Annotated in this window: 45 protein-coding genes and 1 pseudogene (1 of these 46 running past the window's edge); 23 read left to right on the forward strand and 23 right to left on the reverse strand. The window is 66.5% G+C overall.

The genetic code is table 11. The features are described 5' to 3' along the window. Positions 1–405 (forward strand): esterase-like activity of phytase family protein (locus tag OCH239_RS14025; RefSeq protein WP_037263912.1); only part of this gene is annotated, 405 nt, incomplete at its 5' end. Positions 406–591: 186 nt separating this feature from the next. Here OCH239_RS14025 and mdoH read toward each other — a convergent pair. The 3 genes from mdoH to OCH239_RS14040 all read right to left on the reverse strand — a co-directional run bounded on the left by mdoH (position 592) and on the right by OCH239_RS14040 (position 6284). Then, on the reverse strand, positions 592–2406 hold the full coding sequence (mdoH, locus tag OCH239_RS14030) for a glucans biosynthesis glucosyltransferase MdoH (protein ID WP_244430358.1): 1815 nt from the start codon (positions 2404–2406) through the stop codon (positions 592–594). 92 nt (positions 2407–2498) lie between these two features. Further along, positions 2499–3692: an MFS transporter gene (locus OCH239_RS14035; RefSeq protein ID WP_037263915.1), complete on the reverse strand. Its 1194-nt coding sequence runs from the start codon at positions 3690–3692 to the stop codon at positions 2499–2501. A 123-nt stretch (positions 3693–3815) separates the two neighbouring features. Continuing rightward, positions 3816–6284 carry a penicillin acylase family protein gene (locus OCH239_RS14040; RefSeq protein WP_037263917.1) on the reverse strand — a complete coding sequence of 823 codons (2469 nt, stop codon included), beginning with the start codon at positions 6282–6284 and terminating at the stop codon, positions 3816–3818. Positions 6285–6333: 49 nt separating this feature from the next. On the opposite strand from OCH239_RS14040, the pseudogene OCH239_RS14045 reads away from it, so the two are divergent. Both OCH239_RS14045 and OCH239_RS14050 read left to right on the forward strand, forming a co-directional pair. Beyond that, positions 6334–7281, forward strand: a pseudogene (locus OCH239_RS14045) (NAD(P)-dependent oxidoreductase); the annotation flags it as partial. A 523-nt stretch (positions 7282–7804) separates the two neighbouring features. Further along, on the forward strand, positions 7805–10507 hold the full coding sequence (locus tag OCH239_RS14050; protein WP_037263922.1) for an Rne/Rng family ribonuclease: 2703 nt from the start codon (positions 7805–7807) through the stop codon (positions 10505–10507). Between the two features lie 69 nt (positions 10508–10576). On the opposite strand, the gene OCH239_RS14055 is transcribed toward OCH239_RS14050, so the two are convergent. After that, positions 10577–10798 (reverse strand): sulfurtransferase TusA family protein, encoded by a 222-nt coding sequence (locus OCH239_RS14055; RefSeq protein ID WP_037263924.1) that lies wholly within the window; start codon positions 10796–10798, stop codon positions 10577–10579. 94 nt (positions 10799–10892) lie between these two features. Between OCH239_RS14055 and OCH239_RS14060 the strand changes: the two genes are divergently transcribed. Both OCH239_RS14060 and OCH239_RS14065 read left to right on the forward strand, forming a co-directional pair. Then, on the forward strand, positions 10893–11645 hold the full coding sequence (locus OCH239_RS14060) for a cytochrome c biogenesis CcdA family protein (RefSeq protein ID WP_037263927.1): 753 nt from the start codon (positions 10893–10895) through the stop codon (positions 11643–11645). 146 nt (positions 11646–11791) lie between these two features. Further along, a complete protein-coding gene (locus OCH239_RS14065) occupies positions 11792–12694 on the forward strand; it encodes a fructose bisphosphate aldolase (protein WP_037263929.1) in 903 nt (300 codons plus the stop codon). 108 nt (positions 12695–12802) lie between these two features. Here OCH239_RS14065 and OCH239_RS14070 read toward each other — a convergent pair whose 3' ends face one another. From OCH239_RS14070 to OCH239_RS14080, 3 genes are all read right to left on the reverse strand, one after another. Beyond that, positions 12803–14428 (reverse strand): PRC-barrel domain-containing protein, encoded by a 1626-nt coding sequence (locus OCH239_RS14070; protein ID WP_037263931.1) that lies wholly within the window; start codon positions 14426–14428, stop codon positions 12803–12805. A gap of 313 nt (positions 14429–14741) precedes the next feature. Continuing rightward, complete coding sequence (locus tag OCH239_RS14075; RefSeq protein ID WP_037263933.1) at positions 14742–16046, reverse strand: O-acetylhomoserine aminocarboxypropyltransferase/cysteine synthase family protein; 1305 nt, start codon at positions 16044–16046, stop codon at positions 14742–14744. 146 nt (positions 16047–16192) lie between these two features. Next, on the reverse strand, positions 16193–16885 hold the full coding sequence (locus tag OCH239_RS14080; RefSeq protein ID WP_037263935.1) for a metal-dependent hydrolase: 693 nt from the start codon (positions 16883–16885) through the stop codon (positions 16193–16195). Positions 16886–17025: 140 nt separating this feature from the next. On the opposite strand from OCH239_RS14080, the gene OCH239_RS14085 reads away from it, so the two are divergent. From OCH239_RS14085 to OCH239_RS14105, 5 genes are read left to right on the forward strand one after another with little or no spacing between them, the layout of a single operon-like run. Beyond that, a complete protein-coding gene (locus OCH239_RS14085) occupies positions 17026–17700 on the forward strand; it encodes a ceramidase domain-containing protein (protein ID WP_037263937.1) in 675 nt (224 codons plus the stop codon). 39 nt (positions 17701–17739) lie between these two features. After that, positions 17740–18030, forward strand: coding sequence for an Asp-tRNA(Asn)/Glu-tRNA(Gln) amidotransferase subunit GatC (gene gatC / locus OCH239_RS14090; protein WP_037263939.1), 291 nt, complete (start codon positions 17740–17742; stop codon positions 18028–18030). Then, a complete protein-coding gene (gatA, locus tag OCH239_RS14095) occupies positions 18027–19517 on the forward strand; it encodes an Asp-tRNA(Asn)/Glu-tRNA(Gln) amidotransferase subunit GatA (RefSeq protein ID WP_037263942.1) in 1491 nt (496 codons plus the stop codon). Before gatC ends, gatA begins: the two co-directional genes overlap by 4 nt. Before the next feature lie 33 nt (positions 19518–19550). Continuing rightward, positions 19551–20249 carry a hypothetical protein gene (locus OCH239_RS14100; RefSeq protein ID WP_037263943.1) on the forward strand — a complete coding sequence of 233 codons (699 nt, stop codon included), beginning with the start codon at positions 19551–19553 and terminating at the stop codon, positions 20247–20249. Beyond that, a complete protein-coding gene (locus tag OCH239_RS14105; RefSeq protein ID WP_084782478.1) occupies positions 20213–20911 on the forward strand; it encodes an N-acetylmuramoyl-L-alanine amidase in 699 nt (232 codons plus the stop codon). Before OCH239_RS14100 ends, OCH239_RS14105 begins: the two co-directional genes overlap by 37 nt. Positions 20912–20918: 7 nt before the next feature. Here the strand turns inward: OCH239_RS14105 and OCH239_RS14110 are convergent, their stop codons facing one another. Beyond that, entirely contained in the window at positions 20919–22316 is a 1398-nt protein-coding gene (locus OCH239_RS14110; protein ID WP_037263948.1) for a helix-turn-helix domain-containing protein, read from the reverse strand. A 72-nt stretch (positions 22317–22388) separates the two neighbouring features. Continuing rightward, positions 22389–23615, reverse strand: coding sequence for a multidrug effflux MFS transporter (locus OCH239_RS14115; protein ID WP_037263951.1), 1227 nt, complete (start codon positions 23613–23615; stop codon positions 22389–22391). 172 nt (positions 23616–23787) lie between these two features. On the opposite strand from OCH239_RS14115, the gene OCH239_RS14120 reads away from it, so the two are divergent. From OCH239_RS14120 to OCH239_RS14135, 5 genes are all read left to right on the forward strand, one after another. After that, positions 23788–25320 carry an acyl-CoA carboxylase subunit beta gene (locus OCH239_RS14120; protein ID WP_037263954.1) on the forward strand — a complete coding sequence of 511 codons (1533 nt, stop codon included), beginning with the start codon at positions 23788–23790 and terminating at the stop codon, positions 25318–25320. A gap of 890 nt (positions 25321–26210) precedes the next feature. After that, entirely contained in the window at positions 26211–26354 is a 144-nt protein-coding gene (locus OCH239_RS23300) for a hypothetical protein (protein WP_169733015.1), read from the forward strand. 81 nt (positions 26355–26435) lie between these two features. Then, positions 26436–26795, forward strand: coding sequence for a hypothetical protein (locus OCH239_RS14125; RefSeq protein ID WP_037263958.1), 360 nt, complete (start codon positions 26436–26438; stop codon positions 26793–26795). Between the two features lie 391 nt (positions 26796–27186). Then, positions 27187–27399, forward strand: coding sequence for a hypothetical protein (locus OCH239_RS14130; RefSeq protein ID WP_037263960.1), 213 nt, complete (start codon positions 27187–27189; stop codon positions 27397–27399). Positions 27400–27540: 141 nt separating this feature from the next. Continuing rightward, entirely contained in the window at positions 27541–29541 is a 2001-nt protein-coding gene (locus OCH239_RS14135) for an acetyl-CoA carboxylase biotin carboxylase subunit (protein ID WP_037263963.1), read from the forward strand. A gap of 48 nt (positions 29542–29589) precedes the next feature. On the opposite strand, the gene OCH239_RS14140 is transcribed toward OCH239_RS14135, so the two are convergent. Then, positions 29590–30036, reverse strand: a complete 447-nt coding sequence (locus tag OCH239_RS14140; RefSeq protein ID WP_037263964.1) for a DUF4174 domain-containing protein — start codon at positions 30034–30036, stop codon at positions 29590–29592. A 249-nt stretch (positions 30037–30285) separates the two neighbouring features. On the opposite strand from OCH239_RS14140, the gene scpA reads away from it, so the two are divergent. The 5 genes from scpA (at position 30286) to OCH239_RS14165 (ending at position 39443) form a co-directional block, all read left to right on the forward strand. Next, a complete protein-coding gene (scpA, locus tag OCH239_RS14145) occupies positions 30286–32418 on the forward strand; it encodes a methylmalonyl-CoA mutase (RefSeq protein ID WP_037263967.1) in 2133 nt (710 codons plus the stop codon). A 349-nt stretch (positions 32419–32767) separates the two neighbouring features. Continuing rightward, the gene (locus tag OCH239_RS14150; RefSeq protein WP_037263970.1) at positions 32768–33760 is read left to right on the forward strand and encodes a TAXI family TRAP transporter solute-binding subunit; all 993 of its coding nucleotides are present in this window, start codon (positions 32768–32770) and stop codon (positions 33758–33760) included. 72 nt (positions 33761–33832) lie between these two features. Continuing rightward, positions 33833–36079: a TRAP transporter permease gene (locus OCH239_RS14155; protein ID WP_037263973.1), complete on the forward strand. Its 2247-nt coding sequence runs from the start codon at positions 33833–33835 to the stop codon at positions 36077–36079. 128 nt (positions 36080–36207) lie between these two features. Then, positions 36208–38112: a sensor histidine kinase gene (locus OCH239_RS14160; protein WP_051489487.1), complete on the forward strand. Its 1905-nt coding sequence runs from the start codon at positions 36208–36210 to the stop codon at positions 38110–38112. Continuing rightward, on the forward strand, positions 38109–39443 hold the full coding sequence (locus OCH239_RS14165) for a sigma-54-dependent transcriptional regulator (protein ID WP_037263976.1): 1335 nt from the start codon (positions 38109–38111) through the stop codon (positions 39441–39443). The genes OCH239_RS14160 and OCH239_RS14165 overlap by 4 nt, the downstream gene beginning before the upstream one ends. A 170-nt stretch (positions 39444–39613) precedes the next feature. Here OCH239_RS14165 and OCH239_RS14170 read toward each other — a convergent pair whose 3' ends face one another. Genes OCH239_RS14170 through OCH239_RS14185 form a run of 4 tightly spaced genes read right to left on the reverse strand, consistent with a single transcriptional unit; the run spans position 39614 to position 44200 of the window. Next, positions 39614–40759, reverse strand: coding sequence for a Gfo/Idh/MocA family protein (locus OCH239_RS14170; protein WP_037263979.1), 1146 nt, complete (start codon positions 40757–40759; stop codon positions 39614–39616). A gap of 5 nt (positions 40760–40764) precedes the next feature. Further along, on the reverse strand, positions 40765–42273 hold the full coding sequence (locus OCH239_RS14175) for a sugar ABC transporter ATP-binding protein (RefSeq protein ID WP_037263981.1): 1509 nt from the start codon (positions 42271–42273) through the stop codon (positions 40765–40767). Continuing rightward, a complete protein-coding gene (locus tag OCH239_RS14180; RefSeq protein WP_051489488.1) occupies positions 42273–43250 on the reverse strand; it encodes an ABC transporter permease in 978 nt (325 codons plus the stop codon). The genes OCH239_RS14175 and OCH239_RS14180 overlap by 1 nt, the downstream gene beginning before the upstream one ends. Beyond that, on the reverse strand, positions 43247–44200 hold the full coding sequence (locus OCH239_RS14185) for an ABC transporter permease (protein ID WP_037263984.1): 954 nt from the start codon (positions 44198–44200) through the stop codon (positions 43247–43249). Before OCH239_RS14185 ends, OCH239_RS14180 begins: the two co-directional genes overlap by 4 nt. 263 nt (positions 44201–44463) lie before the next feature. Between OCH239_RS14185 and OCH239_RS14190 the strand changes: the two genes are divergently transcribed. Beyond that, positions 44464–45453: a sugar ABC transporter substrate-binding protein gene (locus tag OCH239_RS14190; protein ID WP_037263986.1), complete on the forward strand. Its 990-nt coding sequence runs from the start codon at positions 44464–44466 to the stop codon at positions 45451–45453. 60 nt (positions 45454–45513) lie between these two features. Here OCH239_RS14190 and OCH239_RS14195 read toward each other — a convergent pair whose 3' ends face one another. Next, a complete protein-coding gene (locus tag OCH239_RS14195) occupies positions 45514–47217 on the reverse strand; it encodes an extracellular solute-binding protein (protein WP_037263987.1) in 1704 nt (567 codons plus the stop codon). A gap of 156 nt (positions 47218–47373) precedes the next feature. Between OCH239_RS14195 and OCH239_RS14200 the strand changes: the two genes are divergently transcribed. Then, on the forward strand, positions 47374–48975 hold the full coding sequence (locus OCH239_RS14200) for a GMC family oxidoreductase (RefSeq protein WP_037263989.1): 1602 nt from the start codon (positions 47374–47376) through the stop codon (positions 48973–48975). Continuing rightward, complete coding sequence (iolG, locus tag OCH239_RS14205) at positions 48975–50000, forward strand: inositol 2-dehydrogenase (protein ID WP_244430360.1); 1026 nt, start codon at positions 48975–48977, stop codon at positions 49998–50000. The genes OCH239_RS14200 and iolG overlap by 1 nt, the downstream gene beginning before the upstream one ends. A 164-nt stretch (positions 50001–50164) precedes the next feature. Here iolG and OCH239_RS14210 read toward each other — a convergent pair whose 3' ends face one another. From OCH239_RS14210 to OCH239_RS14245, 8 genes are all read right to left on the reverse strand, one after another. Beyond that, positions 50165–51532 carry a TRAP transporter large permease gene (locus tag OCH239_RS14210; RefSeq protein ID WP_037263993.1) on the reverse strand — a complete coding sequence of 456 codons (1368 nt, stop codon included), beginning with the start codon at positions 51530–51532 and terminating at the stop codon, positions 50165–50167. Positions 51533–51535: 3 nt separating this feature from the next. Next, positions 51536–52108: a TRAP transporter small permease subunit gene (locus OCH239_RS14215; RefSeq protein WP_051489489.1), complete on the reverse strand. Its 573-nt coding sequence runs from the start codon at positions 52106–52108 to the stop codon at positions 51536–51538. Continuing rightward, positions 52105–53166 (reverse strand): C4-dicarboxylate TRAP transporter substrate-binding protein, encoded by a 1062-nt coding sequence (locus OCH239_RS14220; protein ID WP_037263996.1) that lies wholly within the window; start codon positions 53164–53166, stop codon positions 52105–52107. Before OCH239_RS14220 ends, OCH239_RS14215 begins: the two co-directional genes overlap by 4 nt. 52 nt (positions 53167–53218) lie before the next feature. Beyond that, entirely contained in the window at positions 53219–53710 is a 492-nt protein-coding gene (locus tag OCH239_RS21725; protein ID WP_051489490.1) for an OsmC family protein, read from the reverse strand. 109 nt (positions 53711–53819) lie between these two features. Further along, entirely contained in the window at positions 53820–54701 is an 882-nt protein-coding gene (locus tag OCH239_RS14230) for a 2-oxo acid dehydrogenase subunit E2 (RefSeq protein WP_051489491.1), read from the reverse strand. A 5-nt stretch (positions 54702–54706) separates the two neighbouring features. Beyond that, the gene (locus OCH239_RS14235; protein ID WP_037263998.1) at positions 54707–56155 is read right to left on the reverse strand and encodes an NAD-dependent succinate-semialdehyde dehydrogenase; all 1449 of its coding nucleotides are present in this window, start codon (positions 56153–56155) and stop codon (positions 54707–54709) included. 14 nt (positions 56156–56169) lie between these two features. Then, positions 56170–57489, reverse strand: a complete 1320-nt coding sequence (locus OCH239_RS14240) for a biotin/lipoyl-containing protein (protein ID WP_037264001.1) — start codon at positions 57487–57489, stop codon at positions 56170–56172. Beyond that, positions 57479–57671 carry the 3' end of an alpha-ketoacid dehydrogenase subunit beta gene (locus OCH239_RS14245; RefSeq protein WP_037264004.1) on the reverse strand. The gene runs 803 nt beyond the window's last position, so only the last 193 of its 996 coding nucleotides appear in the window; its start codon lies off the right edge, out of view — the gene reads right to left on this strand; the stop codon is at positions 57479–57481. Before OCH239_RS14245 ends, OCH239_RS14240 begins: the two co-directional genes overlap by 11 nt.

The following is a 57671-nucleotide window of genomic DNA, read 5'->3' on the forward strand; positions in this document are numbered from 1 at the left end:
CTGCTGCGCTACGCGCCGGACGCCGGCGAGTGGTCCGCCGTGCATTACCCACTCGAGCCGGCATCGTCCGGATGGGTGGGCCTGTCCGAAATCACCTACCACGACGGCGCGCTCTACCTTATCGAACGGGACAACCAGATCGGCGCCGCGGCCACGATCAAGCAGATCACGCGCGTCTCTCTCGACGGGCTGGAGCCGGCCGCGCTCGGCGGTGAGCTTCCGGTCGTGGAAAAGGAGGTCGTTCGAGACCTGATCCCCGACCTGAAATCGACCGGCGGCTATGTCGTCGACAAGGTCGAGGGACTGGCGATCACCGAGGACGGCACCGCCTGGGTGGTGATCGACAACGACGGCGTAGACGACAGTTCCGGCGAGACGCTGTTCTGGAGCGTCACACTCGATTGAACGAGTCGCGCCCGGACACGATCCGAGCGCGCATACACCTTCCGGGGCGGTCGCGGCGAAGACCCCGCGAGTCTAAAGCCGGACTGTGCGTCCCGAGAAGAGCCGGAGCCGCGTGGTCGTATGACAACCACCTAGGCCGGCCGCCGCACCCTTTCGCAACCGAGGGCGAGCAGCCTGCCGCGCCCCTCACTCCGCCGCTTCGAGATAGGCGGCATGTTCCGCGCCGAACCTGCCGCGGCGGCTCGTGCGATCCTCGGGGATGTCGAAGAGGCCGCGCCGGAGGCTCCAGCGGCTGAGCGCGGGAAGGGTCGAGATCACCGCGATCGGAATGGCGCAGATAAGGGCCAGCACGATCGGTGCGGCAAAGGCGAGCGTCCACGGGGCGATGGTCACCAGCCACAGGGTCAGCGCGGCGCCGATCAGGGTCTGGGGCCAGAGGCTTGCCGCAGCCTCGGACCAGCGCAGGCGCTCGCGCGAGCGTTGCTGCGCGTCCCAACCGATGCGCCGGCCCGCGCAGAGGCCGGCCATGAAGATGGTGAGCGCCGTTGCGACGACGGGTGCGATGAGCATCGAGAAGGCGATCTCGGCCGCGCCGCCGGCGATCACCCGCATCCGGCCGCCGTAGAGCGCGGCGCGGCGGCGATGCGCCAGAACCTGTCCTAGCCCCATGAGCTTCGGCATCAGCGTCAGGGTCATCAGGACGGCGAAGAAACCGAGGCCGATCCAGAGCGGCACGGTCTCGAATTGCGCAGGGTTCGCGGCGAGGGCCGCGCCGCAGAGCACGAAGAGCATCCAAGCGGGCGCGGCGAGATACATCTGGATGGCGAGAAGAAGCTGCAGCCGGCTGACGGGCTGGAGACCGGGCATCGACAGCAGCTTCAGATATTGAAGGTTGCCGTTCATCCAGCGCAGCTCGCGGCGGATGAAGTCGACGAGGCTCGGCGGGTTCTCCTCGCGGCTGTCGCCTTCCTCGGCCATGACGCGCACCTCAAAGCCCGCGCGCCGCATCAGCACCGCCTCGAGCATGTCGTGGCTCAGGATCGCGCCGGAGAGGGGGCCGCGCCCAGGAAGGACGGGCAGCATGCAATGCTCGGCGAAGGGGGCGAGACGGATGAGGACGTTGTGGCCCCAGTTCGGCCCGCAATCGCCCTGCCACCACGCCGAGCCGAGCGTGTAGGAGCGCATGCCGTGGCGCATCCCGAACTGGAAGGCCCGGGTGAAGAAGGAGCGCGAGGGCAGGCCGGTGACGAGCGATTGCAGCATGCCGAGCTCGGGCGAGACCTGCATCACGCGGACCATGCGCAGGACCGCTCCCGCGCCCATTTCGCTGTCGGCGTCGAGGGGCAGGAAGAAGTCGGATTTGCCGCGCCAGCGATGCACGAATTCCGCGATGTTGCCCGCCTTGTAGCCGGTATTGTCGCTGCGGCGGCGGTAGTGGATGTCGGCTCCCGGGCGGGCGGCGCGCCATTTGGCGAACAGGGCCTCTTCCCGTGCCGCGATGTCGAGGCGGCTCGTATCGCTGAGGAGGTGGAAGGAGAACCGGCCCGCCCAGGGCGTGCGCGCCATCTCGGTGTCGAGCCGGCGCATCCGGGCGATGGCGGCGTCGGGATCCTCGTTGCGCAGAGCCATCACGATCGCGGTGCGGGCGGTGATCGCCTCCGTTCCGTCGATGCGGCCCAGGGCGGGCGTGACCAGCGTGACCGCGCCGCGACCGAGCCGGCGATCGAGCGCGAAGCCGGCGAGCGCGTTCCAGAGGCCGATCGAGAGCCAGGGCAGGGTGACGGCGTAGGCGGCCAGCATGGCGATCTCGAGGGCGAGAAGCCCGCCGGTCGACAGGAGCGTCGTCATCGCCGCGAAGAGCAGTGCGACCGTTGCGACATTGAGCGTCAGCATGACGCGCCTGCGGCGCCGCAGCGGCATCTGCATCCAGGCCGCGCCGCGGCGGTCCGATGTCGCTCTTGCGGATGTCGCGATGTCCTTCACGGCACGTCCCCGGGTCACGTTTTCCTCCACCGGTTTGGAGGCGCCCGGTGCGAAGTCCAGTGAAATTCTCGTGTCCGAATGCTTCAATCCGGACTCGGGGAGGCGCGATTTCAGGCGGTTACGGCAGCCGGGCTGCGGGCGCTGAAGAGCGCGAAGACGATCACGGCCATGCCGACCAGCACGGCGGAGGCGACCGCGAAGGTATGCGCGTAGCCGAGCCAGCTCACCAGCGGGGTCGAGAAGAACGGTGAGAAGAACTGGCCGAGGAAGATGCTCGTGGTGATCGCACCCGAGGCGAAGCCGCGGCGATGCGCCGGCGCGATGTCGAGCGCGATGGCGAAGAAGGTGGGCATGGTGAAGCCGAAACCGCCGCCGACGAACAGCGCGCCGAGGCTGATGATTGTCATGCTTTCGGACATGTCCATGATGCCGAAGCCGGTGGCCATGAGCAGATAGCCGATCGCCGGGGTTGCGCCGCGCCCGAGCCGCGCGCGGACGGTGCCGAAGGCGAGCGCGGCGACGCCGCCCGCAAGCGTGACCATGGCGAGCACCTGCGCGGGCGCCGAGGCGTCGGTGAAGCCGATCGAGGCGAGATAGAAGGGCATCTGCGTCGGGATGATGTAGAAGAGCACGAAGCTCAGCCCCGACAGCACCACGACGATACCGAGGATCAGGCCCCAGCGGGGATCGGCGCCGAGCTCTTCGGGCTCATGTCCCTCGGCCTCTTTGCTTGTGGTGCGGTCGGGTTCGACCACGGCCCACCAGAGGAACGGCAGGACGAGCGCGCCAATGGCGTAGATCGCGAAGGGCAGGCGCGGAGAAATGCCGGCCAGCCATCCGGCGAGCGCGATGAAGGCGAAGCCGCCGAAATTCACCGCGGCGATCTGGAGACCCATGAACCGCCCGCGCCGCGCGCCCGAGAAATAGTCGCCGATGAGCGCCGCCTGGCTCGTCATCACGATGGCGACGGCGACGCCGAGCACGAGCCGGCTCGCAAGGATCAGCGGAAGGGTTGGCAGATAGGCGCCCGCGCTGCCCGCGATCGCATAGAGCAGCACGCCGAAGAGGAGCTGCCGCCGCCGTCCGAAGCGGTCCGCGGTCATGCCGGCGAAGGGCGCGACGATCGCGACGAGAAGGCTCGGCGCCGTCACCAGGAGACGGGTCAGAAGCTCGGCATTGGGATTTCCGGGGAACTGCGCCTCGATCCCGGGCAGGGCCGGGCTGATGACGGTGTTGGACAGAATCGTCAGCGAGGCGGCGAGCAGCAGCGCCACCGCGCGGGGTTCCTTGAAGAAGGCGAGCATTCGGGTACCTGCGGGTTCCGGAGTTACGTGGTCCAGATAACGCACAGGCGGTGAACGCAAGTGCCCCGCCTGCACAGCCGGTGTGCGGGCGGGGCGGAAGCCGGGGTTGCGACAATCGAGAGTCTACCGGGGGCGGAGCGTCGTGACGCCGACCGACGCCGCCCGGGCAAGGTCCGGATCGAGGGACATCGGGATATACTCGCCGCGTCGCCAGAGCTGGCCGAGATCGTCGTAATGCCGAGACAGGAAATGACCCGACTGGCCGGTCGAGGTGATGAAGACCGAGGAATCGGGATCGGCAAAATCGTAGACGCCGCGATATCCGGCCGCGTGCACGTTCCGGAACGGGTGCGGATCCCGGCCCGAGGTGCGGCCGCGCTGCAGCGTGAAGTCGCCGCCGCTCGTCGACTGGCGGATGTTCACGAAGTAGCGCAGCACCGGAACCTCCCCGAGCACCTGGTGGTCGTGGACCGCCTGATGGGCCTCGCCCCAGCGCAGGGATTCGAGCGAGTTGCCGTGTTGCTCCTCGATCCAGACCAGCGCGTCGTCGAGCGCGAGCCGGGCCATGTCGGTGCAGGTTTCCGTCGCGGCCGAGCGCCGCACGTCGCACCATGCGCCGGCCCCGTCCACGTCGCGGAAGACCCGCTCGATGAAGAGCGGCTCGACATGGTCGTACTCGTCCGCGAGCGGGCCGAGCTCGTCGCGGATGAGCCGGTCCTGAAGCGCGCGCAGCCATGCGGCATAGATCAGCGGCTCGGGCATGTGTTTGTTCATCTCGCCGTTCCACTCGGCGAGAAGGTCGAGCGCCTGCCGGCGGCGGCGTTCGGGCGTCCCCTCGGAGGCGGCCTCGCCGGTGAACCACAGATCGGCGCCGATCAGCGGCAGCAGCGTCCGCGCGGCGGGCGAGACGGTGTCGAGCTGCGCCTCGATGAAGCTGTCGCGGGTGTGCACCTCCCGGCCCTGCATCATCGAGCGCCAGCGCATGACCCGCTGGCTGTCGCCCCACTCGAAGCTCATGTGGCGCGGAAACGGCCGGTCGACGACCTTGTTGTTGGTGTTGCCGACGATGCCACCCTCCGGGTTCACGAATTCGGGGTTCTCGTCGTAGGGCAGGCGGCCCTGCCAGCGATTGGCATCGATCCAGCCGGGGCTCGGCAGGCGTCCCTCGCTCTGATGGTTCGGCGCGCGGCGGGGCATCGTGCCGATGGTCTTCATCGCGACCGTCTCGGCATCGGCGAGGGTGAGGTTCTGCGACGGCGCGACGTAATCTTCCGAAGCGGCGATCGCCTCTTCGACATTGCCCGACCGCATCAGGTTCATGGCGGCGGTCATCGAGGTGTCGTTGCCCGAGAGCGCGGTCCAGGAGAGCGACATGACGTGACCCGACGGCGTGATCGAGCCGAGGTTGTAGACCGAGCCCGGAAGGACCGGTCCGTTCTCGGTCCAGCGCTGGGTGATCGTGATCGGCTCGGCATCGCTGATCTCGATGATCGACTTGCGGGTGCGGAAGTCGGCCCAGCCGGTCGGCGTGCGATATTGTTGATTGTCGTCGGGGTTCAGCTCTTCGAGGTGCAGGTCCTGGTCGTCGAGATAGGAGGAGGTGATCGCCCAGCCGAGCCGCTCCGACCGCCCGACCATGACCGCCGGTATGCCGGGAATGGTGCCGCCGATCACGCCGCCGGAGGAGAGCTGCATCCGGGCAAGGTACCAGATCGACGGCGCGCTGAGCCCCAGATGCGGATCGCCCGCCAGCAGCGTGCCGCCCGACGCCGAGCGCGAGGCGTTCGCGGCCCAGGCGTTCGAGGCGCCGGCCAGTCCGCGCCTCGGCAGGATGTCGAGAAAGCCGCCCGTTTCAGGTCCCGGCTGAAGCGCCGCGCTGCGGCTCGCGCCGGGCGCAAGGCTCGCATATTCCGGGAGAGCCGCAACGCCGCGTCCGGGAATGTCGGGCAGGATGTCGGCGAGCCGGTCCTCGTCCTCGAGCGCCAGCGAGGTGCGGGCGCGCAGCACCTCCTCGGAGAGATGTCCCGAGAGCTGCAGCGCCATGACCTTGATGACGGCGAGGCTGTCGGCCGGCTGCCATGGCGGCAGCCGCGCGTCGAAGACGAAGAACTCCGGCGCGCCGCGCCCCAGCGAGCGCGAGTTGATCTCGTCGATCCGGGCGTTGACGCCGGCGGCATAGGCCTCAAGCGCCTCCAGCGTCTCGGGGTCCTGGTCCTCGACCGAGGCGCGGGCAAGGGTGTAGAGGTCGAGCCGTCGGATCAGGCTGTCGGTCTCGACCGTCCGCCGGCCGAAGAGCTCGGAGAGCCGCCCCTGCGCCGTGCGCCGCATCAGCATCATCTGCCACAGGCGATCCTGGGCATGGGTGTAGCCCAATCCGAAGAAGACGTCGCGATCGGCATCCGCGAAGATGTGCGGCACGCCCGAGTTGTCGCGGACGATCTCGACCGCGCCCGAGATGCCCTCGACCGCCAGATCCTTGGAATAGTCGGGCAGCGATCGCGACGCGAGGTAGTAGACGAGACAGGCGCCGACCACGGCCAGCAGGATGGCGAAGGAGGCGAGCCGCACGAGCCAGCGGAAGACGAGCCGCATGTGTTTTCTCTCCTCCTGCAGGCGGACGGGCCTTCGACCTATCGCCTGAACCTGCCCTTGCCAAGAGTGGCCGCGCCTTGCGACAACTCGCCCGAAGCGAGAGATATTCCAAGGAGACCGAACGATGGCGAAGGTGGCGTTTCTGGGGCTGGGAGTCATGGGCTACCCGATGGCCGGGCACCTGCAGAAGGCCGGGCACGACGTGACGGTCTACAACCGCACCGCCAGCAAGGCCGAGGCCTGGGCGAAGGAGCACGGCGGCACCCATGCGGCGACCCCGCGCGAGGCGGCCGAGGGCGCGGAGTTCGTGATGGCTTGCGTCGGCAACGACGACGACCTGCGGTCGGTCTGCTACGGTGACGACGGCGCGCTGGCGGGCATGGGGCAGGGCGCGATCTTCGTCGATCACACCACGGTCTCGGCGCAGGTGACCGAGGAACTCTACGCAGCCTTCGCCGGGAAAGGCGCTGGATTCGTCGACGCGCCGATCTCGGGCGGCCAGGCGGGCGCCGAGAACGGCCAGCTTTCGATCATGTGCGGTGGCGATCAGGCGCATTACGACGCCGCCGAGCCGGTCATGGACGTCTATGCCAAGCTCTGCCGCCGCATCGGCGAGAGCGGCGCGGGGCAGATGACCAAGATGTGCAACCAGATCGCCATCGCCGGCCTCGTACAGGGGATGTCCGAAGCGCTGCATTTCGCCGAGAAGGCAGGGCTCGACGGGCGCGCAGTGGTCGAGGTGATCAGCCAGGGCGCCGCGGGATCGTGGCAGATGGCGAACCGCTACGAAACCATGCTGGGCGACAAATGGGAGCACGGCTTCGCGGTCGACTGGATGCGCAAGGATCTCGGCATCTGCCTTCAGGCCGCGGACGAGGTCGGTGCGTCGCTGCCCGTCACCGCGCTGGTCGACCAGTTCTACAAGGACGTGCAGAAGATGGGCGGCGGGCGCTGGGACACGTCGAGCCTCTTCAAGCGGCTGCGCGAGGCGGGTTGATGGCATCGGATTCCTGCGGCCGAAAGCTTTCGTTAACCGGCTCGGCCTCATAAGAAAACCGGACCGCGCGGGAGCTGACGCTGCGTGTTCCGAGGGCCGCCCGCGACCAGTTCCGGCAGACGATTTGCCATTGTCTTTCCCTCGTTTCGCGGTCTATGGTTCCCTCTAGCCGTGTCGCGCGCAAAGTCATGCGCGCCCGGCTTCACGAGTTTCGCTGGCGATCGGAGCGTGGAGCGACCCGTTCCCCTCGCCAGACCGATCCGGCCCCCGACGGGGGCCAGGCAAACCGCCCGGAACGCGCCAAGCGACGGGCTTGAACGGGCGCAGACGCCGTCTTCCGGGATCCGGAAAGGCGCATGCGTCGGAGAAGAACCGCGATGACGCGCGCGACGAGTTCAAGGCAGACGAGAGCGGCACTTGCACCGCCCCCTGCCGCGACGCCGCGTTTCGCCCTGACAAGACACATCGATCGCATCGCGGGCCCGCCGGGGCAGCGCGCTGTCGTCATGTGCACACGGACAATATGGCAAAGAAGATGCTCATCGACGCCACCCACGCGGAGGAAACCCGCGTCGTGGTGGTGGACGGCAACAAGGTCGAGGAATTCGACTTTGAATCCGAAAACAAGCGGCAGCTCGCGGGGAACATCTACCTCGCAAAGGTGACGCGGGTCGAACCGTCGCTTCAGGCGGCGTTCGTCGATTACGGGGGGAACCGGCACGGCTTCCTCGCCTTCTCGGAAATTCATCCCGATTACTATCAGATCCCGGTCGCCGACCGCCTCGCCCTGATGGAAGAGGAAGAGCGGCAGGCCCGCGCCGAGGAGGAAGACGAGAAGCCCAAGCGCACGCGCAGCCGCCGCGGCGGCTCCAAGGCGCAGAAGGCCGACAGCGACGACGCGGTCGCGACCAGAAGCCCCGACCAGATCAGCGGCATGGAGACGATCGACCTCGAGGATGAGGACGGCTCCGCCGAGAACGCAAGTTCCGAGGGCACCGAGGGTCTCTCCCCCATGGAGACGGTGCCCGAGACGCCCGTCGAGGAGCCGGACGACGAGGGTTCCGAGGGTGACAAGGCGTCCGTCGAGGACGAGGCGGCGAAGGCCGACGGGCCTGCCCGCGCCGACGACGACAGCATCGAATCCGTCGCCGACGACGACACCCCCGAGGACATCCGCCCGCCGCGGAAACCCCGGCCGCGCAAGTACAAAATCCAGGAAGTCATCAAGGTCCGCCAGATCCTCCTGGTTCAGGTCGTCAAAGAAGAGCGCGGCAACAAGGGCGCGGCGCTCACCACCTACCTGTCGCTCGCCGGCCGCTATTGCGTTCTCATGCCGAACACCGCCCGCGGCGGCGGCATCTCCCGCAAGATCACCAACGCCGCCGACCGCTCCAAGCTCAAGGAGATCGCGGGCCAGATCGACGTGCCGCGGGGCGCGGGTCTCATCATCCGCACGGCGGGCGCCAAGCGCACCCGGACCGAGATCAAGCGCGACTACGAATATCTCCAGCGCCTCTGGGAGCAGATCCGCGAGCTGACGCTGAAATCGATCGCGCCGGCGAAGATCTACGAGGAAGGTGATCTGATCAAACGGTCGATCCGCGACCTCTACAACCGCGACATCGACGAGGTCTTCGTGGAGGGCGAGCGGGGTTACCGCATCGCCAAGGACTTCATGAAGATGATCATGCCGTCCCACGCCAAGAACGTGAAGCACTACGCCGACCAGATGCCGCTTTTCGCGCGGCACCAGGTCGAGAGCTATCTCAGCTCCATGTTCAACCCGACGGTCCAGCTGAAGTCGGGCGGCTACATCGTGATCGGCGTGACCGAGGCGCTGGTGGCGATCGACGTGAACTCCGGCCGGGCCACCAAGGAAGGCTCGATCGAGGACACGGCGGTCAAGACCAACCTCGAGGCGGCCGAGGAAGTGGCGCGGCAGCTGCGCCTGCGCGACCTCGCGGGCCTCATCGTGATCGACTTCATCGACATGGACGAGCGCAAGAACAACGCCGCCGTCGAGAAGAAGCTGAAGGAAAAGCTCAAGACCGACCGTGCCCGGATCCAGGTCGGCCGCATCTCGGGCTTTGGCCTCCTCGAGATGAGCCGCCAGCGCCTGCGCCCCGGCATGATCGAGGCGACGACGCAGCCGTGCCCCGCCTGCCACGGCACCGGCCTCATCCGCTCGGACGACAACATGGCGCTGCAGGTGCTGCGCCAGATCGAGGAAGAGGGCGTGCGCCGCCGCTCGCGCGAGGTGCTGGTCAAGTGCCCCGTTGGCATCGCCAACTTCCTGATCAACCAGAAGCGTGAGCATATCGCCGGCATCGAGATGCGCTACGGCATGTCCGTGCGCGTCGAGGGCGATCCGGCGCTGGTGAGCCCCGACTTCCAGATGGAGAAGTTCAAGACTGCCACGCGCAACGTGCCTGAAGTGGTCGCGCCCGTGGTCGTCGGCGACAGCTCCCTGATGGAGGACATCGACAACGCCTGGGACGACGAGGAGGAGCAGGAGGTCGATCCGGCCGAAGCTCCCGCGCCGCAGGAACAGGTGGCCGCCGAGTCTGAGGGGGACGAGAACGGCGAGGGCAAGCCCAAGAAGCGCCGCCGTCGCCGCCGCCGGAAGTCCAAGACCAACGGCGAGGGCAGTCAGGCGGACGCGCAGCAATCGCTCGAGAGCGATGGCGGCGAGAGCCAGGCCGAGCAGCCCGCGGAAGCGGCGGAAGCCGGGAACTCCCCGGGTGACGACGGCGCGGTGACAGAGGCGTCGGACGACGCCGAGACCGAAGACAAGCCCAAGAAGCGCCGCAGCCGGTCGCGGAGCCGCAAGAAGCCGGCCGCCGAGACGGCGCCCGAAAGCGCGGCGGAGAGTGTCGCTGAGGGCACGGACAGCCCGGCCCCCGAGGCAGCGCCGACCGAAGCCGCAGGGCCCGAGACGACGCCGGACGAGGTGACAGCGGCGGAAGCGCCGCAGGAGGCGGAACCGGCAGCAGAGACCCCGGTCGAGGCCGCACCGTCCGCTGCTGCCGCTCCCGAGGAGCCGCAGGCGGCCTCGGAAGAGCCCGCGGCGAGCGAGCCGGAGCCCGAAGCCGCCAAGCCGGCCCACGCCGCGTCGCACGGCAACGGAGCGAACGGATCGGTTCCGGCGGAAGAGGCTTCGGAGCCGGAGGAGACCGAGGATAAGCCCAAGCCCAAGAAGCGGGGCTGGTGGTCGCTCGGCCTCTGAGCCCGGCACCCGACCGACATGAAACGCCCCGGAGATCTCTCTTCGGGGCGTTTTTTCATGCGCGGAATGTCAGGCTTTGCGGATGAGCCAGATCATCCGCGCGCCGTCCTCGCTGCTGTCCTCGAGCGCGTGCCCCGCCTCGGCGCAGAAATGCGGCATGTCGATGATCGCCGCGGGATCGTCCGTCACCACGCGCAGGCAATCCCCGCTCGTCAACGCGGCGAGGCGTTTCCGCGCCTTGAGAACGGGCAGGGGGCAGAGGAGGCCGGTCGCGTCGAGATCCTGTGTCATGCGGCCGGAATTAGGCTTTATGTGACAGCTTGTCCACGCAGCCGTGACCGCAGGCCCCGTGACGCCGCCCCGCGGATCGCCTAGGACGTTGGACATGTTCGGAATCGAGATCATCGACGCGGGGCTCCTTCCCGCCATGCTGGTGGCGCTGGTCGCAGGCGTGATCTCGTTCCTCAGCCCCTGCGTTCTGCCCATCGTGCCGCCCTACCTCGCCTTCATGTCGGGCGTGTCGGTGACCGAGATGCAGGCCGGCGGATCGGCCCGGGCCAAGGCGGGCATGGCGGCGCTCTTCTTCGTGCTCGGCCTCTCGACGGTCTTCGTGCTGCTCGGCTTCACGGCGTCGGCGTTCGGGGCGTTCTTCCTGCAGAACCAGGTGCTGCTGAGCCGGATCGCGGGCGTTGTGGTGATCGTCTTCGGGCTGCACTTCCTCGGCCTCTTCCGTATTCCGTTCCTCGACCAGGAGGCGCGGTTCGAGGCCGGCGACAACGGCGGGTCGGCCTTCGGCGCCTACATCCTCGGCCTCGCCTTCGCCTTCGGCTGGACGCCCTGCATCGGCCCGCAGCTCGGCGCGATCCTGTCGCTCGCCGCCTCGGAGGCGAACGTGACCCGCGGCACCCTGCTGCTCGGGGTCTACGCGGCGGGGCTCGGCATCCCCTTCCTCCTCGCCGCGCTGTTCCTCAGCCGGGCCATGGGGCTCATGAACCGCATGAAGCGTCACATGGCGGTGATCGAGCGCGTCATGGGCGTTCTGCTCGTCGCCGTCGGTCTGGCGCTCCTGACAGGGGCCTTCTCGGCGCTGTCCTTCTGGCTTCTCGAGACCTTCCCGGCCCTCGCCACCCTGGGCTGACCGCGCCTGGAGGGCAGGGTCGCAACGTCCTGCAAAGGCATGCTGAACCGTTAGCGTTAAAAGGCGTGCGGCTCTCTATCCACGTCACGAACCATCGCGTAGGACATGTGCGACAACGTGTTCTGACGAGGAAAGTGACCGCGATCATGGCCAAGGATACCGCCGCATTCGCCGAGATGGCCCGCCGTATGGAGACGGGCAAGGGCTTCATCGCCGCGCTCGACCAGTCGGGCGGCTCCACCCCCAAGGCGCTGCGCCTCTACGGCATCGAGGAAGACCAGTACGACGGCGAGGAGGAGATGTTCGCGCTCATCCACGAGATGCGCGCGCGGATCGTCACGGCGCCCGACTTCACCGCCGAGAAGGTGCTCGGCGCAATCCTCTTCGAGCGCACCATGCGCGGCGAGATCGAGGGCAAGCCGGTTGCGGATCTGCTCTGGAACGACCGCGGCATCGTGCCGTTCCTCAAGGTCGACAAGGGCCTCGCCGAGACGGAGAACGGCGCGCAGATCATGAAGCCGATGCCCGGGCTCGAAACCCTGCTTGGCGAGGCGCGCGAATTCGGCGTCTTCGGCACCAAGGAGCGCTCGGTGATCCTCGAGGCCAACGCGGACGGGATCCAGGCGGTGGTCGACCAGCAGTTCGAGGTTGCGAAGATGGTCACGGATGCGGGTCTCGTGCCGATCATCGAGCCCGAGGTCGACATCCATTCCGAGACCAAGGCCGAGGCCGAGGTGCTGCTGCGCGACGCGATCTACGAAAAGCTCGGCCAGCTCGGCGACGACGAGACGGTGATGCTGAAGCTCACGATCCCGTCCGAGGCCGGCCTCTACGACAAGCTCGCCGACCATCCGCGCGTGCTGCGCGTTGTGGCGCTCTCGGGCGGATACTCGACCGACGAGGCCTGCGAGCGGCTCTCGAAGAACTCCAAGATGATCGCGAGCTTCAGCCGGGCCCTGACCGAGGGCCTCTCGCGCCAGCAATCGGACGAGGAGTTCAACGCGGCGCTCGGCGCGAATATCGACAAGATCTACCGCGCATCGGTGTGACCCCCGCGTGCCCGGGGGCATTGCGCTCCCCGGTGCTAATGCCCCGCGGAACGTGAAAAGGGCCGGCGAAAAGCCGGCCCTTTCTTTTGGTTTCCGAAAGAGAGGCGATCAGCCCTCGTAACGCTCCATGTTCTCGAGCTCTTCGCGGGTCATGTTGGTGTAGACGCGCACGTCATCACCTTCGGTCGCCTGCATGACTTGCATCTCGTCGAGGTTCAGCGCGACCTGACGCTCGCCAAGGCCGAGGAAGCCGCCGACCGCGACGACGATACGCTCGATGCCCGAGCCATCACCGGTCACCACTTCGTCGATGTCGCCGATACGTTCGTTCTCCTGGTTGTAGAGAGCGGTGTCGGTGAGCATGTCGTTGTTCACCTCGCTCGCCGCAACGGCCTCGTAGCCGTCGACCTGGATGTCGAGGCCCGATCCCGAAGTTGCGGCATCGGCGCTCTGCTCATCACCCGACTGCATGTCGCCGGACTGGTCGCTGGCCATCTGCGCGTCTTCGGATTGCGCTTCGGCGGATTGCGCGTCGGCCGTCTCCTGATCGGTGGATTGCGTGTCCGACGCCTGGCTCTCCGCATTCTGCTGATCGTCCGACTGCATGTCGCCCGACTGGGCCTCGGCCGTCTGCTGGTCGTCACCCGACGATTGCTGCTGATCACTGTTCGAGGCGTCGCTCTGATCGGAGTTCGACTGCTCGCCGTTCTCCGACTGCCCGGTCTGCATGGTGACCTTGGGCTCGCCGCTCTGGTTGAACTGGATCTGCGGCTCGCCGGCCATCGAGAAGTCGATCTGCGGCTCGGAAGATTCGTAGTTCACCGTCGGCTGGCCGGCGCTCGTGACGTTGACCGTCGCGTTAGAGCCGTCCGAGGAGGACTCGCCGCCGTCCGAATTCGAGGCCTGCTCGTAGGTGATCTGCGGCTCGGACTGCGTCACGTTGACCTGGGCGTTGTCGAGCGGCTGAAGCTCCTGCGCCTCGCCTTCCGCATAGGAGGTGCCGGACTGCTCGTCCTCGACCTGAACGCCTTCGCCGGTCGCGTCGGCATTCTCCACGACGCGAAGGTCGAGATTCACCTGCGGCGGCGCCTGGCTCACCGAAATCGTGGGCTCACCCTGCTGGACGTCGACCTGCGGCTCGGCATTGGCGACGTTCACGTTCGGGTCCGGCATGGTGATGATGATCTCGGGCGCCGGCTGGTCGATGGTGATGGTCGGCTGCTGCATCTCCATCGTCACGGTCGCCTGCGGCTGGCGGACGGTGATCTCCGGCTGCTGCTGCTCGACGCTCACTTCGGGATTGCCGCCCTGGACGGTCACCTGCGCCTCGCCTTCCTCGACATCGACCTGCGGGGCCTCGCGCTGCAGACGGACGATGCCTTCGACCACGCGCTCCTCGTCGATCTGAATCGTGGTCTGCTCGCGCTCCGCGACCTGTGCTTCGGCTTCAGCGGTGGCTTCGTCGCTGTCCTCTGCGCTCGCCTGATCGCTGTCCTGCTCGGACATCGCATCTTCGAGCTGGGTCAGCTGCGTCTCGCAGGCTTCCGCTTCGCCGTCCTCGACGACGCTCCGGAGATCCTCTTCGGTCATCGAGACATCTTCGGGGATGCCGTTCTCGATCATCGTGCCGAGCTCTTCGCAGGGCTGGTCGGAGCTCTGGGCCAGGGCCGGTCCGGCCATGGCGGGAATGGTCAGCGCGGTGCTGAGCAGAAGGCGTTGCAGGGAAGTCTTCATGTAATCGTCCTCAAATTCTTTCACATCGGTGCGATCGGCTGGGGGCTGATCAGAGAACGGTGGCATGGCGGCGATGTTCCGCCTGCATTTCTGGCCGATCGGCGAAAAACCCCAATTTTATTGTGGGTTAGGCCTGTCTCTGATCCGCGTCGGTCAAAATTTCCGCGGCGCAGAACGCGCAAAAATGGCGTCATGGCAGGACGATGGATCGCGTGCGTCCACACGCGATTTCGTTCCTCGGATTTTTTCACGGCAGAGGCAGAATTCGTGCCAGATGACTGCCCCGCGACCTCGCGGATCGCGGGGCGGGGGGTCAGGCCGCGGCAGACCGCGCGGATTTCGCAAGTGCCTGGTCGAGGTCGCGGATGAGATCGTCCGCATCCTCGATCCCGATCGAGATGCGCACGACATCCGGCGCCGCCCCCGCCGCCTCCTGCTGTTCGGGCGTGAGCTGCCGGTGCGTCGTCGAGGCCGAATGGATGACGAGGCTCCGCGTGTCGCCAAGGTTCGCGACGTGGCTGAAGAGCTCGAGACTGTCCACGAACTTGACGCAGGCCTCGTAGCCGTCCCTCAGCGCGACGGTGAAGATCCCGCCGGCGCCCTTGGGGCAGATCCGTGACATGCGGTCGTGCCAGGGCGAGGAGGGAAGGCCCGCATAGGTCACCGCCTTGACCGCCTCGTGGCCCTCGAGCCAGCCGGCGACTCGCTCGGCATTCTCGCAATGCTTCCTCATGCGCAGCGACAGGGTCTCGATCCCCATCAGGGTGTAATGCGCCGCCTGCGGGTTCAGCGTCATGCCGAGATCGCGCAGACCGATGGCGATGCCGTGGAAGGTGAAGGCGAGCGGGCCGAAGGTCTCGTGGAACTTGAGGCCGTGATACGCGGGCTCGGGCTCGGAGAGCGAGGGGAACTTGCCAGAGGCGGACCAGTCGAACTTGCCGGAATCGACGACGACCCCGCCGGTGACGGTGCCGTTGCCGGTCAGGAACTTCGTCAGCGAATGCACGACGAGCGTCGCGCCGTGCTCGATGGGGCGGCAGAGATACGGCGTGGCCGAGGTGTTGTCGACGATGAGCGGCAGGCCCGCATCGTCCGCGATCTTCCCGATCGCGTCGAGATCGGTGATGTAGCCGCCCGGGTTCGCGATCGATTCGCAGAAGATCGCGCGGGTGTCATCGTCGATGGCGGCGCGGACCGCGTCCTCGTCGTCGAAATCGACGAACTTCGCCGACCAGCCGAAGCGCCGGATGGTCTGGCTGAACTGCGTGACGGTGCCGCCGTAGAGGCGCGTCGAGACGACGACGTTGCAGCCGGGCGCCATGAGCGGGAAGAGCGCCATGATCTGCGCGCCATGTCCCGACGAGCAGCAGACCGCGCCCGCGCCGCCCTCGAGCGTCGCCATGCGCTCCTGCAGCACCGCGACGGTGGGGTTGGTCAGGCGCGAGTAGATGAACCCGACTTCCTGAAGGTTGAAGAGCGCCGCCGCGTGCTCGGCATCGCGAAAGACGTAAGCCGTGGTCTGGTAGATCGGGGTCTGCCGCGCGCCGGTCGCGGGATCGGGGCGCGCGCCGGCATGCACCTGCAGGGTGTCGAAGCCGTAGCTCGGGGTATCGGTCATGTGGGTCCTCCCTCGGGGTTCCGTGTCCCGAGGGAAGGATAGTCAGAGGCGCGGGCCGACGGCAATCAGGCTGCGGTCGGGTGGCCCGCGCCGAAGCGCAGCCCTGCGAGGGTTTCCGAGCGAATGGCCCTCGCAGGGCAGCGGAATCAGATCTCGATGGCCGACATAACCTCGGGCTCGATCACGTCGACGCCGGGAAGCGCCTCCTTGAGCTTGTCCGCCGATTGCTCGAGCGCGGGGAAGGTCTTGTAGTGGCAGGGGATGACGGTCTTGAAGTCGAAGTAGGTCTTCGCCGCGTAGGCCGCCCGCTTCATGTCCATGGTGAAGTGCCCGCCGGCGCAGAGGATGCCGATGTCGGGTTCGTGCAGCGCCTGGAAGACGCCCATGTCCGCCATCACGTCGGTGTCGCCCGACACGTAGATCGTGTGGCCCTCGGCCTCGATCATGTAGCCCGCCTCCGAGCCCGTGGAGACCGGACCGTGCGGCCCCGGCATGGTCGAGGAATGGGTGGCGTGCACCATCGTGACCTTCGCCGGTCCGACCTCGACCGTGCCGCCCTTGTTGAAGCCGACGGTCTCGAGCCCTTCGTTGTTCTCCCAGTGCTGCATCAGGTCGAACTGACCGATGACCGGTACCGAAAGCTCCTTGGCGAGGTCCACCACTTCGCTCGCGTGGTCGAAATGGCCATGGGTCAGCAGGATGTGCGTCGCGCCTTTTACCGCCTCGGCGCGTTTCTCGTCGGGAAAGCTCGGATTGCCACCGAGCCAGGGGTCGAGAAGGATGACCGCGTCGCAGATCTCGAAGCGGAAGGAGGAATGGCCGAGCCAGATGATCTTCATGAAATGTCTCCTCGTGGACGTGTTCGGCTGCACAGCTAATCTGCGCAAGGGTCCGGTCGACCGCAGAGGGTGTCCGGCACGGAAGGATCGGATGCTCCCCGCCCTTGCACGGACCGGTCCGGGACCGCTGAGAGGTGAAGATGGACTGGACACGGGCAGTCGACGGATATTGCGAGCGGATGGGGCCGGGCCTCTGGGCCGAGCCCGTGAACGCGGTGACGAACCTCGCCTTCATTCTCGCGGCGCTGCTTGTCTGGCGGAGGACCGGCGGTCTGCCGAAGGCGCGGGCGCTGGCAATCGTCCTGGTCCTGATCGGGATCGGTTCAGGGCTCTTCCACACATTCGCGCAGGCCTGGGCGGCGCTGGCGGATGTCCTGCCGATCCTCGGCTACATCGTGATCTACATCTATGCCTCGCACCGCGATTTCTGGGGGCAGGGGCGGTGGATCGCCACCCTGCTGACCGCGCTCTCGGTTCCGGCGATGATGGCGCTCGCGCAGGTGCTGCCGTTCCGGGAGGCGCTCGGCGGTTCGGCGGGATACGTCCCCGTGCCGCTGCTCATCTTCCTCCATGCCGCGTTCCTCGCCGGCCGCGCTCCGGCGACGGCGCGCGGTCTCGCGCTCGGCGCGGGCCTGCTCTGCCTCTCGATCGCGGCCCGCACGCTCGACGAGCCGCTCTGCGGCGCAGTGCCGCCCGGCACGCATTTCCTCTGGCACGTGCTCAACGCCTGGATGCTCGGCTGGATGATCCTCGTCTACGTCCGTCACGTGGAAGAGGCCCCCGGCCGCCTTGCGGGCGCCCGGGCGCGGCGGTAAAGGCGGGACCGACGAGACCCCGACCGAAAGGGAGCCCCCATGTCCGAGATCGACACAGAGACCGCCGCGCGCGTCGCCAAGCTCGCCCGCATCCGGGTCGCCGACGACGCGCTGCCCGCGCTCGCGCAGGAATTCGGCGCCATTCTCGGCTTCATCGAGCAGCTTCAGGAAGTGGATGTGGAGGGCGTCGAGCCGATGGTGTCGGTCACGCCCATGCGCCTGAAGCGGCGCGAGGACGAGGTGACCGACGGGGGAATGCCCGAGAAGGTCCTGTCGAACGCGCCCGATGCGCGCGAGGGCTTCTTTGCCGTGCCGAAGGTGGTGGAATGAGTGCCGAACTGACGAAGATGACGCTGGCGGGGGCGCGCGACGCGCTCCGCCGCGGCGAGGTGACGAGCGCGGAGCTGACAGAGGCCTGCCTGACCGCGATCGACGGCGCGGACGCGCTCGGGGCCTTCGCCCACAAGACGCCCGAGAAGGCGCGCGAGATGGCCGCCGCGGCGGACAAGCGGCTGCAGTCCGGCGATGCGCCCGACCTCTGCGGTGTGCCAATGGGGATCAAGGACCTCTTCTGCACGCAAGGCGTGCCGAGCCAGGCGGCGAGCCGGATCCTCGAAGGGTTCCGTCCCGAATACGAAAGCACGGTCACGAGCCAGCTTTTCGGCGACGGCGCGGTGATGCTCGGCAAGCTCAACATGGACGAGTTCGCCATGGGCTCGTCGAACGAGACGAGCGCCTACGGCAACGCGGTGAACCCCTGGCGGCGCGGCAACGACGAGGCCGAACTGACGCCCGGCGGCTCCTCGGGTGGCTCGGCGGCGGCGGTCGCGGCAGATCTCTGCCTTGCGGCGACTGGCACCGATACCGGCGGCTCGATCCGGCAGCCTGCCGCCTTCACCGGGATCACCGGGCTCAAGCCGACCTACGGGCGCTGCTCGCGCTGGGGCATCATCGCCTTCGCCTCCTCGCTCGATCAGGCCGGGCCGATGACCAAGGACGTGCGCGACGCGGCGATCCTCCTCAAGGCCATGGCCGGACACGATCCGAAGGATTCGACCTCCGCCGACCTCGAAGTGCCGGATTTCGAAGCGATGCTGACCGGCGACGTGCGCGGCAAGACCATCGGCATCCCGCGCGAATACCGCATGGAGGGCATGCCGAAGGAGATCGAGGATCTCTGGGCCGAGGGCCGCAAGATGCTCGAGGATGCCGGCGCGACGGTGAAGGACATCTCGCTGCCGCACACCAAATACGCGCTGCCGACCTATTACGTGATCGCGCCGGCCGAGGCGTCGTCCAACCTCGCGCGCTACGATGGCGTGCGCTACGGCCATCGCGCCAAGCTTTCGCAGGGCGACGGCATCGTCGACATGTACGAAAAGACCCGCGCCGAGGGCTTCGGTCCCGAGGTTCAGCGCCGCGTGATGGTCGGCACCTACGTGCTGTCGGCGGGCTTCTACGACGCCTATTACAACCGCGCGCGCAAGGTCCGGACGCTGATCAAGAAGGACTTCGAGGACGTTTTCGCGGAGGGCGTCGACGCGATCCTGACGCCGGCAACGCCCTCGGCGGCCTTCGGCCTCGGCGAGATGGCGGATGCCGATCCGGTGCAGATGTATCTCAACGACGTCTTCACGGTGACGGTGAACCTCGCCGGGCTGCCGGGCATCTCCGTGCCCGCGGGCCGCGACGGCTCCGGGCTTCCGCTCGGGCTGCAGCTCATCGGCAAGCCGTGGGAGGAGGGCGATCTGCTCAACACCGCGTATGCGCTGGAACAGGCTGCGGGTTTTGTGGCAAAGCCCTCCAAATGGTGGTAACCCGTCCCGCGACGGAATTCTGAGGGTCTGCTCATGCGGCTTCTTCTTCTCTCCTCGGCGGCGTGCCTCGGCCTCGTCGCCTGCACGCCGACCGCTCCGAACGACGTCGTCGGGTTCGAGAGCTACGACCAGTCGCGCCGGTCCCAGGTCGACGCGCAGCTCGAAGGCCGCACGCAGCCCGGAACAGGCCGGATCGACGCGCCCGAGAATATCCAGAGCTCGAGCCTCGATCAGGGCGGCAGCGGCGGCGACGACATCGCCGCGATGGCCGCGGCGGCGATCGACGGCACCGGCAATTCGGGGCCGGTCTCGGGCGGTCCGGCACCTGCGCCGGTGACCAACTCGGTCGGCATCTCGAACGAGAACGATTTCGACGCGGTGGCGAACCAGCGCTCGATCGAGGAGGACGCCGCGCTCGTGCAGCAGAACCAGGCGCAGTACACCGCGGTCGCGCCGGAGCCGCTGCCCTCGCGGCCGACGGATGCCGTGAACGTCGTGGCATATGCGCTCTCGAGCACAAACAATGTGGGCGAGCCGGTTTACAGCCGGAGCGCCTTCGCCTCCAAGGCGCGCGAGCAGCGCAACTGCACGGCCTACGCGTCGGACGATCTTGCGCAGGAAGCCTTCCTTCAGGCAGGCGGACCCCAGCGCGACCGTGAGGGCCTCGACGCCGATGGCGACGGCTTCGCCTGCGGCTGGGATCCTACGCCGTTCCGGCGGAGCCGCGGCTGATCCCGGTCCCGCATCCCTCCCCGAATTTCGGGGAGAGGCGCGGGGGCGCAAGACCCGATCACGTCGTTCTTCACTACACGAACATGAGAACCGCCGAGGAGGCGCTCTCCCGCCTCTGCGACGCGGCCTCGGGCGTATCGGCGCATTACCTGATCTCCGAACGCGGCCGGATCTGGCAGCTCGTCGACGAAGAGGCGCGCGCTTGGCATGCCGGGCAGGGCGCCTGGGGCGGTCTCACCGACCTCAATTCACGCTCCATCGGCATCGAGCTCGCCAATGACGGCGGCCAGCCCTTCGGAGAGCTGCAGATGATCGCCCTCGAGACGCTGCTCGCGGGCATTCTCGCGCGGTGGCAGGTCGCGCCTGAGCGGGTGATCGGGCATTCGGACATGGCGCTCGGGCGCAAGGTCGATCCCGGCCCGCGCTTCGACTGGCGGCGCCTGGCGCGGCGCGGCCTCTCGGTCTGGCCCGAAGCGGGTACGTCCGGCGATTTCGAGGCCGATGCGCGCCGGGCGGGCTACCGCTGGAATGAAGGGCAGGAGGACGATCTGCTGGCCGCTTTCCGAATGCGCTTCCGCCCCCATGCCCACTGCCCCCGCGACGACACCGATGGCGGCCTCGTCGCGGATCTCGCCGCGCGCTGGCCGGCGGCCGAGACCTGAGCGTCGCTCACTCCACCTCGTAGGGCAGGGTGCCCCTGCGCTCCGGCTGGATGCTGAGCTTGCGCTCGAGCGGAGGCACAGAGCGCTGGTGGCACTCCTTGCGCTCGCAGATCCGGCAGGAGATGCCGATCGGCTCAAAGGCGCCGGCGCGCGTCACGTCCATTCCGTCGGCATAGACGAGCGCGCCCGCATGGGCGACCTCGCAGCCGAGCGCGATGGCGTAGCGCCGGACCGGCGCGCCGAAATGCCCGCCCGGCTTCGAGACATCGCGCGCGAGCGAGATGTAGCGCACGCCGTCCGGCGTCTCGGCCAGCTGGCGCAGGAACCGCCCCGGCGTCTCGAAGGCGCGGTGGACGTTCCAGAGCGGGCAGGCACCGCCGAACCGCGCGAACTGGAGCCGCGTCGCGGAATGCCGCTTGGTGATCGTCCCGGCCTGGTCGACGCGCACGAAGAAGAACGGGATCCCCTTGGCACCGGGACGTTGCAGCGTCGAGAGCCGGTGCGCCACCTGTTCGATCGAGGCGCCGAACCGCAGCGCCAGCCGCTCGAGGTCGTGACGGTCCTCCTGCGCCGCGGCGAGGAAGGCGCGATAGGGCATCAGCGCCGCCCCCGCGAAATAGTTCGCGAGACCGATCTTCGCGATGGCGCGGGCCGCCTCCGACTGGAAGCGGGCGAGGTCCAGCGTTGCCTCGAGCAGCGCATCGTAGTCGAGAAGTGCGACCTGCAGCAGCAGCTGGAAGGACTGCGTCTCGTGCGGCGCGCGGGAGGAGAGCGTGAGGACGCCCACCTCTGGATCGAAGCGCCTCAGATCGTGTGTATCGGCGAGCGCGACCGAGACGCCGCGCGCGCCGAGGCGCCGGATCGCGGCCTCCCGCAGGTTCGGCTCTCCCTCGGCGAGTTGCGCGTAGCGCTCCGCCGCGCGGTCCATCGCGTCGATGTAATTGTCGCAATAATGAAAGAAGTCGCGCACTTCCTCCCATGGGGAGGGCTGGAGCTGGGAGCCTTCGCGCCCGAGCGCCTCGTCGAGCGAGGCGAGCCGCTCGTGGGTCTGCCGGTAGGCGCGGTGCAGTTCGAGAAACGCGCGCACGAAGGCCGGAGCGTTCGAAGCGGTGAGCCGAAGATCGGCAAGCGGGGGCGTTTCGGAAAAGACCGGGTCGGCCAGTGCCTCGCGCATGTCGGTGATGAGCCGCTCCGCATCCCCCTGTCCGAGCTCGGTGACGTCGAACCCGAATTCCTGCGCAAGTGCCAGTAGGACAGTGGTGCTGACCGGCCGGTTGTTGTTCTCCATCTGGTTGAGATACGGCAGCGACACGCCGAGCTTTGCGGCGAAGTCCTTTTGGGTGAGCGTCAGCCGCCCGCGCAGGTCGCGCAGCTTGGCTCCGGCATAGAGTTTCTGGACGGGCATAGTTTGCGCCTTTGCAGGGTGTCAGGCGCAGTTCTGCAAATTTGCGGCGCGATGACCAGAGGCGCCGCGCGCTCAGGCGGGCCCGGCGCCCTCGAGCTGTCTCTCGCGGCGGATGACGACGAGGATGGCGATCACGCCGCAGGCCGCCGTGATGAGCTGGATCCAGAGCAGCGGCCATGGTCCGGTGCCGGGATGCAGCAGCGCACCCGCCAGCGCCGACAGTGCGGCGCCGCCGCCGATCATGATTGCTCCGGCAAGCCCCGAGGCGGTCCCGGCGAGGTGCGGCCGGACGGACAGTGCGCCGGCGGTGGCGTTCGGGATGGTCATGCCGTTGCCGAGGCCGACGAAACACATGAAGCCGAAAAAGCTGAGCGCCGAGCCGTGGCCGCTCGCGAAGACCAGCATCGAAGCGGTGACGCCCGCGGCGTTGATGCCCGCGCCGATCATCACCATGCGGTTGACCCCGACCGAGGCCGAGAAGTGCCCGGACGCCCAGTTGCCGAGAACGTAACCGACCGCGGGCGCGCCGAAATAGATGCCGAGCGTCGCAGGGTCGAGGCCGAAGACTTCCGAGCCGACGAAGGGCGCGCCGCCGAGATAGGAAAAGAACGCGCCCGAAGAGAAGCCCGCGGCGAGCGAGTATCCCCAGAAGCGGGGCGATGTCAGAAGCTCGGGATATTCCCGGAACTGCTGCCCGAGGCTCAGGCCCGACGGGGCGGCGGTCTCGCCGAGATCCTTCCAGGTGAGCCAGAACATCAGGAAGCCCGTGGCGAGCATCAGCCAGAAGTTGGCCTTCCATCCGAACGCCTGGTCGAGCACCCCGCCGATTGCGGGCGCGATCATCGGCACCAGCGCCATGCCCATCGTGACGTAGCCGATCATCGACGCGGCGCGGTCCTGCGGGACCATGTCGCGCACCACCGCCCGGCCGAGCACCATCGCCGTCACCACGGTCGCCTGGATCATCCTGAAGACGAGGAAGACGTAGATGCTCGAGGCGAAGATGCACCCGATCGTCGCGAGGATGAAGATGCCGATCCCGCCGAGGATGACGGGCCGGCGCCCGAGCTTGTCCGAGACTGGTCCGATGACGATCTGAAGCGCCGCGTTCACCCCGAGATAGACCGCGACCGAGAGCTGCACGAGCCGGTATTCCGTGTCGAAATACTCCGCCATGCCGGGCAGGCTCGGCAGGAAGATGTTCATGGCCAGCGCCGAGAGGCCGGACAGCAGGATCAGCGTGGCGATATGGGGCGGGGTGCTGCGGTCTAGAAACCGGGCATTCGGCAAATTGGACATGCATTTCGGTCTAGGTCGGCGGGCGGGACCTGTCCATCTCGCGCGAATGTCTTTGCGCCTTTGCAGTTTGGTGGCGGAGCTATATGCTGAATTTGCAAATTCGCACAATTCCACTTGAGGGCGCAAGCGTCGCTTGTATGTTCCGGCCGAGGAAATCTCAGGGAGCGGGCACGTGAAGGACATTCTCCAGGAACTCGAGGAGCGCCGCGCGGAGGCCCGGCTGGGCGGCGGTCAGAAGCGGATCGACGCGCAGCATTCCAAGGGCAAGCTCACCGCGCGCGAGCGCATCGACCTCCTGGTGGACGAGGGCTCCTTCGAAGAGTTCGACATGTTCGTCGCCCATCGCTGCACCGATTTCGACATGGAGAAACAGCGCCCCTACGGCGACGGCGTCGTGACCGGCTGGGGCACGATCAACGGCCGGCAGGTCTATGTCTTCTCCCAGGACTTCACCGTGTTCGGTGGCTCGCTGTCCGAGACCCACGCGCAGAAGATCTGCAAGATCATGGATATGGCGATGCAGAACGGCGCGCCGGTGATCGGGCTCAACGATTCGGGCGGCGCGCGCATTCAGGAGGGCGTCGCCTCGCTCGCCGGCTATGCCGAGGTCTTCCAGCGCAACATCATGGCCTCGGGCGTCATCCCGCAGATCAGCGTCATCATGGGCCCCTGCGCGGGCGGCGCGGTCTATTCCCCGGCGATGACCGACTTCATCTTCATGGTGAAGGACAGCTCCTACATGTTCGTGACCGGCCCCGACGTGGTGAAGACGGTGACCAACGAGGTCGTCACGGCCGAAGAGCTTGGCGGCGCGACCACCCATACACGCAAGTCCTCCGTCGCGGACGGGGCCTTCGAGAACGACGTCGAGGCGCTCGCCGAAGTGCGTCGTCTCGTCGACTTCCTGCCGCTCTCGAACCGCGAGAAGCCCCCCGTCCGGCCGTTCTTCGACGAGCCGGGGCGGCAGGAAGCGAGCCTCGACACGCTGATCCCCGAGAACGCCAACACGTCCTATGATATGAAGGAGCTCATCGAGAAGGTCGCCGACGAGGGCGATTTCTACGAGATCCAGGAAGAGTTCGCCAAGAACATGGTGACGGGCTTCATCCGGCTCGAAGGGCAGACCGTCGGCGTCGTCGCGAACCAGCCCATGGTGCTCGCAGGATGCCTCGACATCGATTCGAGCCGTAAAGCCGCGCGGTTCGTACGCTTCTGCGACGCGTTCGAGATCCCGATCCTGACCTTCGTGGACGTGCCCGGCTTCCTGCCCGGCACCGGCCAGGAATATGGCGGCGTCATCAAGCACGGGGCCAAACTGCTCTTCGCCTATGGCGAGGCGACGGTGCCGAAGGTCACGGTGATCACGCGCAAGGCCTATGGGGGCGCCTACGACGTGATGGCCTCGAAGCACCTGCGCGGCGACTTCAACTACGCCTGGCCGACCGCCGAGATCGCGGTGATGGGCGCCAAGGGCGCGACCGAGATCCTCTACCGCTCCGAGCTTGGCGATCCCGAGAAGATCGCCGCGCGCACGAAGGAATACGAGGACCGGTTCGCGAACCCCTTCGTCGCGGCCGAGAAGGGCTTCATCGACGAGGTGATCCAGCCGCGCTCGACCCGTCGGCGGGTGAGCCGGGCTTTCGCGGCGCTTCGGGGCAAGAAGCTCTCGAACCCGTGGAAGAAGCACGACAACATCCCGCTCTGATCCGATGGAGAGACCTGTCGCAGAGAATTGGGGTCCGGCGCCGGTCCGGCGTCACGGATGGTTCGTTACCTCCGGTGACGGCTGGCTGGTCCATGCAAGGATCTGGCCACCACGTTTCGATTGCATGGCACGGAGCGATTTTCCCCCTGCACGGGCAGGGCGGCTGGCGCGTGCCGTGAGGCAGGATCTGTGGCGTGCAATGAAGGGCTTGCGCGGTTTCGCTCCTGTGGTACTGATTTCACAAACCGGTGAAGGTTTGAGCATTTGCGCCGGTGGCCGCGTTGTGAACGGGCATCGGTATGACGGGCTCGACGCCGATATCGGTGCGCTTCTGTCCTCGCCGCGCCATCGCGCCCGGTGGCTGACATGGGCGCAAAAGGAACGGAGCGCGACATGAGTCGCCGCACGATCCGAAGAACGACAGAGGTAGCGGGCCAGACCCGCGCTTGCGCAGTCCCGGCGGGAGGAGACCCGAAAGGGGGCCGGGACTGCCACAATTCCAATCCTAATTCAGACATCGCGAAAGTGGCGCAGGGCCGTGGAGACACGCCAAGCGTGCGCGCGTTGACGACCGGCGGCGCGGGTTCCGTCACTGGCGACATACGTGAGCGGATTGTTGCAACGGCGTTGTATCCCGGACACGATGCGCCACTTCTGCATTTCGGAGCTTTTCTTGTGTTCACACAATATCTTGGGATGCGTTCTTCGCGTCGCCCGAATTGTGCGTCTTGCGCGCCACATGCCGCGGGCTGTCGCGCCGTCACGTATCCAAACCCCGAAAATTTCGTTAGCGTCGGGGGTGGTCGCAGGAATGTGACCGCTACATTTCTTGCAAGACGGCCCGCCGATTACGGCGACCGCCGTTCATGGAACACTGACAGGAGACGAGAATGTCCCACATCGTTAAGTTTGCCGCCCTCTTCGGTTTTGTCGCAGCTCTGTCCGCATGCGGCGGCCAGCAGGAAGAAGAGTACGTCGTCGTCGAGCCCGAGCCGGTCACCCAAGAGCCGGTCTACACCGGCAAGTACAAGTAATCGGAACGGGGGACGGATCGGCCTCCGATCCGTCCCGACCCCCGGGCCCGCGCGGGCCTTCGCTGCGGCGGAGGTGGCCCCATGCTGAAGCACCGCGGATTTCCGAGCCGTCTTCCCGGCTCCGACTACCAGTTCACCCTGCGCAGAGCGAACCCCAAGGGGGCGACGCCGATCATCCGGCGCGACCGCTATGCAGATCGCCGGCCGCCCGACAGACGCGCCGATCTCTATTTCATGGCGGCGCTCTGGCAGCAGTTCGGCACGGAACCCTTCGAACGCGGCAACCTCGATGCGGGGCGCCTGTCGTGGCTGTTCGGCCGCGAGGTTCTCGCCTACGACGATCCCTTTGATCCGGCCGATTACGAGGCCATGCTTGTCATCGATGAGAAGGCGGCGCGCGCCTCCTTTCCCGATGCCTTTGACCCGGATTTCTGGGCGTGATCCTGCCGAACGTAATATCGGTTGGGCAGGAAAGGGCCGAGACACGCACAGCGTGCGTGCAGGTCTTGCCGGGTGCCAAGGCGTTTGCAAACGTGAGGCCGTCCCGTAACGGGGCGACAGCATCGCGGTCGGCCCATGCCGGCCCGTTCGCACACCGTACCCCTACCCCTGCCGGGCGGTCTCGTACGTATCGCGTGCGGACCCCCGGTTTTTTTTCCGGCAGGGCCTGCCCCGGCGGCAATGGGCGGACATTCGCGCATGGGGTCGCATCACAGCGGCCTTCTGCTCAAGCCCTCGTGATCCGGGGCTTTTCTCGGAACTGCGAACGACGGAAAAGAGTTGCCACCGCGTACCATAAGGACGTGCAACGGGAACGAAGGGATATTCTTCCATGCTCAAGATCGCAAAACTTACCGCACTCGTCGGTGTCATGGGCGCAGGCCTCGCTGCGTGTGAGACGTCGGATCTGCCGCGCGCCGCAACCGGTGCTGGTGCAGGCTACCTCGTCGACCGCGCGACCGGCGGCGACGGCACCGTGGGTGCAGCGGTCGGCGCTGTCGGCGGCACCGTCTGCGACGACGTCACGCCCGGCATCTGCCGCTGATCTGACGACCCCTGGCGCGGCGCCACGCCGCGGAACCAGAAAGTTTTCGGCCATCGGAGCTTCGCGCTCCGGTGGCCTTTTTCATGTCCGCGTCCGCCCGGAGAGGGCGACGCCAAGACCAATGCACCGAAAGGGACGGAGATGTTCGACAAGATCCTGATCGCCAACCGCGGCGAGATCGCCTGCCGCGTCATCAAGACCGCGCGCCAGATGGGCATCAAGACGGTGGCGGTCTTTTCCGACGCCGACAGGAACGCGCTGCATGTCGAGATGGCGGACGAGGCGGTCCGGATCGGCCCCGCGCCGGCGAACCAGTCCTACATCGTGATCGAGAACGTGATGGAGGCGATCCGCAGCTCGGGCGCGCAGGCAGTGCATCCGGGCTACGGCTTCCTGTCGGAGAACCCGAAATTCGCCGAGGCGCTCGAGGCCGAGGGCGTCGCCTTCATCGGACCGCCCAAGGGCGCCATCGAGGCGATGGGCGACAAGATCACCTCCAAGAAGATCGCGCAGGACGCGGGCGTGTCGACAGTGCCGGGCGTGATGGGCCTCATCGAGGATGCCGACGAGGCGGTGAAGATCAGCCAGGAGATCGGCTATCCGGTCATGCTCAAGGCCTCCGCCGGCGGCGGCGGCAAGGGCATGCGCATCGCCTGGACCGACGAGGAGGCGCGCGAGGGTTTCCAGTCCTCGAGGAACGAGGCCAAGAACAGCTTCGGCGACGACCGGATCTTCATCGAGAAGTTCGTGACGCAGCCGCGTCATATCGAGATCCAGGTGCTCGCCGACGCGCACGGCAACTGCATCTATCTCGGCGAGCGCGAATGCTCCATCCAGCGACGGAACCAGAAGGTGATCGAGGAGGCGCCGTCGCCCTTCCTCGACGAGGCAACCCGGAAGAAGATGGGCGAGCAGGCCTGCGCCCTCGCCAAGGCCGTCGGCTATACCAGCGCCGGCACGGTCGAGTTCATCGTCGACGGCGACAAGAACTTCTACTTCCTCGAGATGAACACGCGGCTCCAGGTCGAGCACCCGGTGACGGAGCTCATCACCGGTGTCGACCTCGTGGAGCAGATGATCCGCGTCGCGAACGGCGAGGCGCTGAGCATCACGCAAGACGACGTGAAGCTGAACGGCTGGGCGATCGAGAGCCGACTCTATGCCGAGGATCCGTATCGCGGCTTCCTGCCCTCGATCGGCCGCCTGACCCGCTACCGCCCCCCGGAAGAGCTGGATGTCGAGGGCGCCGTGGTGCGCAACGACACCGGCGTCTTCGAGGGCGGCGAGATCAGCATGTATTACGATCCGATGATCGCCAAGCTCTGCACCTGGGGGCCGAGCCGCGCCGAGGCCATCGAGGGCATGCGCAACGCGCTCGACGGCTTCGAGGTCGAGGGGATCGGACACAACCTGCCGTTCCTGTCGGCGGTGATGGATCACCCGAAATTCGTCTCCGGCGACATGACCACGGCCTTCATCCAGGAGGAATATCCCGAGGGCTTTCAGGGCGTGGAGCTTGGTGAGGCCGCGCTTTGCCGCATTGCCGCGGCTACGGCGGCGATGAACCGCGTCGCCGAGATCCGGCGCGCGCGCATCTCCGGCACGATGGACAACCACGAACGCAAGATCGGCGACGCCTGGAACGTCTCGCTTCAGGGCACCGATTTCGACATGACCATCGACGCCGACCGCGAGGGATCCACCGTCCGCTTTTCGGACGGCAAGACCCACCGCGTCGAGGGGGGCTGGACGCCCGGCGACCAGCTTGCGCGGATGACCGTCGATGGCGAGCCTCTGGTGATGAAGGTCGGCAAGATCTCGGGCGGCTTCCGCATCCGGGCCCGCGGCGCGGATTTCAAGGTCCATGTCCGCACCCCCCGGCAGGCCGAGCTTGCGCGCCTGATGCCGGAAAAGCAGGCCCCCGACACCTCGAAGATGCTGCTCTGCCCGATGCCGGGCCTCGTGGTGAAGCTGCATGTGGGCGAGGGCGACGAGGTTCAGGAGGGCCAGGCGCTCGCCACCGTCGAGGCGATGAAGATGGAGAACATCCTGCGCGCCGAGCGGAAGGCCAAGGTCTCCAAGGTCAACGCGGGCGAGGGCGACAGCCTCGCCGTCGACGACGTGATCATGGAATTCGAGTGACGCCATGAGAGACGCCGCCGCCAGCGTCGCCCGCCCGGGGCTCTTCGGTCACTCGCTGCGCGTCCGCCCCTCGCGCACTTCCTGCTGGCGGGCAGGCAGCTTGTCGATGGAGCGCGAGAGCTCCCGCACGTCCCAGGGAAAGGGTTTGCGCAGGATGCGGCTGCCGTCCTTGTCGATGAGGACCAGCATGAACTCGCGCGGACGGAGCGTCTCACGGATCTCGGAGCGCGCCGAGGGATCGGTGTCGGTCAGGACCACGACGTCGCGTGCGAGCAGGGCCTCCGCCCGTTCCGTGATATACTGCATCTGCTGGACATATTGCGGATCGGCCGGGTTGTCGGCGAACACCACCACCGGCCGCTTGATCCAGCGGAACTCCTCGAGCGTGCGTCCCTCCGCCGGGACGATCAGCTCGTCGGTGGCAGCGCCGTCCGCGGCAAGAACGGGCAGGGCCGAAAGAACGAGAGCGGCGATCAGGGACAATGTTCGGGTCATTGCACCAGATATAGGCGGAGGGCCGCGTCTTGGGTATCGCCCTGCGACGTATGGCCACGAAAATTTTAACGTTAACAGCTTTCTCGCCCGCCGGGCTGCCCTGCGGGCGCCTCGGGCAGGGGGCGCGCCGGTGGCCGATGGGACAGCGGCATGCCCGTGCAGCGCCCCCCGCATGATATCAGAAGGACCCCGGTCCGGCGACGGCGGCAGCGACCGCGACGCCGCGGGTGCAGACAGGAGGACAGGACGATGAGTGCGACCAAGGACGAGTGGAGAGCGCTGGCGGAGAAGGAACTCAAGGGCCGTCCGGTCGAGGAGCTGACGTGGAAGACGCTGGAAGGCATCGACATCCAGCCGCTCTACACCGAGGAGGACGTCCGGGACCTGCCGCATCTCGGCACGGTGCCGGGGTTCGAGCCATTCACCCGCGGCGTGAAGGCGACGATGTATGCGGGTCGCCCGTGGACGATCCGGCAATATGCCGGCTTCTCGACCGCCGAGGAGAGCAACCGTTTCTACCGCGCCGCGCTCGATGCCGGTCAGCAGGGCGTCTCCGTCGCCTTCGACCTCGCCACCCACCGCGGCTATGACAGCGACCATCCGCGCGTCGTCGGAGACGTGGGCAAGGCGGGCGTCGCGATCGACAGCGTCGAGGATATGAAGGTGCTCTTCGACGGCATCCCGCTCGATCAGGTGTCGGTGTCGATGACCATGAACGGCGCGGTGATCCCGGTGCTGGCGAATTTCATCGTCACCGGAGAGGAGCAGGGCCACGACAAGTCCGTGCTCTCGGGGACCATCCAGAACGACATCCTCAAGGAGTTCATGGTCCGCAACACCTACATCTATCCGCCCGAGCCTTCGATGCGGATCATCGCGGACATCATCGAGTACACCTCGGCCGAGATGCCGCGGTTCAACTCCATCTCGATCTCCGGCTACCACATGCAGGAGGCCGGGGCGAACCTCGTGCAGGAGCTCGCCTACACGCTCGCGGACGGCAAGGAATACGTCGAGACCGCCGTGGCGCGCGGCATGGACATCGACAAGTTCGCGGGGCGGCTGTCGTTCTTCTTCGCCATCGGCAAGAACTTCTTCATGGAGGCGGCGAAGCTGCGCGCGGCGCGGATGCTCTGGCACCGGATCATGACCGATCTCGGCGCGAAGAACCCGCGCTCGAAGATGCTGCGCACCCATTGCCAGACCTCCGGCGTGTCGCTGTCCGAGCAGGACCCCTACAACAACGTCATCCGCACCGCCTACGAGGCGATGAGCGCGGTGCTTGGCGGCACGCAATCGCTGCACACCAACGCGCTCGACGAGGCGATCGCGCTTCCGACCGATTTCTCGGCCCGGATCGCGCGGAACACCCAGCTCATCCTGCAGGAAGAAACCGGCGTCACCAACGTCGTCGATCCGCTTGCCGGCTCCTATTACGTCGAGAAGCTGACCCACGACCTTGCAGAGAAGGCTTGGGAGCTGATCGAGGAAGTGGACGAAATGGGCGGCATGACCAAGGCGGTCGCCTCGGGCATGCCCAAGCTCCGGATCGAGGAGGCCGCGGCGACGCGTCAGGCGATGATCGACCGCGGCGAGGACGTCATCGTCGGCGTGAACAAGTACCGCCGCGCCAAGGAGGACGATCTCGATATCCGCGACATCGACAACTCGGTCGTGCGCGACAGCCAGATCGCCGCGCTGAAGCGCATCCGCGACAGCAGGGACCAGGAAAAATGCGACGCCGCGCTCGCCGAGCTCGAGCGCGTCGCGGCGGAAGACGGCAACCTGCTCGCCGCCGCGGTCGAAGCCGCACGGGCGCGCGCCAGCGTGGGAGAGATCAGCATGGCGATGGAGAAGGTGTTCGGCCGTCACCGGGCCGAGGTGAAGACGCTCGCCGGCGTCTACGGCAAGGCCTACGAGGGCGACGAGGGCTTCGCCGCGATCCAGAAGTCGGTGGAGCAGTTCGCCGAGGACGAGGGCCGCCGGCCGCGCATGCTGGTGGTCAAGATGGGGCAGGACGGCCATGACCGCGGCGCGAAGGTGATCGCGACGGCCTTTGCCGATATCGGCTTCGACGTCGACGTGGGCCCGCTCTTCCAGACGCCCGAGGAGGCGGCGCAGGACGCGGTCGACAACGACGTCCACGTGATCGGCATCTCGTCCCAGGCGGCAGGTCACAAGACGCTCGCGCCGCAGCTCATCGAGGCGCTGAAGGAACAGGGGGCAGAGGACATCCTCGTCATCTGCGGCGGCGTGATCCCGCAGCAGGATTACGCGTTCCTGCAGAAGGCCGGGGTGAAGGCCATCTTCGGGCCGGGGACGAACATCCCCGAAGCCGCGCAGGACATCCTCCGCCTCATCCGCGAAGCACGCTGCGCATAAGGACCGGGCGGCCTCCCGCAAGGCGGCCGCTCCGGACGACAAGGCGATTGCGACGGTCATATCCGGATTTAACGAATCGTTGCCTCATCGGCAGAAGCGATGTCGCCCTATGCGCGATCTTCATTCCCGCAGCGCATACCCAGGCGCGAATGGGCGGAAGCCGAGTGTGAAGGTTTCTACCCGCGGTGATCCGGGTGATGGGTGATCGAGGGAACGTCTCGACCTCGGAAGGCGGAAAAAATCGTCCAGACAAGCCATGCATATTTTGCATGTCGGATATTCTCTGTCTTAGTTGCGGCCGACGGGAGCGCGCATTCTGTGGCGCTTCGTCGAAATTGGAGGAGTCTCGATGAATAACCACGTTTTGACCATTGCCGGCTGCACGCTTGCCCTCGGTATCGCCGTTCCGGCCGGAGCGCAGGACGTTGATCGTTCGGATTGGCCGTCCAGCTTCACGGTCGGCACCGCCAGCCAGGGCGGCACCTATTTCGCCTACGGCTCGGGCTGGGCCAACCTCGTCGCCGACGAGCTGGGTCTTTCGGGCGGCGCCGAGGTGACCGGCGGACCGATGCAGAACATGGCGCTCGTCCACACCGGCGATCTCGCCTTCGGCATGACGACGCTCGGGCCCGCACGCGAGAGCATGGAGGGCTCCAACCCGATCGCGCCCGGTCTCGAGATGACCAATGCCTGCGCGATCTTCCCGATGTACCAGACGCCGTTCTCGGTCACCGCGCTCAGCTCCTCGGGCATCGAGAGCATCTCGGATATCCCCGACGGCGCACGGATCGGCTTCGGGCCGGCCGGCTCGACCTCCGACACCTATTTCCCGCAGATGATGGACACGCTCGGCGTCAATTACGAGCGACGCAACGGCGGCTGGTCCGACCTCGGCGGCCAGTTGCAGGACGGGCTTTTGGACGTGATCGCCTTTGCGGCGGGCATCCCGGTTCCGGCCGTCAGCCAGCTCGAGGTGCAGACCGACGTCAACATCATCGAATACACCGAGGAAGAGCAGCAGCAGCTCATGGAGGCCTTCCCGGTCGCCGAGTTCGAGATCCCGGCCGATACCTACTCGACCCTCTCCGAGCCCGCGCGCTCGGTGTCGATGTGGAATTTCGCCATCGCAAGCTGTGACCTGCCCGAAAGCTTCGTCAAGGAAGCCGTCGCGGTCGTCATGTCCGACAACGAGCGCATGGTGAACATCCACCGTGCGGCCGAGTCGACCGTTCCCGAGAACGTGGACAAGAACACCGTTCTGCCGTGGCATCCCGGTGCCGCCGCGTGGTTCCGCGAGAACACCGATGTCGAGATTTCCGACGAGATGGTCTTCGGCGGCTGACGCCTGGGAGCATCCGGATCCGGGCCCGTGCGAGCGGGCCCGGATCCGTCATAAATCGGCAGGAGGTACGAGATGTCCCAGACCACACTGGATGAAGAACGAAACATCGCCGCAGGCGTCGACGACGAGGTGGTCGAGGGCAACCGGCGGGTGTTCGAAGGATGGCGCTTCACCACCGTCGCCGTGGCCGCGGGCCTTTACGCGGCGTTCCACATGGCGGCCCTCACCGGATTGTCGATCTCTTCCATGACCGGGATCGATCTGCCCTTCCTGCCGACCTTTCCGATGGAAACCTGGAACTTCCGCATCGTCCACGTGGCCGGCGCGCTGATCCTCGGCTTCCTGTTCTACGCCCCCAACGCCTTTCCCGAGAACGAGAGAGGCGAAACCCGGCTGATCGGCATTCTCGCCCTCGCCCTGGGGATCCCGGCCGTCCTGTCGCTGATCGTGGCGATCTGGTTCGCGCTGATGATCAATTCCGGCGTCCAGTGGACGGGAATGGACCCGACGATCAAGTTCCGCGAGACGTGGCTCTACGGCGCGCCGCTCTGGCTCGCCACGTTCGGCGGCATCGGACTGAGCTGGTGGCATCGGCGCGTCCGCTCGGGCTTCGCCATCCCCGACCTCGTCCTTTCGGTCTGCGCGGTGTCGGTCGCGGTCTACCTGATCACCATCTACGGCACGCTGATGCGCAACTCGACCGGCACACCCTTCGCGCCCATCGGCATCTCGATGGCCGCCGTGGCGGGCAGCGCGCTGATCCTCGAGATGACGCGCCGCGTCGCCGGCCTCGCGCTGGTCGTGATCTCGGCCTTCTTCCTGGTCTACGTCTTCACCGGCCAGTTCCTTCCCGGGTTCCTGAACTCCCCGCCGATCGAATGGGGGCGCTTCTTCAGCCAGCTCTACACCGACGCCGGCATCCTCGGCCCGACCACCGCGGTGTCGTCCACCTACATCATCCTCTTCATCATCTTCGCTGCGTTCCTCCAGGCCTCGAAGGTCGGCGACTATTTCGTCAACTTCGCCTTCTCGCTCGCGGGCAGGGCGCGGGGCGGTCCGGCGAAGGTCGCGATCTTCGCCTCCGGCCTCATGGGCATGATCAACGGCACGTCGGCGGGCAATGTGGTCGCCACCGGGTCCCTGACGATCCCGCTGATGAAGCAGGTGGGCTACAAGAAGAAGACCGCCGGCGCGATCGAGGCCGCGGCCTCGACGGGCGGACAGATCGTGCCGCCGATCATGGGGGCAGGCGCCTTCATCATGGCCGAGATCACCGGCATTCCCTACACCGAGATCGCCATCGCCGCGATCATTCCGGCCGTCCTCTACTTCGTGTCGGTCTACTTCATGGTCGATTTCGAGGCCGCGAAGCTCGGCATGGAGGGGATGAGCGAGGACGAGATCCCCTCGACGCGCGCGCTGATGAAGAAGATCTTCCTCTTCATCCCGATCGTCATCCTGATCGTCGCGCTCTTCATGGGCTATTCGGTCATCCGCGCGGGCGTCTACGCCACGCTCGCCGCCGTCGCGGTCAGCTGGCTGACGGCCCACCGCATGGGCCCGCGGAAGATCGGCAAGGCGTTCGAGATGGGCGGCGTCATGTCGATCCAGATCATCGCGGTCTGCGCCTGCGCCGGCATCATCGTCGGGGTCATCAGCCTCACCGGCGTCGGTGCGCGTTTCTCCTCGGTGCTTCTGGATCTCGCCTCGACCTCGCAGCTTCTGGCGCTCTTCTTCGCGATGTGCATCTCGATCCTCCTCGGGATGGGGATGCCGACGACCGCCGCCTATGCGGTTGCAGCCTCGGTCGTGGCGCCCGGCCTCGTGCAGCTCGGGATCCAGCCCCTCACGGCGCATTTCTTCGTCTTCTACTTCGCTGTCCTGTCCGCGATCACGCCTCCCGTGGCGCTGGCGAGTTACGCGGCGGCGGGGATCTCGGGCTCCAACGCCATGGAGACGTCGGTCGCCTCGTTCAAGATCGGGATCGCGGCCTTCATCGTGCCCTTCATGTTCTTCTACAACGCGGCGATCCTCATGGACGGCACGTGGGTCGAGATCATCCGGGCCGGCATCACCTCGATCATCGGCGTCTACCTGCTGTCCGGGGGCGTGCAGGGGTGGTTCATCCTCGGGCGCGCGGGCTACGTCACGCGGGTCCTTCTCGTGCTGGCCGCTCTGTCGCTGATTGAAGGGGGGGTGCTGAGCGATCTTCTGGGCCTCGTCTTCGTTGCCGCCGCCTATGCGATGCATCGGTTCCGCGACGCGGAGATCACCGCAACGGAGCTGCTGCGCGGCCGGGACAAGGCGAGAACGAGCTGAACGATGTGCGGCGCGCGCCCGGACCTCGAGGCGCGCGCCGCCGGCTTTGCCCGGCAGGGCAGTCCCTCCGTTGCGTGGACGAAAATTCCGATCGAGAATGACAGGACAGCGAAGCGCGACGACAGACCATGAGTGAGGACACAGCCGCAGCCCAAGCGCACCGCAGCAGCGACGCTCCCTTCGACAGCGCCGCGCGGATGCAGAAGACGATACGTCTGGGCAAACGGATGGCCGCCTGGCGCATGCTCACCCTTTACGCGGCCGCCGCCGCGGTGCTTGTGCTTCTGGGGCTCACGGTCCTGACCGGCTTCTTTCAGGACCGGGCGACGGAGCGGGCCCGCACGGCGACGACCGGCATGGCCGAGATGGTCGACAGCTGGTTCTCGCATTACACCCCGCTGCCGCATCTTCTGGCCCGCGATCCGCGCGTCGTTGCCGTCATGGCGAACGGGTTGGGGGCCGCGGATCTCGGCTGGCTGAACCGCGAGCTGGAGATCTGGAAGGACCGCACGCAGACCTCCGACATCTACCTCATGGCGCCCGATGGCACGACCGTCGCGGCATCCAACGCCGAAACGGATGTCAGTTTCGTCGGTCAGAACTTCTCCTATCGGCCCTATTTCCAGGACGCGATGCAGGGCGAGGCGGGCCACCTCTTCGCCCTAGGCACGACGTCCGGCCTGCGCGGCTATTACGTGTCCGCGCCGGTGCGGGACGGCGCGACGGTCGTTGGCGTGGCGGTGGTCAAGATCTCGATCGAACCGCTCGAACTCGCCCTGGCCAGCACGCCGCACAGTGCCTTCGTGACCGACGAGACCGGCGTCATCATAATCTCGAACCTCGAAGAGCTGCGGCTGTCGTCGCTTGGGGCGCTCACGGCAGAAAACATCGACACGATCACGCAGACCCGCCGCTTCGATCTGGACCGCGTGGAGCCTGCCCCCATCGAAGCCTCGGGCAGCTGGGGGCCCGACAGGCCGCTGGTGCGCGCGCCCGTAAAAGACACCGCAGGGGCGCAGCAGACCTACCTGCACCTGACCCAGGCGCTCACCCAAAACCCGTGGACCCTGCACCTTCTCTACGACACCGCGACCTCCCGCGGCTCGATCCTGACATGGAGCCTCGTGACGTTCTCGCTCGGTCTGACCACCTTGGCCCTGAGCGCCCTTGCGCTCGGACGGCGCCGGCGCCTGATCGAGCGGCTGAACGAGCGCGAGCGCGCCGAGCGCGAACTCGAACGCCGCGTCGCTGTCCGCACCGTCGCCCTCGAGACCGAGGTCAAGGAGCGCCGCGCGGCCGAGACGACCCTTCGGCAGACCCAGCACGAACTCGTGCAGGCCGGCAAGCTCGCGGCGCTCGGACAGATGTCGGCGGCGCTCAGCCACGAATTCAACCAGCCGCTGACGGCCATCCGCACCTATGTCGAGAATGCCGCCGCCTTCCACGAAGCGGGCAAGAAGGAGCGGGCGTCCGACAATCTCGAACGGGTCCTGAGGCTGACGGAACGCATGGCGCAGCTGTCGAAACACCTCAACCGCTTCGCCCGTCAGTCCGACAACGACATGCACGCGGTCGAGATCGACGCCGTCATCGACGAGGCGCTCGCCCTCCTGTCCGGCCGGATCGAGCGATCGGACACCGAAATCCTCCGCGAGGGCACGCGGGGCCTCGTCGTCATGGGCGGCGAAACCCGACTTCAGCATGTCGCGATGAACCTGATCGGAAACGCGATCGATGCCGTTCCCGAAGATCGCTCGCCGCGGATCACCATCCGCTTGGCGTCGCAGGACGATCGGGCGCACCTGATCGTCGAGGACAACGGCACAGGCATCCCCGAAGAGGTGGCGGACCGGATCTTCGATCCGTTCTTCACCACCAAGGAGGTCGGGCGGGGGCTGGGCCTCGGCCTCTCGATCTGCTTCAACATCGTGCGCGACTTCGGCGGCACGATGGCCGCGGAAACACGGGCCGAGGGCGGCGCCCGCGTGACGGTCACGCTGCGCTCCGCCGAAGCGGAACGGAGCGGCGCATGAGCGATCCCGACATCATTCTGGTGGACGACGACGAGGACATCCGCCTCTCGCTCGGCCAGACGCTCGAACTGGCGGGCCACGAGGTTCTCGCCTTCGCCCGCGCCGAACGCGCGATCGAACGGATCGGCCCGAATTTCGGCGGCGTCGTCGTGTCCGACATCAAGATGCCCGGAATGGACGGTCTGCAGCTCCTCGACGCCGTTCTCGAGATCGACATGGCGATCCCGGTCGTCATGATCACCGGCCACGGCGACGTCCCGCTCGCGGTCGAGGCCCTCGGCAAGGGCGCCTTCGATTTCATCGAGAAGCCCTTCGCCAAGGACCGGCTGACCAGCTCCATCGACCGCGGCATCGAGCACCGCCGCATGGTGCTGGAATTGCGCGAGTTGCGCGAAACGGCGACGGCCGGCAATCCGCTCGAAGGTCTGATCCTCGGCCAATCCGCCCCGATCGTCGAGCTCCGCCGCAAGGTCGAGACCATCGCGGAAAGCATGATCGACGTCCTCATCGTCGGCGCGACGGGGACGGGCAAGGAACATGTCGCGCGCGCGATCCACAACATGAGTGGCCAGGGGCGGGAGGGGCCGTTCGTCACCGTCAATCTGACCGCGCTGCCGGAATCCCAGATCGAGATCGAGCTTTTCGGCTACGTCTCGGGCGCCTTTCCGGGCGCCGGCCGGTCCCGGATCGGCCGTCTTGAACACGGGCGGGGCGGGACGATCTTCCTCGACGAGATCGGATCGGTGCCGCTGTCCCTCCAGGCCAAGCTCCTGCGCGTCATCGAGGACCGGGCGGTCCTGCCGCTGGGTGCCTCCGAGCCCGTGCAGCTCGAGGCGCGCTTCGTTGCGTCCAGCCGGTCGCCGCTCGAGCCGCTGGTCGCGGCGGGCGCGTTCCGGGACGATCTGCTTTACAGGATCAACCCCGTCACCATCCACCTCCCGGCGCTGTCCGACCGGCGGGAAGATCTGCCGGGGCTGTTCCACCGCTTCGTGACAGATGCGGCTCGACGCTTCCGGAAGCCCGTGCCCGCGATCACGCCCGAGCATCTGATCGCGTTGGGCAACCGAACCTGGGCGGGCAACATGCGGGAGCTGCGCAACGCGGCAGAGCTCTTCGTCCTGGGTTTGGAGAGCGACAGGCCGACAGAGTCCGCCAGCGGACAGACCCTTCCGGAGCGCATGGACCGCATCGAGCGCGACATCATCGCGGCGACGCTGACCGCTCAGAACGGGAGCCTCAAGAAGACCTACGAGGCCCTCGGCCTGTCGCGCAAGACGCTCTACGACAAGATGCAGAAACACGGCCTGCGCCGCGAGGAGTTCGCGACCTGATCGCCGGGCATTGGCCGGACCCGCTCAGGACAGGCGTGGCGGGACGGGTGTCTCTTAATTCGAAGCTGCCCCGACGGGTAACCTCAAACGTTTGGTAGCGCGTTCCAGCTGTCGAAAGCGCCCGCGCTGACAGGCAATCCACGATCCTTCTGACGCGACCACCGACCCGCCTACATGCTTCTGCTAGTGCTGAAGCGAACCCATGTCCGGGCTTTGGACGCCTCTTGAATCGCTTCGACGGTCTCTTGGACGGCAAGAGCCTCGCGGAAATCGGGCATACACTGGCCGTTCGACACATGGCTCTCGATCAGATCGGCGACCTCGATCACCTTCAGATCGTTGAAGCCAAGATGGTGTCCGGGGGCCGGACAGAACCGGTCGTAGGGCGTATGCAGGGGCCCAGCCTCAATGCGCTTGTAACCTGCGGATGCGCCGGAACCCGAAAAGACCAGAAGCTCGTTCATATGCTCTTGCGAGAAGGCGACGGCGCCCTTGGAGCCGCTGATCTCGAAGGACAGATCCATCGTCCGGCCCGTGGCCGCCCAGTTCGCCTCGAGGCTGCCGGAGACCCCGCTTGCAAACCGCACCAGCGCGTGGGTCATGTCGTCGACCTCTACGGCGCGCCGTTCCGCCGAGCGGTGGCTGACCGGCCGGTCTGGGTAGATCGTCCGGCAATCGGCGCTGACCTCGGCGATCGGTCCCAAAAGATAGCGCGCAATCGAGATGATGTGGCTTCCGATATCCGCTACTGCCCCTCCGCCCAGGGGATCGGTCCGAAACGAATGCGGCGCATCGGGACTGGCCATGTAGTTTTCCGCATGCCGGCCACGAAACCCGGTGATTTCACCGATCTCGCCGGACGTAATGATGTCCTTGGCGAGCCGGATCATAGGGTTGCGCAGGAAATTGAAACCGACAGACGTGACGACGCCGGCGGCCTCGGCGGCTTCGGTCATTCGCCGCGCCGAGGCGGCTGTGATCGACAGCGGCTTCTCGCAATAGACCGTCTTGCGCGCCGCGATGGCGGCCATGGCCATCGGCTCGTGCAGCACGTTCGGGGCTGTGATCGCGATGATGTCGACCGCGTCGTCGGAGATCAGCGCCTCCCAGTCCGCTGTGGCGCGCTCGAATCCCAATGCGCGCGCGCCGGCCTCCGCGGCCTCCTCGGTCGCATCGGCAAGGATCGCCCTGACAGGCATCGCGGGAAGATCGAACAGCACCGGCGCAGCCGCAAACGCATTGGCATGGCAGCGGCCCATGAACCCGGACCCGATGAGGCCGATCCCGATCCGGTCCTTTCGTTTCACGTCAGCCATGCCGGTCACTCCGCCGCGACCGGTTCGCGGGCATGCGAAACGGAGTCGATCAGATGTTCCTCGGTCATCGCATCTCCCTTGAATTCGGCGACGATGCTGCCTTCCGACATGGCCAGCACGCGGTGGCTCACCCCCAAGACCTCCGGCATCTCCGAGGAGATCACGATCACCGCGAGGCCCTGCTCGGCGAGATCGGCGATCAGTTCGTGGATCGCCGACTTCGAGCCGACGTCGATGCCGCGGGTCGGCTCGTCGAGGATGATCAGCCCTGGCTCGGCGCAGAGCCACTTGGCCAGCACGAACTTCTGCTGGTTCCCTCCAGACAGTTGCGACACCGCCTGGTCCGGGCCTGTCGTCTTGATCGACAGGGCCGAGCGGTATTTCTCGTAGACCGCCATTTCCCTGGCCCGGTTCATCACGGTGAGATCGGAGAACCGCCGCAGGTGGGGCAGGGAGGTGTTCTCGCGACCGCCCATCATCAGGACGAGGCCCTGTTCCTTGCGGCTTTCGGGCACCAGCGCCATGCCCATGTCGATGGATTGCCGGGGAGTCGGCCAGTCGATCTCGCGGCCTTTCCAGAAGAGCCTCCCGGCATCGGCCCTGCGCACGCCGAAGACCGTCTCGACCAACTCGGACCGGCCGGCGCCGACAAGACCGTAGAGTCCCAGAACCTCGCCCTGGCGCACCGAGAACGAGGCATCGCTGAAAAGGCCCCGCTTGCTCAGTCCCTCGACGCGCAGGACCTCGTCGCCGAACTCGGCCTTGGCCTTGACGAAATAGGCGTCGAGCGTGCGGCCGATCATCATCCGCGTGATCTGGTTCAGGTCGGTATCCGCGGTATCGACCGTACCCTGAACCTGTCCGTCGCGCAGCACGGTGATCCGGTCGGTGATGTCGAAGATCTCGTCCATCTTGTGCGAGATGTAGACGATGCCGACGCCGCGCGCCTTGAGCCCGCGGATCGTCTGGAACAGCTGGTCCTTCTCGCTGTCGGTCAGGGAGGCCGTCGGTTCGTCGAAAATGACCACGTTCGCGCTGAACGCCTCGGCGCGGGCGATCTCGACCATCTGCTGCATGGCGACGGACAGCGTGCCCAAGCGGACATCCGGACCGAAGCCGCAGCCGAGCGCCTCGAGGGCGGTGGTGGCGTTGCGGCGCAATTCGCGCTTCTTCAGCATGCCGAAGCGGTTGGTCTGCCAGGCGCCGAGATAGATGTTCTCCGCGACGGACAGTTCCGGCGAGAGCGACAATTCCTGATGGATGAGAAGGATGCCCTTGCGGCGCGCGTCGAGCGGTCCGGACAGACTGAGCGGCGCACCCTGATAGAAGATCTCGCCGCCGTCGCATCTGTGCAGACCCGCGAGGGTCTTCATCAGGGTGGACTTGCCTGCCCCGTTTTCCCCCACGAGCGCGTGGACCTCGCCCGGACGGATGTCGAAGCTGACGTTGTCGAGCGCCTTGACCCCGGGAAACGTCTTGGTGATGCCTTCGACCTTCAGAATGGCTTGGCTCATCACGTGGCCTCCTGGCGTTTCAGAAGTTTGTCGAGAACGAGGGCCAGAATGAGAACCGCACCCATGACCATGAGCTCGACGTAATTGGGGGTGTTGAGCAGGCGCAGCCCGTTCCGCAGGACGGCAAGCGTCAGGACGCCGCCGATCGTCATCCACATGCTGCCGAAGCCGCCCTGAAGGCGCGTTCCCCCGAGCACGACAGCGATGATGGTCCAGAGCTCCCAAATCCTGCCGGCATTGGGCTCCGCGGTGCCGAGGCGCATCGACAGCAGGATGCCGCAGACCGCCGCCAGTGTACCGCAGAGCGTGAAGTTGATGATCTTGTGACGCTTCACGTTGATGCCGGCGTCATGCGCGGCCTCGATGTTGTCCCCCACGGCGTAGGTCTCCCGACCGTGACGCGTGCTCGACAGGATCCACTGGAAGAAGAAGGCCAGCCCAAAGAAGATGATCGCGGTCATGGAGATCGGACCGAGATAAATCTCGGGGATTTCGGTGTAGCTGAAGTCGGGCACCATCAGCGCGTTCTCTCCGGTGTAGACGAAGACGAGCCCGCGGATGCCGATCAGTCCGCCGAGCGTGACGATGAACGAATGCATGCCCGACAGGGCCACCAGAGTGCCGTTCAAGAAACCCAGCGCGGCACCGGAGAGAAGGCCCACGAAGACCGCAGGCCAGATGCCGATATGCGTCTGCAGCCCGATCGCCAGCGCCGAGGCGAGGGCCAGGGTCGCGCCCACGGAGAGGTCGATCTCTCCGTCGATCATCACCATGGTCATGCCGATCGCGAGAATTCCGATGAACGCGCCCTGGGTCAGGATGTTGCCGATATTGTTGGCGGTCAGGAAATACGGGCTCGCCAGCGAGAAGACGGCGACCGTCAGCGCCAGGAACACCCAGATGTGGTTGCGCAGGAGCCATGACAGCCCGATCCGGAGGTGCGATCCGCTGCGGATGTCCGTTGAGGTCAGGCTCATGCGAAGATCCTCCCGCGCTTGGCGCCCAGATCGATCCAGACGGCGATGATGATGATGACCCAGGTGACGAGCCATTGGACGTAGTAGGGAAAGCCGAGCAGCAGCAGACCGTTCTGGATGAAGCCCAGCATCGAGATGCCGATGACCGTGCGCCAGATGCTGCCGGAGCCGCCCAGAAGCGAGGTGCCGCCGAGAATGATCCCGGCGAGGACCGTCAGCTCGTAGCCCTGGCCGATGGTGTTCTGGGCGCCCATGACGCGGCTGCCCATGACGATGGCGGCCACGCCGGTTGCGAGCCCCGAGATCACGTAGGTCCAGAACACGGTCCAGCGCGCATCGATGCCCGAGAAGATGCTCGCGGTCTCGTTGCCGCCGACGCCGTAGACCTTTCGCCCGAAGCTGGTGAATTGCAGCACCAGCCCGGCGATCAGGGCTCCGAGCAGGAAGATCACGACCGGGACCGGCAGGCCGAGGAACGTCCCGCGGCCAAAGACGGCGAACCAGGTGGCTTGCGCGTTCTCGACGTTGACGTTGGAGCCGCCGGAGTAGAACAGCACGAGGCCCTGCAGAAAGGACAGCATCGCGAGGGTCACGATCAGTGCGTTCAGCCCGACGAAGCCGACCAGCACCCCGTTGAAGGCGCCGATGCACGCCCCGGCAAGCAGCGTCATCATGATCGCCGGAAAAGGACCGACGACGTTGTGCTGATCGACCACGATCACCGTCAGGAGCGTGAGAAGCGATCCGACCGAGAGATCGAGCCGTCCGGTCAGCACCACGAACGTCACGCCGACGGCCATCAGTCCGGTGATCGAGACCTGGCGCAGCACGTCCATGATGTTCCCCGGCGTCAGGAACGCACTCGCATTGACCGCGACGCCCACGAGAAAAACCAGGAAAGCAATAATCAGGCCATGCCTGCGCAACACGCTTCCTACCCTCTGTTCCATATTCGAACCTCCTCCTTGAGCGCAGGGTAGCCACAGCCCGCAGCCTCATGAACCTGCAAAAAATCCAAAATGGATCGACTTCCCTCAAGAGGAGATTGGGGCGTACGGATTTCCCTCCGGATCAACGGTCCGCAGACGATCAGTTTTGGATATTTGAGCGATTGTTTGACCGGCCTGCCTGCCGAAAATGTATCTCGAGCCCCCGCAGAGCTGCCAACGGGGTCGCCACCGAGGAGGAAGAGCAGCATGAGGAGGAGGAAGTCATGACTCATTTCACCAAAGCATCCGCGATCGCGCTCGGGGTCGTGCTGTCCGCCACGGCCGCAGGCGCCCAGGAGGCGCCGGACTGGCTGGGCGGTGAGCTGAAGAAACCGCTGTCCGAGACGCGCATCGGGATCACCGTGCTCTATCCCGGCTCCAACGCGTACCAGGCGAAGTATGCCGAGACCGCGGAATCCTACAGCGAGGAACTGGGGATCCAGGCGACGGTGATGGATCCCCAGGGAGATCCCGCCGTGCAGTTCAACCAGATCCAGGACATGGCCTCGCAGCGCCTCGATGCCCTCGTCGTCTGGCCGACGTCGCAGAACGCCCTGATCCCGGCGATCCGCAACGCGTCCCGCTCGGACATCCCTGTGATCACGTCGAACTCGCCGATCGGCGAGGCCGGGCGCCGCTATGTCGTGGCGCATACCGGCCCGGACGATTGCGCGCAGGCGGAACAGGCGGCCGAGATGCTGGGCGACGCGCTGGGCGGCGAAGGCGACATCGTCGTCGTCGAGGGCACGCCCGGCTACTCGGTCTCGATCCTGCGCAAGAACTGCTTTCTCGACAAGCTCGCCGACGAGTATCCCGACGTGACCATCCTTGCCAGCCAGACCGCGGAATGGAACCGCGAGAAGGCGCAGACAGTGATGGAAACCTACCTGACGCAATTCGGCGACGAGATCGACGGTGTCTATGCGTTCGACGACGGCATGGGCCTCGGCGTCATCAGCGCGTTGCAGGGGGCCGGCAAGGAACCGGGAGAGGTCAAGGTGGTGACATGCAACCAGTTCGGCGAGGGCTGGGACGCGATGAAGGCCGGCTGGCATTCGGGATCGAACAAGCAATCGCCGGTGGACGATGCGATCCTCGCCATCCAGACGGCGGTCAAGGTCGCCAACGGCATCGAGGTTCCCGAGATGCAGGGCATTGATACGCCCAAGGTCCTGCCGGAGAACGTGGACGAGTTCGACCGTCCGACCTGGTAAGACCCCTCGCTTCTACAGGGGGCCGCGCACGTACGCGCGGCCCCTGCGCGTCCTCCCGGATCAAAAGTGACCGCGCTCGCGCATGATCGCGTCGATCCGGTTCTGGGATTTCGTCAGCGCCTCGTCGATGCCCTGCACGCGCTGGAGCATCATGTGGATCTCGTCCCCTAGCACGTCGAGGATGGAGCTGAATTCCGGAATCGGTGGTCGCGGCCATGTCTGCAGTTCACCGCGCCGGTCCATCCCGTCGACCTGCGCGATGATCTTGCTGCTGGCCTGAACCTCGGGATCGGCGCTGGTCGAGAATCGTGGGCTCGTGAGGTTCCCGTTCAGAACGTACCATTTCAACATCTCCGGGCGGGTGAGATATTCCATCACCTTCCAGGACGACGACTTGCGGCGGGGATCGAGCTGCGCGGGGATCGCGAGGGAAAACCCTCCGATCGGGGAAACGGTACGTGCTCCCGGAGCATGCGGATGCGGGACGAATTCGACCTTGCCGTGCGCCTGCGCGGTCTCATTTCGCTCGAAGGCCGCAGCGCGAATGCTCCATCCATAGGTCATCGCTGCCTCACCGCGGGAAAAGATGTCGATGCGGCGATCCCAGTTACAGACCAGGCTTTCCTTGTGCGAGAACTCTGCCAGCTCGAGCAGGAACTCGGCCGTCGCGCGCGCCGCATCGCTCTGCAACTGGGGTCGGTAATTCTCCCTCTCGATCGTCGCGACATCGAACTCGTCGCCCAGCGGCGATAGGTTTATGACGGGTTGTCCGAAATCGGCCATCGTCTGGACGAAGGTGTGCGCCACCGGAATGCCCCGCCCGTAATTCATCACGATGCCGGAGAGGTTGAGACCCGCGCGATGGAGGACCCGGGCCGACAGCAGCACGTCCTCCGTGGTTTTCGGGATCGCCAATCCGGCCTCCGCAAAGAGGTCGGACCGGCAGAACAGAAGCTCTGCGGTTGGCTGGATGGGCAAGCCGTATTGCCGGTTGTTCCAGGACGATCCGCGATAGGCGGCGTTGTGGAAATCGGAGGGATTGTAGCGCGCCTCTTCCATCAGATCGTCCAGCGGATCGATCACGCCCTCGGTAGCGAGTTGGCCGATCCACGGCAGGTCCACGGCCACGAGGTCGTATTTCGAGGTCTTACGCTCCGAATTCTCCATGATCTCGCGATGCAGCTGATCGAGCGGAAGATTGACGATCTCGACCTTGGTTCCGCACAGCTCGTCCAGATTGGACGAAAACTCCTTGAGGGTTTTGAACGTCGGATCGACGGATCCGAGAATCCGGATCGTTCGGTCGTTGCCCACTCCGACGCGCATCGCGCTGGGATACGGCAGGATGCGCGAGGCCATGTAGTAGCCGCCGAAGTAGAAGTCGCTGATCTCCCCCTCGGTGGTGGTGAAGCCGAACGTATTGCCGACTACGACCTTGAGCTGCATGGCAAAGCTCTCGAACTCCCTGATGAGCGTTCGCGTCGGATGCAGCGAAAATGATTTGCCGGATCTGGACTTGGGGCGCTTGTGAAGCAGTCCTTCGTCGATCAGCTCGGAGATGCGGCGCATCGCCGTGCCATAGGGCACATCCGCCGCCATCGCCGCCGATGTCACGGTCACGAGCTTGCCCTCGAAGTGCCGCCGCATGGCATAGGAAACGATGTTCCAGCGGGGGTCGACCGTGGCCAGAGGCGTGCGCTTTTCCGCGATCTCGCGGTTGGAATCCACGAATGTCAGTATTCGCAGAAGCTCTTCGCGTGTCATTCGTCCCCTCCTGCAGCACGCCGCATGCAGGCTAACAGATACGGCTCACGTTCCCCACCGTTCAGACGGGTTTCGTCCAAATCTGATATTTGACTGGTTTTCCCGGTGCGAGACCCCGTGTCAGCTTTCCGCAACACCAGATGCGGGGGCGCCCTCATGACGACCAACGAGTACGACTACATTGTCATCGGCGCCGGATCCGCCGGGTGCGCGGTTGCAGGACGCCTCGGCGAAGCGGGACATTCGGTGCTCCTGCTCGAGGCGGGCGGACCTGACCGCAACCCGTTCATTCACATCCCGCTCGGCTACTCGATGCTCTACGCCAATCCCAAGGTGAACTGGTGCTACGAAAGTGCGCCCGAGCCGCACCTCAACAACCGAAGGTTGTTTCAGCCGCGCGGCAAGGTCCTCGGTGGCACAGGCGCGATCAACGGCATGATCTACATGCGCGGCCAGCCCGAGGATTTTGACGGCTGGGAAGCAGCGGGCTGCACCGGATGGGGGTGGAACGATGTCCTTCCCTTCTTCAAGTCGTGCGAGGATCAGGAACGCGGCGCAGATGACTTTCATGGCGCGGGCGGGCCGGTTGCGGTTTCGGATATCCGCACCAAGCACCCGCTCGGAGAGGCGTTTCATGCCGCCTCCGAGACGCTCGGTGTGCCGCGCAACGACGATTTCAACGGCCTGAGCCAGGAGGGCACGGGCTATGTCCAGACCACGACGAAGAACGGCCGGCGCTGGAGCACGGCCGCCGGATACCTGCGCGGCAAGGCGAAACAGAACATCGACCTGAGACTGAACGCCATGGTCGACCGCATTGTCCTCGAAGGAGCCCGCGCCACCGGAGTCCGCTGGACCGATCGTTCCGGCCCCCACAGCGCCCGAGCCCGGGCCGAGATCATCCTGAGCGGCGGGACGTTCAACTCGCCGCAATTGCTCCAGGTGTCCGGCATCGGGCCGGGGTCACTTCTTCAGGAGCATGGGATCGCGGTCGAGCATGACCTGGCCGGTGTCGGCGAGAACCTGCAGGACCATTTCGGCATCGGCGCCGAGTACCGCTCCAGTGTTCGGTCGACCGTCAACGACCTCTACAACAACAAGATCAAGGGCGGTCTTCAACTGTTGCGGCACCTGCTGTTCCGCACCGGCCCGTTCGCCGACAACGGCAACTATTCCAACACCTTCATCCGCTCCGGGTCAGACGTGGACAGGCCCGACATGATGGTCACGTTCATGGCGTGGTGCACTGACGAACAGCTCAAGCCGCACCCGTTTTCGGGGTTCACGATCCTCGCCGAACACATGCGCCCAAGCTCGCGCGGTCACGTTCGGATCACCGATCCGGATCCGAGTGTGCCGCCGGAGATCCGGTTCAATTTCTTCGCAAACGAGGCCGACCGTCGCGCCGCCATCGCCGGCCTGAAATTCGCGCGTCGGATCGCGGCCACTCCCCCTATGGCGGACTGCGTCGACCACGAGATATCCCCCGGCCAAGAGGTGCAGAGCGACGCCGAGCTTCTGGACTATTGCCGGGCGCACGGGTTGTCGCTGCTGCACCCGGTCGGCACATGCAAGATGGGCATCGATGCGGATGCGGTGGTCGATCCGCGCCTGCGCGTGCATGGAATTGAGGGGCTCCGGGTTGCCGATGCCTCGATCATGCCGCGCATCGTAACCGGCAACACCAATGCCGCATCGATCATGATCGGCGAGAAGGCCGCGTCGATGATCCTGCAGGACGCCAAGGAGTACGCCTGATGGAGACTCTCGGACTTGCCCTCATGGGGACCGGCCGTATGGCCCAGGTCTACGGCCCCAAAATCAACGCGCATCCCGGGCTACGCCTGGAGGTCATCTACAACCCGCGCATCGCCTCGGCCGAGAAGGCCGCCGCGCAATACGGTGGACGCGCCATGGACGACCTCGCGTCGGTGCTGGCCGATCGCGGCGTCGATGCGGTCGTGATCGCCACCCCGACCGACACGCATCTGGATTACATCGAGGCGGCCGCGCAGGCGGGCAAGCCGATCTATTGCGAAAAGCCGATCGACCAATCCTTGGACCGGGTCGACCGGGCCCTTGCCGCGCTCGATCGCCATGCGGTGCCCTTCATGGTGGGGTTCAACCGCCGCTTCGATCCCGACAACGCGGCGTTCCGCGAAGCGGTCGGGTCGGGCGAGATCGGCAGGCTCACCATGCTGATGAGCTGGTCGCGAGAGCCCTCTCCGCCGCCCATCGACTATGTCCGGGCATCGGGGGGGTACTTCGTGGACGCAACGATCCACGACATCGACCTCCTGTGCTGGATCGCTGGCGAAAGACCGGTCGAAGTGTATGCCGCGGGATCGTGCATGTTCGATCCGCGGATCGGGGCCGAGGGCGATTTCGACCTGACCATGACGACGCTGAAGATGCCCTCGGGCGCGCTGGTTCACGTGAACAATTCGCGTGCCTGTGCCTACGGTTTCGACCAGCGTCTCGAGGCCGCTGGCGATGCGGGAATGATTCAGACCGTCAATCACCGCGAAGACAATCTCGTGCGATGGGACAGTCGCCGCACGGCTGCGCGCGAGCCGCTCAAGCACTTTTTTCTCGAACGGTACGATCTGTCCTTCGATCATGCACTCGATGAGTTTTACGCGGCCGTCACCGAGGGCCGGGCTCCTTCCGCCACCGCCGACGACGGCCGCGCCGCGCTTGCCATTGCGCTTGCCTGCGCAAAATCGGCGAAATCGGGACATGCCGAAGTGCCGGATTACCGCCGGTCGCACGAAAGCAGTTGATGTCCCTGGCTGTACCGCAAAGACAAGCGCTCAACCTCGGATCTCTTTGACCGCCGAATGGCCCTCAATCCCGGTTACCATCGTTTCCGAGCTTTGATGCCGTAACCGTCGCCCATGGGCCTCATGGGGCCGGAACGCAGTCATCCGGCCCCGATCCCCGACGCTCAGCCGAACCACCGATTGATGTACACAAGGTCCGGCACCGCCGTCAGCAGGGCGAGCACAAGCACCATCATCAGCGCGAAAGGGGCCGCACCAAGAAACACATCGCCAAGCGTGATGCGCGGATCGTCGAGGCAGCCCTTGATAACGAAACAGGCCATGCCGAGCGGCGGCGTCAGCAATCCCACCTCCACCGCGATCACGGTCAGGATTCCGAACCAGATCGGATCGGCGCCGAAGCTCTGCATCACGGGCAGGAACAGGGGGACCATGATCAGGATGATCGAGACGCTGTCGATGATCGTGCCGAGGAACAGGATGACCAGAACGTAGACGAGGATCACCAGCAGGAAGCTGTCGGTCGCCGTCTGCACCAGGCCGCCGATCTCCAGCGGCACGCCGGCAAGGCCGAGCGAGCGGGTGTACATCGTCGCCGCGATGACGAGAAAGCAGACCGCCGCGGTGAGATGTCCGGTCTCTTTCAGGACCTCCCAGAAGCCGGACAGCGTCAGCTTGCGGCGCACGATTGCGAGGACCAGCGCAGCGAACGTGCCAACGGCTCCGGCTTCGGTCGGCGTGAAGACGCCGCCGTAGATACCGCCGAGGACGATCCCGATGAGGCCGATCAGCGGGGCGGATTTTGCGACGATTTCGGCCACGGTGCGGTGGGGCGGGGGGATGTCCTGCGGAGAGAAACCGCCTTCGACTTGGGCGCCATCCGGCGTGGCGAAGCGGCCCGTGCGGTCGAACACGAAGCCGGGTGTGAGATAGGCCATCGCGACGATGCCCGCGCAATAGACCGTCGAGAGGATGATGCCCGGTCCGATGCCGGCAAAGAACATCATGCCGATCGATTGCTCGGTGAGGATGGCGTAGATGATCAGCAGGATCGACGGCGGGATCAGCATACCCAGCACCGAAGAGCCGGCGACCGTCCCGACGGCAAAGCGTGGGGAGTATCCGAGACGCAGCATCTCCGGCACAGCGACGCGGGTGAAGACCGCGGCCGAGGCGATGGAGACGCCGGTGACCGCCGCGAAGACAGCGTTCGAGCCGACCGTCGCGAGGCCGAGCCCGCCGCGGACCCGCCGCAGGAAGTAGTCCCCGACATCGTAGGCATCGCGGCCCACATCCGAGGCCGACATGATCAGGCCCATCATCACGAAGAGCGGGATCACCGCGAAGGTCTGGTCGGCCACACCGTCCGAGGCCGCCAGCGTGAGAAGCTGCGCCGCGAGCCAGGGATCGCCGTTCTGGATCCAGACCGACACGAAGGACACGAGGCTCAGCGCCACCGCGACATGCATTCCGGCATAGATGAGCAGAACGATCGCGCCGACCGAGATCAGGCCGAGTTCGAGGCCGGTCATCGTTTATCCTTTCAGATCGCGCAGGCGGCGCATCGCGAGCACCAGAAATTGCAGGGCCGCGGCGGTGGCTCCCAGGAGCATGATGGCCTCGAGGGGCCAGGTGGGGGCCGTGAAGATCCCGACGTTCCCCTTAAAGTATCCGCGCGTCCAGGCGTCGACGAGGCGCGGTCCCTGTCCCCAGGCGATCAGCGTGAAGACGACGACCCCCGCGACATTGAAGGCGAGCCGCAGCACGGCGCCGGTGCGCCAGCTCCCGCGCCGCTCCAGAAGGCCGAGGAGCGCGTCGGACCGCGTCAGACGCTTTCCGGCCACCGCGTGCGCAACGGTGAGATAGACCACGGCCACGACGCCCATCTCGGTCAGCTCCAGCGTGCCGGCGAGCGGCGAGTTCGCCAGCCAGCGCCCGAAGACGTCGATGTTGACGATGACCACCATGGCGAGGACGACCAGCGCGCCGACCGTGTTCGTCGCGGTTGTGAGCGGCGTCAGCACCGGTGTCGGCTCGGGCACCGCGCTGTCGAAGAGTCCCGGGCGGGAGCTTTCGCTCCCGCCGCCATTGTCGTCATATCCCGTCACTGGTCCCACTGGCGCGCGACCGGCTGGTCGGCGTCCCGCATCGCCTGCATGTAGTCCGCGAGGATGTCATTCGCGGGCACGCCCCGCTCCTCGAGCGCCGCGGCCCATTCCTGCGCGAGGTTGGGCAATGTCGCCGCCCATTCGTCGCGCTCGGCGGGATCGATCTCGATGACCTTGCCGCCGTTCTCGACGACCGTGTCGCGGGCCTGCTCGCCGAGTTCGGCCGCGAATTCTCCGAGATCCACGCCGAACTCCTTGGCGGCCTCGACCATCGCCTGCTGGACCGGTTCGGGGTAGCTGTCCCACGATTGCTTGTTGGCGTTGATGACGTAGGAATTCACGCCGCCGAGCTGCGCGTTGAAGTAGTTGTCGCAGACCTCGTAGAACTTGAGAGACACCACCGACTCGCCCCAGACGAGCATCGCGTCCGCGACCCCGGTCTCGACCAGCTGGTAGAAGTTGCCGAGCGTTCCGGTCACGCCGGTGGCGCCGGCCGGCTCGATCCAGCGCAGGTTCGGACCTGCTCCCGCGATCTTGAGCCCGTCGATGTCCGCAACGGTCTCGATCGGCTCCGCGGAGCAGATGATGTAGTTGTCGGGAATGCCGCTGGCCGACAGCGAGACCTGGTTCAGCGCGTCCCAGGTTTCTCCGAAGGCGGGATATTTCTCGACGAGCCCATCGACCACCTCGTGGATCAGCACGAGGTCGGTCGTGGTGAAGGGCGTGACGTAGCCGATCTGGTAAACCGGCAGCTTGTCGGCATGGAACCCCGTCGGGATGACGCCCATGTCGGCCAATCCGGTCTGGATCGCCTCGAGCTCTCCCGCCGGCTTGGCCAGCGTTCCCGAGAAGGCCTCGCGCCAGTTGATCCTGTACTCGCCCGCCTCTGCGAGGCGCTCGTCGACACCCGGCATGAAGCTTTCCTGAAGCAGCTTGACCACCGCCACGGAGGGCGAGAAGCCCGAAACGATCGTGACGTCGATCTCCTCCTGGGCCTGGGCCGGCATCGCGAAGACGGCCGAGGCCAGCAGGCCTGCAATGAGCGTCGATTTCTTCATGGTTTCTTCCTCCCTTGATGTTGGATGCCCCGGACGGGGCGACGGCGGGCCGTCAGATCTCGACGGCCTCCCGCTGGTTGAGGCGCAGCGTGTGGCGGATGTCGTTCGCCTGGGCGAGCGTCGCCTCGACGAAGCAGCCCCTCCGGGCTCCGTCGATCAGATCGCGCACCTGGCTTTCCTCGGCCTCGCTCTCCACCGCCACGTCGATCTCGAAACCGACGGGCCGCGCGGCATAGGGAACGTCCGGATCCGCCAGCGCCTCCCAATGCGCGCGGCAATTCACCGTCAGCTCGCGCAGATCGATCTTCTTCTTCTTCGCGAAGACCCGGATCTGGGTCATCAGGCAGCCCACGAGGCCGGTCAGGAAGAACTCGAGCGGTGTCGGCGAGGTGTCTTCGCCGCCCTGGAACGGGCCTTCGTCGGTGGGCAGCATGCGCGACACCTGGAACGGCTTGTGGGCGGTGTTGGTGACCTCGTTGCGCAGTTTCCCGACGCAGACACCCTCGGATTGAAAGACGACCTCGAAGATTGGGTCTTGCGGCATGATCGGTCTCCTGTGGTCTGCGCGACCTGCGCAGTCGTTTGGTCGTGAGAATGTCCGCATGGCGTCCGCTCACACGCGATGACATCCGATGTGGACATGGCGGACGGCGTCAGATCAGCAGGTGGCGCGGTTCCGCGATGAGCGCGGCGTAGCGGGCGAGAAAGCGTGCGGCGTCGGCCCCGTTGATCACGCGGTGATCGTAGCTGAGGTCGAGCGGTGCCATCGGCACGGGTCGCGGCGTATCGTCCTGCCAGACGGTGACGGTCTCGGTCCGGGTGATGCCGAGAATGGCGAGCTCCGGCGGGTTCACGATGGGCGTGAAGGCGGTGCCGCCGATCCCGCCCAGATTGGTGATCGTCATCGACGCGCCGCCCATCTCGTCCGGGCCGACCTTGCGGGCCTGAGCCCGTCCCGCGAGATCGGCGATCTCGGCCGCGATGCGCCAGAGGCCCTTGTGGTCGGCGTTGCGGATCACCGGCACCATGAGCCCGTGCGCGGTGTCGACGGCGATCCCGACATGGACGAAATCCTTGAGGATCAGCGTCTCGCCGTCCGGGGTCAGAGAGGCGTTGAAGCGGGGGAACTCGCGCAGGCACCGCGAGAGCGCGGCGACATGGAAGGCGAGGGCGGTCAGCTTCACCCCGCGCGCCTGCGCGTCGGTCTTCCAGGCCTTCCGGAGCGCCTCGATCGACGAGACATCCGCGCGGTCGTGATGCGTCACCGCAGGAATGAGAGCCTGCGCCGCGGCGAGATTGCGGGCGGCGACCTTCGCGAAGCGGCTCATCGGTTCCTCGGTCACGGCCCCGTATTGCGCATGATCGACGTCCCAGTAGGAGGTGTCGCCCGAAGGGGCGGTCTTCCCGCCCTGACCGCCCGCCAGATCCTCGGGCCCGATCGTGTTGCGCCCGAGATCGCGGGCCAGCGCGTCGATATCGATGCCCTTTTCCTGCGCCAGCTTGCGGGTGGAGGGGCTCGTCTTCACGTCGCTCATGTCGCTCACCAGCTCGCCGAGATGTATTGGGTTTCCATGAATTCGAGCATGCCCTCGTGACCGCCCTCGCGCCCTAGGCCCGATTGCTTGGTGCCGCCGAACGGGGCCGCCGGGTCCGAGACGAGGCCGCGGTTGAGCCCGACCATGCCGTAGTCGAGCCGTTCGCAGACCTGCAGGGCGCGCTTGAAATCCTCGGAGAAGACGTAGGCGACGAGCCCGTATTCGGTGTCATTGGCGCGCCGGATCACGTCCTCCTGGTCGGTGAAGGTCTGGATCGCGGCGACGGGCCCGAAGATCTCGTCATGCACGCAGGCCGCATCCTCCGAGACGTTTGAGAGCACGGTCGGCGGGTAGAAGAAGCCCTTGCCGTCCGGCGCCTCACCGCCGCATTCGACCTTCGCGCCCTTGGCGACGGCGTCGGCGACGAACTCGGCGACCTTGTCGCGCGTGTCGGCATTGACCAGCGGGCCGACATCGACCGTGGGGTCGGTGCCGTCGCCGACCTTGAGCGCGGCCATGCGCGCGGTCAGGCGTTTGGTGTACTCCTCGGCCACGGCCGCGTGCACGTAGATGCGGTTCGCCGCGGTGCAGGCCTCGCCGAGATTGCGCATCTTGGCGAGCATCGTGCCCTCGACGGCCGTGTCGAGATCGGCGTCGTCGAAGACCACGAGGGGGGCGTTGCCGCCAAGCTCCATCGCCGGTTTCAGCACCTGGTCCGACGCGGATTTCAGCAGCTTGCGCCCGACGCCGGTCGAGCCGGTGAAGCTGACCACGCGCACCCGCGGATCGTGCAGCATGTGATCGACGAGCGCCCCGGTCCGCTTCGAGGGCAGCACGTTGACGAGGCCTTTCGGAACGCCCGCCTCTTCGAGCAGCGGCATCAGCGCGAGCATGGTGAGCGGTGTCTCGGAGGCGGGCTTGATGATCACGCCGCAGCCCGCCGCGAGCGCCGGCGCGATCTTCCGCGTGCCCATCGCGGCGGGGTAGTTCCAGGGCGTGACCAGCACGGCGAGGCCCGCGGGCTTGTGCTGGACCATGATGCGGGCGCCGGACGCGGGCGCATGGGTGATCATGCCGTCGGCACGCACCGCCTCCTCGGCGAACCAGCGGAAGAACTCGGCGGCGTAGGTCGCCTCGCCCTTCGCGTCATTGCCCGCCTTGCCGTTCTCGAGCGTGATGAGGTGGGCGAAATGGTCGAGCCGTGCGGTCATCAGCTCCCACGCCTTGCGCAGCACTTCCGACCGGGCACGCGGCGTGCGCGCGGCCCACTCCGCCATCGCGCGCTCGGCGGCATCGAGGGCCGCATCGGCGTGGGACGTGTCCGCGGACGCCACGGAGGCGAGCACCTCTTCGGTGGCGGGATTGATCACGTCGAAGCGGTCGTCGCTGCCGTGCCACGCGCCTTCGATCCAGAGATCGGTGTGAAGCGGGTCGATCTTGCCTTGGTCGGTCATGGTCTCTTCCCTTGTCAGAGCAGGTGCCGGAGCGGGTCTTCGGCCCGGCCTGCGAATTCGGTGAGAAGCCGGATCGCGGCCTGCGCGTCGAGCTGCCCCGGCGCGGCCTCCAGCGTGATGGTCAGCCCCGCACCGCGCGGCATCAGAGTGAGCACCGGCGCGGACCCGGAGCCGAGCTCCACGCCCCGGATCGCCTTGCCCCGCAGATCGCGGATGACGAGATGCGGCACGCCGTCCGCGGCCTCGACCTGCCCGAGTCGCCGGCCGGGATGGACGGCGAAGGCCCGGGTGGCTCCGAAGCGCTCGATCGCGACGATGCGCGTTTCTTCGGCGTCGAGGCTCGCCCCCGCGAGGCCCGCGACGATCGCATCGGGATCGTCCAGCCCATGCGCCCCGGCCGCCCAGGCGACGAAGCCGGGCAGACCGTCACTCTCGGTCTCCGCGACGAGGCGCTGCGTGGCGGCCGCCGGCGCAGCGTCGGCGCCGGCTTGCGCCGCGGGCATCGCACGCAGCGTCTCGAGGTCGGCGACATGGTAGGGTTGCGGGTGCCCGGCTTCGGCGAGCCTTGAGAGGTCGAGCCCCTGTTCCAGCGCAAGCCGCCGCGCCTTGGGTGAGGCGAGGATGCGCCCGCTCTGAGCCGGCGCAGGCGCAGGCGCAGGCGCAGCCTTGGCCTTGGCGGGAGCCTTTGTCGTCTCGGGTGTCGGGGCAGGGGCCTCCGCAGCGGGCTCCGGTGCGCCGCCGGCCTCGGCCCGGCTCCGGGCGACAGGGCTTGCAGGCGGCTCCGGCGAGATGATCGCGACGGCCTCGCCCGTCGGCACCTCCTCGCCGGCCTCGGCCAGCGTGGCGGCGAGGTAGCCGTCGACGCCCGCGGGCACCTCCATGGCGCTCTTGTCGGTCTCGACCTCGAAAAGCGGATCGTCCGCGCCGACCTTGTCTCCGAGCGCGACGCTCCAGCCGACCAGCAGCCCCGCATCCTGTGCCATGCCGAGCTGCGGCATGGTCACCGCGCGGCCCTCGGGAAGGGCATCGCCGCCCGGCGCCTCGGCAGAGGCTTCCGCGGCCGCCGGAGCGGCCGGGGCCGCCTCGACATCGTCCGCGCTCTCCGAGATCTTCGCGATGACCTGGCCGACGGGCACGTCGTCGCCCTCGGCCGCGACGACGCCGGTGAGAAAGCCGTCGCCCTGCGCCTCGACCTCCATCGTCGCCTTGTCGGTTTCGACCTCGAAGAGCGCCTCGCCCTTCCTGACCGCATCGCCCGGCGCCTTCAGCCAGGCGACGAGCCGCCCGGCATCCTGCGCCATGCCGAGCTGGGGCATCGTCACCTCATGCGGCATGGATCATCTCCCCCGCGCAGAGGCGGCGGGCATTCTCCACCACGCCCTGCGGCGTCGGCACGGTCAGATCTTCGAGCGCGGGCGAGAACGGCACCGGCACGTCCATCGCACCCATGCGCAGGACCGGCGCGTCGAGATGGTAGAACGCCTTCTCGTTGAGCCGGCTCGCGATCTCGGCGGTC

Source organism: Roseivivax halodurans JCM 10272, assembly GCF_000521785.1.
Classification (GTDB): Bacteria; Pseudomonadota; Alphaproteobacteria; order Rhodobacterales; family Rhodobacteraceae; genus Roseivivax; species Roseivivax halodurans.

What these genes read in the sequence shown, in the direction of transcription:
- OCH239_RS14200 (WP_037263989.1), top strand. Translation starts at nt 47,374, where the DNA reads ATGACGACCAACGAGTACGACTACATTGTCATCGGCGCCGGATCCGCC.
- OCH239_RS14135 (WP_037263963.1), top strand. Translation starts at nt 27,541, where the DNA reads ATGTTCGACAAGATCCTGATCGCCAACCGCGGCGAGATCGCCTGCCGC.
- OCH239_RS14240 (WP_037264001.1), bottom strand. Translation starts at nt 57,489, where the DNA reads ATGCCGCATGAGGTGACGATGCCCCAGCTCGGCATGGCGCAGGATGCC.
- OCH239_RS14080 (WP_037263935.1), bottom strand. Translation starts at nt 16,885, where the DNA reads ATGAAGATCATCTGGCTCGGCCATTCCTCCTTCCGCTTCGAGATCTGC.
- OCH239_RS14065 (WP_037263929.1), top strand. Translation starts at nt 11,792, where the DNA reads ATGGCCAAGGATACCGCCGCATTCGCCGAGATGGCCCGCCGTATGGAG.
- OCH239_RS23300 (WP_169733015.1), top strand. Translation starts at nt 26,211, where the DNA reads ATGTCCCACATCGTTAAGTTTGCCGCCCTCTTCGGTTTTGTCGCAGCT.
- OCH239_RS14220 (WP_037263996.1), bottom strand. Translation starts at nt 53,166, where the DNA reads ATGAAGAAATCGACGCTCATTGCAGGCCTGCTGGCCTCGGCCGTCTTC.
- OCH239_RS14190 (WP_037263986.1), top strand. Translation starts at nt 44,464, where the DNA reads ATGACTCATTTCACCAAAGCATCCGCGATCGCGCTCGGGGTCGTGCTG.
- OCH239_RS14185 (WP_037263984.1), bottom strand. Translation starts at nt 44,200, where the DNA reads ATGGAACAGAGGGTAGGAAGCGTGTTGCGCAGGCATGGCCTGATTATT.
- OCH239_RS14060 (WP_037263927.1), top strand. Translation starts at nt 10,893, where the DNA reads ATGTTCGGAATCGAGATCATCGACGCGGGGCTCCTTCCCGCCATGCTG.
- OCH239_RS14035 (WP_037263915.1), bottom strand. Translation starts at nt 3,692, where the DNA reads ATGCTCGCCTTCTTCAAGGAACCCCGCGCGGTGGCGCTGCTGCTCGCC.
- OCH239_RS14160 (WP_051489487.1), top strand. Translation starts at nt 36,208, where the DNA reads ATGAGTGAGGACACAGCCGCAGCCCAAGCGCACCGCAGCAGCGACGCT.
- gatC (WP_037263939.1), top strand. Translation starts at nt 17,740, where the DNA reads ATGTCCGAGATCGACACAGAGACCGCCGCGCGCGTCGCCAAGCTCGCC.
- OCH239_RS14125 (WP_037263958.1), top strand. Translation starts at nt 26,436, where the DNA reads ATGCTGAAGCACCGCGGATTTCCGAGCCGTCTTCCCGGCTCCGACTAC.
- gatA (WP_037263942.1), top strand. Translation starts at nt 18,027, where the DNA reads ATGAGTGCCGAACTGACGAAGATGACGCTGGCGGGGGCGCGCGACGCG.
- iolG (WP_244430360.1), top strand. Translation starts at nt 48,975, where the DNA reads ATGGAGACTCTCGGACTTGCCCTCATGGGGACCGGCCGTATGGCCCAG.
- OCH239_RS14070 (WP_037263931.1), bottom strand. Translation starts at nt 14,428, where the DNA reads ATGAAGACTTCCCTGCAACGCCTTCTGCTCAGCACCGCGCTGACCATT.
- OCH239_RS14115 (WP_037263951.1), bottom strand. Translation starts at nt 23,615, where the DNA reads ATGTCCAATTTGCCGAATGCCCGGTTTCTAGACCGCAGCACCCCGCCC.
- OCH239_RS14040 (WP_037263917.1), bottom strand. Translation starts at nt 6,284, where the DNA reads ATGCGGCTCGTCTTCCGCTGGCTCGTGCGGCTCGCCTCCTTCGCCATC.
- OCH239_RS14175 (WP_037263981.1), bottom strand. Translation starts at nt 42,273, where the DNA reads ATGAGCCAAGCCATTCTGAAGGTCGAAGGCATCACCAAGACGTTTCCC.
- OCH239_RS14055 (WP_037263924.1), bottom strand. Translation starts at nt 10,798, where the DNA reads ATGACACAGGATCTCGACGCGACCGGCCTCCTCTGCCCCCTGCCCGTT.
- OCH239_RS14150 (WP_037263970.1), top strand. Translation starts at nt 32,768, where the DNA reads ATGAATAACCACGTTTTGACCATTGCCGGCTGCACGCTTGCCCTCGGT.
- OCH239_RS14050 (WP_037263922.1), top strand. Translation starts at nt 7,805, where the DNA reads ATGGCAAAGAAGATGCTCATCGACGCCACCCACGCGGAGGAAACCCGC.
- OCH239_RS14195 (WP_037263987.1), bottom strand. Translation starts at nt 47,217, where the DNA reads ATGACACGCGAAGAGCTTCTGCGAATACTGACATTCGTGGATTCCAAC.
- OCH239_RS14180 (WP_051489488.1), bottom strand. Translation starts at nt 43,250, where the DNA reads ATGAGCCTGACCTCAACGGACATCCGCAGCGGATCGCACCTCCGGATC.
- OCH239_RS14235 (WP_037263998.1), bottom strand. Translation starts at nt 56,155, where the DNA reads ATGACCGACCAAGGCAAGATCGACCCGCTTCACACCGATCTCTGGATC.
- OCH239_RS14170 (WP_037263979.1), bottom strand. Translation starts at nt 40,759, where the DNA reads ATGGCTGACGTGAAACGAAAGGACCGGATCGGGATCGGCCTCATCGGG.
- OCH239_RS14130 (WP_037263960.1), top strand. Translation starts at nt 27,187, where the DNA reads ATGCTCAAGATCGCAAAACTTACCGCACTCGTCGGTGTCATGGGCGCA.
- OCH239_RS14085 (WP_037263937.1), top strand. Translation starts at nt 17,026, where the DNA reads ATGGACTGGACACGGGCAGTCGACGGATATTGCGAGCGGATGGGGCCG.
- OCH239_RS14140 (WP_037263964.1), bottom strand. Translation starts at nt 30,036, where the DNA reads ATGACCCGAACATTGTCCCTGATCGCCGCTCTCGTTCTTTCGGCCCTG.
- OCH239_RS14230 (WP_051489491.1), bottom strand. Translation starts at nt 54,701, where the DNA reads ATGAGCGACGTGAAGACGAGCCCCTCCACCCGCAAGCTGGCGCAGGAA.
- OCH239_RS14100 (WP_037263943.1), top strand. Translation starts at nt 19,551, where the DNA reads ATGCGGCTTCTTCTTCTCTCCTCGGCGGCGTGCCTCGGCCTCGTCGCC.
- OCH239_RS21725 (WP_051489490.1), bottom strand. Translation starts at nt 53,710, where the DNA reads ATGCCGCAAGACCCAATCTTCGAGGTCGTCTTTCAATCCGAGGGTGTC.
- OCH239_RS14155 (WP_037263973.1), top strand. Translation starts at nt 33,833, where the DNA reads ATGTCCCAGACCACACTGGATGAAGAACGAAACATCGCCGCAGGCGTC.
- OCH239_RS14075 (WP_037263933.1), bottom strand. Translation starts at nt 16,046, where the DNA reads ATGACCGATACCCCGAGCTACGGCTTCGACACCCTGCAGGTGCATGCC.
- OCH239_RS14210 (WP_037263993.1), bottom strand. Translation starts at nt 51,532, where the DNA reads ATGACCGGCCTCGAACTCGGCCTGATCTCGGTCGGCGCGATCGTTCTG.
- scpA (WP_037263967.1), top strand. Translation starts at nt 30,286, where the DNA reads ATGAGTGCGACCAAGGACGAGTGGAGAGCGCTGGCGGAGAAGGAACTC.
- OCH239_RS14110 (WP_037263948.1), bottom strand. Translation starts at nt 22,316, where the DNA reads ATGCCCGTCCAGAAACTCTATGCCGGAGCCAAGCTGCGCGACCTGCGC.
- OCH239_RS14165 (WP_037263976.1), top strand. Translation starts at nt 38,109, where the DNA reads ATGAGCGATCCCGACATCATTCTGGTGGACGACGACGAGGACATCCGC.